The sequence below is a fragment of the Aeromonas sp. s4 genome (assembly GCF_040907855.1).
GTDB classification, from domain to species: Bacteria; Pseudomonadota; Gammaproteobacteria; order Enterobacterales; family Aeromonadaceae; genus Aeromonas; species Aeromonas caviae.
Genome location: NZ_JBFOCP010000049.1, coordinates 98,881 through 143,867 on the forward strand (window position 1 = coordinate 98,881; position 44,987 = coordinate 143,867).

At 63.1% G+C, this 44,987-nt stretch carries 41 protein-coding genes; 23 read left to right on the forward strand and 18 right to left on the reverse strand.

The window, feature by feature from the left end; all coding sequences use genetic code 11:
- Positions 1 to 108: 108 nt before the first annotated feature.
- The 5 genes from AB5Y89_RS17515 to yejK all read right to left on the reverse strand — a co-directional run bounded on the left by AB5Y89_RS17515 (position 109) and on the right by yejK (position 6,574).
- Complete coding sequence (locus tag AB5Y89_RS17515; protein WP_010674252.1) at positions 109 to 1,245, reverse strand: ABC transporter ATP-binding protein; 1,137 nt, start codon at positions 1,243 to 1,245, stop codon at positions 109 to 111.
- A 70-nt stretch (positions 1,246 to 1,315) separates the two neighbouring features.
- Positions 1,316 to 2,206 carry a maltose ABC transporter permease MalG gene (gene malG / locus AB5Y89_RS17520; protein WP_010674251.1) on the reverse strand — a complete coding sequence of 297 codons (891 nt, stop codon included), beginning with the start codon at positions 2,204 to 2,206 and terminating at the stop codon, positions 1,316 to 1,318.
- Positions 2,207 to 2,218: 12 nt separating this feature from the next.
- Complete coding sequence (gene malF / locus AB5Y89_RS17525) at positions 2,219 to 3,874, reverse strand: maltose ABC transporter permease MalF (protein WP_041215465.1); 1,656 nt, start codon at positions 3,872 to 3,874, stop codon at positions 2,219 to 2,221.
- Between the two features lie 73 nt (positions 3,875 to 3,947).
- Positions 3,948 to 5,129 carry a maltose/maltodextrin ABC transporter substrate-binding protein MalE gene (gene malE, locus AB5Y89_RS17530; protein ID WP_010674249.1) on the reverse strand — a complete coding sequence of 394 codons (1,182 nt, stop codon included), beginning with the start codon at positions 5,127 to 5,129 and terminating at the stop codon, positions 3,948 to 3,950.
- A gap of 395 nt (positions 5,130 to 5,524) precedes the next feature.
- Positions 5,525 to 6,574: a nucleoid-associated protein YejK gene (gene yejK / locus AB5Y89_RS17535; RefSeq protein ID WP_323950788.1), complete on the reverse strand. Its 1,050-nt coding sequence runs from the start codon at positions 6,572 to 6,574 to the stop codon at positions 5,525 to 5,527.
- 73 nt (positions 6,575 to 6,647) lie between these two features.
- On the opposite strand from yejK, the gene AB5Y89_RS17540 reads away from it, so the two are divergent.
- The 10 genes from AB5Y89_RS17540 (at position 6,648) to hdfR (ending at position 19,840) form a co-directional block, all read left to right on the forward strand.
- On the forward strand, positions 6,648 to 6,875 hold the full coding sequence (locus AB5Y89_RS17540) for a YejL family protein (RefSeq protein ID WP_039038627.1): 228 nt from the start codon (positions 6,648 to 6,650) through the stop codon (positions 6,873 to 6,875).
- 43 nt (positions 6,876 to 6,918) lie between these two features.
- The gene (locus tag AB5Y89_RS17545; protein ID WP_010674246.1) at positions 6,919 to 8,766 is read left to right on the forward strand and encodes a DUF3413 domain-containing protein; all 1,848 of its coding nucleotides are present in this window, start codon (positions 6,919 to 6,921) and stop codon (positions 8,764 to 8,766) included.
- A 250-nt stretch (positions 8,767 to 9,016) separates the two neighbouring features.
- The gene (locus AB5Y89_RS17550) at positions 9,017 to 11,185 is read left to right on the forward strand and encodes a TonB-dependent hemoglobin/transferrin/lactoferrin family receptor (protein WP_323950787.1); all 2,169 of its coding nucleotides are present in this window, start codon (positions 9,017 to 9,019) and stop codon (positions 11,183 to 11,185) included.
- Positions 11,185 to 13,227, forward strand: coding sequence for a prolyl oligopeptidase family serine peptidase (locus tag AB5Y89_RS17555; RefSeq protein ID WP_368224220.1), 2,043 nt, complete (start codon positions 11,185 to 11,187; stop codon positions 13,225 to 13,227). Before AB5Y89_RS17550 ends, AB5Y89_RS17555 begins: the two co-directional genes overlap by 1 nt.
- Before the next feature lie 29 nt (positions 13,228 to 13,256).
- On the forward strand, positions 13,257 to 15,668 hold the full coding sequence (locus tag AB5Y89_RS17560; protein WP_323950785.1) for a proprotein convertase P-domain-containing protein: 2,412 nt from the start codon (positions 13,257 to 13,259) through the stop codon (positions 15,666 to 15,668).
- 50 nt (positions 15,669 to 15,718) lie between these two features.
- Positions 15,719 to 17,086 carry a DUF1566 domain-containing protein gene (locus AB5Y89_RS17565; RefSeq protein ID WP_324046213.1) on the forward strand — a complete coding sequence of 456 codons (1,368 nt, stop codon included), beginning with the start codon at positions 15,719 to 15,721 and terminating at the stop codon, positions 17,084 to 17,086.
- Positions 17,083 to 17,640 carry a DUF1566 domain-containing protein gene (locus AB5Y89_RS17570; protein WP_043155288.1) on the forward strand — a complete coding sequence of 186 codons (558 nt, stop codon included), beginning with the start codon at positions 17,083 to 17,085 and terminating at the stop codon, positions 17,638 to 17,640. Before AB5Y89_RS17565 ends, AB5Y89_RS17570 begins: the two co-directional genes overlap by 4 nt.
- 194 nt (positions 17,641 to 17,834) lie before the next feature.
- Positions 17,835 to 18,317, forward strand: coding sequence for a serine protease inhibitor ecotin (gene eco, locus AB5Y89_RS17575; RefSeq protein ID WP_010674240.1), 483 nt, complete (start codon positions 17,835 to 17,837; stop codon positions 18,315 to 18,317).
- A gap of 291 nt (positions 18,318 to 18,608) precedes the next feature.
- Positions 18,609 to 18,965, forward strand: coding sequence for a DUF413 domain-containing protein (locus tag AB5Y89_RS17580; RefSeq protein ID WP_010674239.1), 357 nt, complete (start codon positions 18,609 to 18,611; stop codon positions 18,963 to 18,965).
- Positions 18,965 to 19,840: an HTH-type transcriptional regulator HdfR gene (gene hdfR / locus AB5Y89_RS17585; protein WP_323906005.1), complete on the forward strand. Its 876-nt coding sequence runs from the start codon at positions 18,965 to 18,967 to the stop codon at positions 19,838 to 19,840. Before AB5Y89_RS17580 ends, hdfR begins: the two co-directional genes overlap by 1 nt.
- 115 nt (positions 19,841 to 19,955) lie before the next feature.
- On the opposite strand, the gene tyrA is transcribed toward hdfR, so the two are convergent.
- The 6 genes from tyrA to glpT form a co-directional block, all read right to left on the reverse strand.
- Complete coding sequence (gene tyrA / locus AB5Y89_RS17590) at positions 19,956 to 21,095, reverse strand: bifunctional chorismate mutase/prephenate dehydrogenase (protein WP_139737157.1); 1,140 nt, start codon at positions 21,093 to 21,095, stop codon at positions 19,956 to 19,958.
- Between the two features lie 112 nt (positions 21,096 to 21,207).
- Positions 21,208 to 22,281, reverse strand: coding sequence for a 3-deoxy-7-phosphoheptulonate synthase (locus AB5Y89_RS17595; protein ID WP_139737156.1), 1,074 nt, complete (start codon positions 22,279 to 22,281; stop codon positions 21,208 to 21,210).
- 358 nt (positions 22,282 to 22,639) lie between these two features.
- On the reverse strand, positions 22,640 to 23,719 hold the full coding sequence (glpQ, locus tag AB5Y89_RS17600; protein WP_368224221.1) for a glycerophosphodiester phosphodiesterase: 1,080 nt from the start codon (positions 23,717 to 23,719) through the stop codon (positions 22,640 to 22,642).
- A 102-nt stretch (positions 23,720 to 23,821) separates the two neighbouring features.
- Positions 23,822 to 25,309: a glycerol-3-phosphate dehydrogenase gene (gene glpD, locus AB5Y89_RS17605; protein ID WP_045525385.1), complete on the reverse strand. Its 1,488-nt coding sequence runs from the start codon at positions 25,307 to 25,309 to the stop codon at positions 23,822 to 23,824.
- 449 nt (positions 25,310 to 25,758) lie between these two features.
- Complete coding sequence (locus AB5Y89_RS17610; protein ID WP_010674233.1) at positions 25,759 to 26,517, reverse strand: DeoR/GlpR family transcriptional regulator; 759 nt, start codon at positions 26,515 to 26,517, stop codon at positions 25,759 to 25,761.
- 101 nt (positions 26,518 to 26,618) lie between these two features.
- Positions 26,619 to 27,974, reverse strand: a complete 1,356-nt coding sequence (gene glpT, locus AB5Y89_RS17615; protein WP_010674232.1) for a glycerol-3-phosphate transporter — start codon at positions 27,972 to 27,974, stop codon at positions 26,619 to 26,621.
- Between the two features lie 490 nt (positions 27,975 to 28,464).
- Here glpT and AB5Y89_RS17620 point away from each other — a divergent pair, with 490 nt between their 5' ends.
- Complete coding sequence (locus AB5Y89_RS17620; RefSeq protein ID WP_042880435.1) at positions 28,465 to 29,313, forward strand: MIP/aquaporin family protein; 849 nt, start codon at positions 28,465 to 28,467, stop codon at positions 29,311 to 29,313.
- A gap of 54 nt (positions 29,314 to 29,367) precedes the next feature.
- A complete protein-coding gene (gene glpK / locus AB5Y89_RS17625; RefSeq protein WP_010674229.1) occupies positions 29,368 to 30,870 on the forward strand; it encodes a glycerol kinase GlpK in 1,503 nt (500 codons plus the stop codon).
- Between the two features lie 177 nt (positions 30,871 to 31,047).
- On the opposite strand, the gene AB5Y89_RS17630 is transcribed toward glpK, so the two are convergent.
- Positions 31,048 to 31,950 (reverse strand): LysR family transcriptional regulator, encoded by a 903-nt coding sequence (locus tag AB5Y89_RS17630; RefSeq protein ID WP_041212776.1) that lies wholly within the window; start codon positions 31,948 to 31,950, stop codon positions 31,048 to 31,050.
- Positions 31,951 to 32,118: 168 nt separating this feature from the next.
- Here AB5Y89_RS17630 and AB5Y89_RS17635 point away from each other — a divergent pair, with 168 nt between their 5' ends.
- The 5 genes from AB5Y89_RS17635 to AB5Y89_RS17655 all read left to right on the forward strand — a co-directional run bounded on the left by AB5Y89_RS17635 (position 32,119) and on the right by AB5Y89_RS17655 (position 35,799).
- Positions 32,119 to 32,505, forward strand: a complete 387-nt coding sequence (locus AB5Y89_RS17635; RefSeq protein WP_103859103.1) for a DUF6404 family protein — start codon at positions 32,119 to 32,121, stop codon at positions 32,503 to 32,505.
- 26 nt (positions 32,506 to 32,531) lie between these two features.
- A complete protein-coding gene (locus tag AB5Y89_RS17640; protein WP_319907102.1) occupies positions 32,532 to 32,897 on the forward strand; it encodes a VOC family protein in 366 nt (121 codons plus the stop codon).
- A gap of 153 nt (positions 32,898 to 33,050) precedes the next feature.
- Positions 33,051 to 33,341, forward strand: a complete 291-nt coding sequence (locus AB5Y89_RS17645) for a putative quinol monooxygenase (RefSeq protein ID WP_368224222.1) — start codon at positions 33,051 to 33,053, stop codon at positions 33,339 to 33,341.
- Between the two features lie 90 nt (positions 33,342 to 33,431).
- Positions 33,432 to 34,235, forward strand: a complete 804-nt coding sequence (gene dkgB / locus AB5Y89_RS17650; protein ID WP_368224223.1) for a 2,5-didehydrogluconate reductase DkgB — start codon at positions 33,432 to 33,434, stop codon at positions 34,233 to 34,235.
- 394 nt (positions 34,236 to 34,629) lie between these two features.
- Positions 34,630 to 35,799, forward strand: coding sequence for an MFS transporter (locus AB5Y89_RS17655; protein ID WP_368224224.1), 1,170 nt, complete (start codon positions 34,630 to 34,632; stop codon positions 35,797 to 35,799).
- A 62-nt stretch (positions 35,800 to 35,861) separates the two neighbouring features.
- Here the strand turns inward: AB5Y89_RS17655 and AB5Y89_RS17660 are convergent, their stop codons facing one another.
- Genes AB5Y89_RS17660 through AB5Y89_RS17670 form a run of 3 tightly spaced genes read right to left on the reverse strand, consistent with a single transcriptional unit; the run spans position 35,862 to position 38,702 of the window.
- Positions 35,862 to 35,975 (reverse strand): cytochrome bd oxidase small subunit, CydX/CbdX family, encoded by a 114-nt coding sequence (locus AB5Y89_RS17660; RefSeq protein ID WP_368224225.1) that lies wholly within the window; start codon positions 35,973 to 35,975, stop codon positions 35,862 to 35,864.
- Between the two features lie 28 nt (positions 35,976 to 36,003).
- Positions 36,004 to 37,131: a cytochrome d ubiquinol oxidase subunit II gene (gene cydB, locus AB5Y89_RS17665; protein ID WP_368224226.1), complete on the reverse strand. Its 1,128-nt coding sequence runs from the start codon at positions 37,129 to 37,131 to the stop codon at positions 36,004 to 36,006.
- Positions 37,131 to 38,702 (reverse strand): cytochrome ubiquinol oxidase subunit I, encoded by a 1,572-nt coding sequence (locus AB5Y89_RS17670; protein WP_048207353.1) that lies wholly within the window; start codon positions 38,700 to 38,702, stop codon positions 37,131 to 37,133. Before AB5Y89_RS17670 ends, cydB begins: the two co-directional genes overlap by 1 nt.
- 120 nt (positions 38,703 to 38,822) lie before the next feature.
- Here AB5Y89_RS17670 and AB5Y89_RS17675 point away from each other — a divergent pair, with 120 nt between their 5' ends.
- Positions 38,823 to 40,271, forward strand: a complete 1,449-nt coding sequence (locus AB5Y89_RS17675) for a PLP-dependent aminotransferase family protein (RefSeq protein WP_319869382.1) — start codon at positions 38,823 to 38,825, stop codon at positions 40,269 to 40,271.
- 26 nt (positions 40,272 to 40,297) lie between these two features.
- Here AB5Y89_RS17675 and AB5Y89_RS17680 read toward each other — a convergent pair whose 3' ends face one another.
- Positions 40,298 to 40,756 carry a GNAT family N-acetyltransferase gene (locus AB5Y89_RS17680; RefSeq protein ID WP_171865592.1) on the reverse strand — a complete coding sequence of 153 codons (459 nt, stop codon included), beginning with the start codon at positions 40,754 to 40,756 and terminating at the stop codon, positions 40,298 to 40,300.
- A gap of 160 nt (positions 40,757 to 40,916) precedes the next feature.
- Entirely contained in the window at positions 40,917 to 41,567 is a 651-nt protein-coding gene (locus AB5Y89_RS17685; RefSeq protein WP_042015902.1) for a tellurite resistance TerB family protein, read from the reverse strand.
- Positions 41,568 to 41,739: 172 nt separating this feature from the next.
- On the opposite strand from AB5Y89_RS17685, the gene AB5Y89_RS17690 reads away from it, so the two are divergent.
- The 3 genes from AB5Y89_RS17690 (at position 41,740) to AB5Y89_RS17700 (ending at position 42,935) form a co-directional block, all read left to right on the forward strand.
- On the forward strand, positions 41,740 to 42,207 hold the full coding sequence (locus tag AB5Y89_RS17690; protein WP_010674201.1) for an acyl-CoA thioesterase: 468 nt from the start codon (positions 41,740 to 41,742) through the stop codon (positions 42,205 to 42,207).
- Between the two features lie 84 nt (positions 42,208 to 42,291).
- Entirely contained in the window at positions 42,292 to 42,447 is a 156-nt protein-coding gene (gene rsmS / locus AB5Y89_RS17695) for a pleiotropic regulatory protein RsmS (protein ID WP_010674200.1), read from the forward strand.
- Positions 42,448 to 42,467: 20 nt separating this feature from the next.
- Positions 42,468 to 42,935: a GyrI-like domain-containing protein gene (locus AB5Y89_RS17700; RefSeq protein WP_045525374.1), complete on the forward strand. Its 468-nt coding sequence runs from the start codon at positions 42,468 to 42,470 to the stop codon at positions 42,933 to 42,935.
- 16 nt (positions 42,936 to 42,951) lie between these two features.
- On the opposite strand, the gene AB5Y89_RS17705 is transcribed toward AB5Y89_RS17700, so the two are convergent.
- Positions 42,952 to 43,794, reverse strand: coding sequence for a LysR family transcriptional regulator (locus AB5Y89_RS17705; RefSeq protein ID WP_029314296.1), 843 nt, complete (start codon positions 43,792 to 43,794; stop codon positions 42,952 to 42,954).
- A 115-nt stretch (positions 43,795 to 43,909) separates the two neighbouring features.
- Between AB5Y89_RS17705 and AB5Y89_RS17710 the strand changes: the two genes are divergently transcribed.
- On the forward strand, positions 43,910 to 44,419 hold the full coding sequence (locus AB5Y89_RS17710) for a nucleoside deaminase (RefSeq protein ID WP_041212766.1): 510 nt from the start codon (positions 43,910 to 43,912) through the stop codon (positions 44,417 to 44,419).
- Positions 44,412 to 44,987: MFS transporter (locus AB5Y89_RS17715; protein ID WP_368224227.1), on the forward strand; the 576-nt coding region annotated here is incomplete at its 3' end. The genes AB5Y89_RS17710 and AB5Y89_RS17715, both read left to right, overlap by 8 nt.

Genomic DNA, 44,987 nt, shown 5'->3' on the forward strand with positions numbered 1-44,987 from the left:
CCCGCTGGCCGGAACCCGGGCTTCGGATGACGGGCAATAAAAAGCCGGTCTTGCGACCGGCAAAAGGCATTGAACATATAGAAAGGAAAACCTGGCACTCTCGCCCTCTCAGGCGCGGATATATTTGGCCGTGCGCGGGAACGCCTGCTCTTTGGCATCGAACAGGTAGCAGGCTTCGGCCGGGATGCCGACGCTGTACTCCTGGCCGGTGGCCACGTCGATGTCGGAGCTCGCCTTGACGGTGAAGTCGTGACCATCCACGTCCATGTAGACAAAGGATTCTGCCCCCAGGTGTTCGGCTACCTGCACCACGCCGCTCACGCGGCTGTCGGCATGGGCATGACCCAGCGGCACCAGGTGCTCGGGGCGAATGCCCAGCTCCACCTTGTCGCCCACCGCGCCGCGACGGGCATCCACCCGGGCACGCACGGTATCGCCGGAGGTGAGCTTGACCACGCACTCCTGCTCACCGATCTCCACCAGCTCGCCCGCCAGGAAGTTCATCTTGGGGGAGCCGATGAAGCCCGCCACGAACTTGTTGTCCGGGTTGTGGTAGAGCTCGAGGGGGGTGCCGAACTGCTCCAGGTTGGTGGCCGCCTCGCCCTTGAGGGGGCTCAGCACCACGATGCGGTTGGCCAGCGTCATGGCCTCCACCTGGTCGTGGGTCACGTAGATGATGGTGGAGTTGAGCTCCTTGTGCAGCTTGGCGATCTCGATGCGCATCTTGACCCGCAGGGCGGCGTCGAGGTTCGACAGCGGTTCGTCAAACAGGAACACCTGCGGCTGCTGCACGATGGAGCGGCCGATGGCCACCCGCTGACGCTGACCGCCAGAAAGGGCCTTGGGCTTTCTGTCCAGCAGCGGCTCGAGACCCAGGATCTCGGCGGCGCGCATCACCCGCTTGTGGATGTTCTCCTTGTCCATCTTCTTGAGCTTGAGGCCAAAAGCCATGTTCTCGTAGATATTCATGTGCGGGTAGAGGGCGTAGGACTGGAACACCATGCCCACGTTGCGCTCCACCGGTGGCACGTCGTTCATGTAGCGCCCACCGATGGTCAGCTCGCCGCTGGTGATGTCTTCCAGACCCGCGATCATCCGAAGCAGGGTGGACTTGCCGCAGCCGGACGGGCCGACGAAGACGATGAACTCCCCTTCCTTGATGTCGAGGTTGATGCTGCGCAGGGTGTCCTTGTGGACAGCCGGGTCGTAATTTTTGCGAACGTTGTTGAGTACTACTTCAGCCATGTCGAGCTCCGCTCTTGAATCTTTGCAAATCGTGATGACGGGGGGAGCCAGCTCCCCCGGCCATGAACCGTTAACCTTTCACGCCGCCTGCGGTCAGACCGCCCACCAGCCAGCGCTGGGCGAGCAGGAAGACGACCGTGATGGGGAAGCCTGACAGCACGGCGGCTGCGGCGAAGTCACCCCACAGGTAGTTCTGCGGATAGAGGTACTGCTGGGCGCCGACCGCCAGGGTCAGATTGTTCACATCCTGCAACAGGATGGAGGCCATGGGCACCTCGGTGATGGAGCCGATGAAGGCCAGGATGAACACCACCGCCAGAATGGGCACCGACAGGGGCAGCAGGATCAGGCGGAACGCCTGCCACGGAGTAGCGCCATCGATGGCCGCCGCCTCCTCCAGGGAGGAGTCGATGGTCTCGAAGTAGCCCTTGATGGTCCAGACGTGCAGGGCGATGCCCCCCATGTAGGCCAGGATCAGGCCACCGTGGGTGTTGAGACCCAGCCAGGGGATGTAGTCACCAATCTTGTTGAAGAGCGCGTAGATGGCCACCAGTGCCAGCACCGCCGGGAACATCTGGAAGATCAGCATGCCCTGCAGGATGGTGGACTTGCCACGGAACCGCAGACGGGCGAAGGCGTAGGCACAGGTGGTGGAGAGCACCACTATCATCAGGGCGGTGATGCCCGCCACCTTGATGGAGTTCCACAGCCAGGTCAGCACCGGGAACGGCGGCGGCGTGATGCTGCCGTCGGCGTTGGTGATGGACATGCCGAGCGCCAGCTTCCAGTGATCCAGGGTCGGATTGGTGGGGATGATCTCCCCCACCGAGAAGTTGCCGTTACGGAACGAGATGGCGATGACCATGATCAGCGGGAAGATGATCAGTGCCAGGAAGCCCCACATCACCAGGTGGGTTGCCCACACCCGGTATTTGACTGATTTGGGTTGTACGATTGCCATGTTGAAGCCTCCTTACAGTTGCTTGTCGGCTTTGGACAATTTCAGGTTGAGCAAGGCCAGCGCACCCACGATGAGGAAGATGGCGGTGGCGATGGCACTGGCCAGACCGTAGTCCTGACCACCCGAGCCCTGGAACGCGATCCGGTAGGTGTAGCTCACCAGCAAGTCGGTGGTCCCGGCCGGCGTGGTGGCCCCGATGATGTCCGGCGCCCCGTTCGTCAACAACTGGATGAGCACGAAGTTGTTGAAGTTGAACGCGAACGAGGCAATCAACAGCGGTGTCAGCGGCTTCATCAAGAGCGGTACGGTGATCTTGAAGAAGTTCTGTACCGGCCCCGCCCCGTCCATGGCGGACGCCTCGTAGAGATCTTCCGGAATGGCCTTGAGCAGGCCCATGCAGAGGATCATCATGTAGGGGTAACCGAGCCAGGTGTTGACGATGAGGATCATCACCTTGGCCAGGAAGGGATTGGTGTACCAGTCCGGTTTGATCCCGAAGGCCGCTTCCAGGAACAGGTTGATTTCACCGAAGTTCTGGTTGAACAAGCCCTTGAACACCAGGATGGAGATGAACGCCGGTATCGCATAGGGCAGGATCAGCATGACCCGGTAGAAACCACGCCCCCTGAGCTGCTCCCACTGCACCAGACACGCCAACACCATGCCAATCGCCAGGGTGAACGCCACCGAACAGGCGGAGAAGATCACGGTCCAGACGAAGATCTGCATGAAGGGACTCTGGATACCCGGGTCCGTCATGATGCGCATGAAGTTTTTCCAACCCACGCTCACCACGAAACCGGGGGCAACGCCCTTGCCGACGAAGTGACCTTCCGCATCGATGTACTGGTAGAAGCCGGTGTCACCGTTGGGCAGCATCAGCTCGCCGCTCTGGTTGTCACGCAGCAGGTTGCTGTCCTTGATCATGACGCCGGACTTGAGCACGGCGCCGTCGACCAGCTGGGTATAGAGCTGTTTCTGGGCGGCGAACTTGCGCAGGCTGCTCAGGGTCAGATGGATATTGCCTTCGGGCAGTACCACATCCAGGGCACTCAGGTGGGTGCGGTGATCAACGATGGCACGAATGGGTGCCGCCTCGCCGACCGTGGCCCCGTCCAGAGGCTGCAACTGAACAACCTGGGGCTCGTCACGGACCCGTCCTTCACGGACGGCCAGGGTACGCGCCTTGTTGTTCAGCAAGGTAAGGGGTTGACTGATAAAGGATTGGTCGTCCTGTTTCAGCAGCAGCTGAAACTGATTGTTCTCACCACCCAGGAGGGTGAAATCGAATTCACCGCCGGTCACCTTGTAGGTTTTTTTCAGATGGTAATCCCGAGCCTGCTCAAGGGAGAGCAAGTTGGATCCCGAATAGTTGGTGAAGGCGATGCCGATCGTGTAGGCAAGAGGGAAGATGATAAAAACAACCATGCCTGCCACACCGGGGAAAATATAACGGTGGGCATAGGTCTTCTTGTTCATGAAGACATAGAGACCGACGGATACGACCACCAGATCGAGCAGGGCAAATACCCACTCGCCGCTGGCATACATCATCACGGCCGCATAACCATTAAGCACTGCGATCAGTGCCGCCATGGTCCATTTCAGCCAGACGTACTTGTCTTTCTTCGGACCGGCATAGGATTCGATAGAAGGTACTACTTCCATGCCAATTAACCTTTATTGCGCCAAGAGAGATTGAGAGAGTGGGAGGCCCGAAGGCCTCCCGGGTAGTGCATGCTTACTGGACGATACGCTTGGCAGCGGTATCCAGGGCTTCGTCAACACCCTGACGGCCAGAGGTGACGTTCTTGAGGGCGGTTTCGAAGGAGGACCAGAAACGGCTCATCTCGGGCACGGACGGCATCGGTTCGCCGTTCTGGGCGTTCAGCATGGTGGCCTTGATGTTGGGGTCGGCTTCCAGGGTCTTCTGGAAGGACTTCAGGGCCACGGCACCCAGCGGCTTGTCGGCGTTCATCGGCGCCAGACCGGCATCGGTCAGCAGGTAGTTCTCGAGGAACTCGATGGCCAGATCCTTGTTCGGGCTGGCGGCGTTGATGGTGGCACCCAGTACGCCAACGAAGGCCTTGGCCGGCTTGCCTTTCAGGGTCGGCAGCTGGGCTACGCCATACTTGATGCCGCTCTTGTCCAGGTTGCTCCAGGCCCAGGGACCGTTGATCATCATGGCCACTTCGCCCTTGTTGAACTTGGCGTCCATCACACCGTAGTCGATGCCCTTCTCCAGGTGACCGGATTTGATCATCTCGGAGATGTAGCCGACGCCGGCCTTGGCACCTGCGTTGTTCACGCCGGTGTCTTTGACGTCATAGCCGGTGGCGGTCTTCTTGAAGGCATAACCACCGTTGGCAGCCACCAGGGGGTAGCTGAAGTAGGGGGTGTCATAGGCCCACATGATGGCGCGCTTGCCATTTTTCTTCAGGTCTTCGTCGATCTTGGCGATCTCTTCGAAGGTCTTCGGCGGGTTGGGCAACAGATCCTTGTTGTAAATCAGGCTGACGGCTTCTACCGCGACCGGGTAGCCATAGGTCTTGCCATCGACGGTCATGGCATCCCAGGCGAATTGCTCGAACTTGGCCTTGGTGGCGGCATTCGGGGTCACGGGAACCAGCAGACCGGACTTGACCCACTCACCGTAACGGTCGTGAGCCCAGAAGAAGATGTCCGGGCCGTTGCCGGTGGCGGCGGCTTGCTGGAATTTGACTTCAACCTGATCCGGGTGGGCGACGGTGACCTTGATGCCGGTTTCGGCTTCAAACTTCTTGCCGACTTCGGCCAGGCCGTTGTAGCCCTTGTCACCGTTGATCCAGATGGTCAGCTGACCTTCATCAATGGCAGCAGTGGCAGAGCAGGCCACGCCCAGGGTAGCCAGACCGATCAGGGATGACAGCAATTTCTTTTTCATGAGCCTTTCCTTGTATTAGTTCCGCGCTGTAAGAGCATTGTGTGCAGATGAATATTATCCCAAGCAGTCAATGCCTCACATGACACGCCTCGCATTTTTGAAATGCAATTACGTATTTTCTTCCAGAAAGTTATGAAAACATTTTCTTATTTCAGCGACTTAGGAAGGGATATCCCCATATTTTTGCCAAGATATGGAAATTAAATTACAGAAAGGAAATTAATTTACGTCATTGAAAGGGATTTCACCCCACTGAAAACCCTTTCATTCCCGATATTTTGTTCAATGTGTTAACAAAAGTACTGAGGTGGTTTCCATCTACATCACCCCCTTAAATAAAAAGGCACCGGAGCGGACTCCGGTGCCTTTTTGCAAGAAATGACGGCTGGATCACATTACGACTGGCGCAGCAATTGATCCTTGAGATTGGGCGGGACTCCCCTGATGGTCAGGGTGTCGGTCTGGGGATCGTAAAAGACCCGGCTGTTGAGCAACTTCTGCTCGAAGCTCAGGGTCAGGCCGCCACCGGAGCCCACAAACTTGGTCAAGCCCCGCAGGGTGGAGCGGTCCGCCGGGAAGCGCTCCTCCAGCTCGTACTCCTGACCGATGAAGCTGTAAAAATCGAGGTCCCCATCACCGGGCAATTCCGCCGACAGCTCCTTGATCTCGATCTCCTCGCCAGCGCTGGCCTGCTCGGTGCAATATTTGAAGACCTGCTTCTTGTAGTCATTGCGTTCGGCCGGTTCGAGCTGGCGGCTCTCGCAGTAATCGTCCACCGCCTGCAGCAACCCCTTGTTCTGGATCTTGGCATCCATGCCCTCCCGGGCCCCCAGCAGATCCATGAAGAAATCCCCCAGCTTGCGACCGACCCGGCCCTTGCTGAAGGTGATATAACGACGCGAATCCCCCTGGGTTTTCCACTCGGTGAGATCGATGCGGGCCACCAGGTTCAATTTGCCGATATCCAGGTACTGGATGTGGCGCAGCTCCAGCGCCTCGCTCACGGTGACGCTCTCCTTGCCTTCCAGCAGGGCGATCATCAGGTAATCCACCCCCACATAGTTGTACTTGGCAATCAGCAACACCCCTTGCTCGTCCAGGGCATGCTCCACCAGCTGCTTGACCAGCATCTGGGTCAGGTTGACGGAAAAGGGGACGAACTCGGTCTGCTCCGCCAGCAACTGCTCCAGGGCGATGCGAAAGGCGGGGGAAGGCTGCTTGGGGGCGTCTTCCCCCTCCGCCAGCTCGGCGACGGCGGCCTCGGGATCGGCGAAGAAGCCAAAGCCCTTTCCCCCCTTGCCGTTGTAGATGCGATGCAGCTCCGCCATCAGCCCTTGTACCGCCTCGTCGGCAGGCAGGGTCTGGCTGCGGGTATCGGCGTGGGGCTGGCCATCGTTGCCCGCCCGCAGGGAGTGAAGAATGATCTTGTCGATATCGAGACTCATGTCACAAAGCCATAGTGTTAGCCGAAAGGGTGAAGTATTATAAGGCGCTTTGAACCGAGGTGAACCCAAGATTATGCCCATCGTATCAAAGTACAATAACGAGCAGTTTGACGCCCTGATGAACGACCTGATCACCGCCCTGGAGAAACACAAGGCACCGGTGGATCTCAGTCTGATGGTCCTTGGCAACCTGACCACCAACATCATCAACGGCATGGCCCCGGCCCAGCGCCAGGCGATCACCGAGAAGTTCATCCAGGCACTCACCGCCTCGGTGGGCCATCGCCACGATGCGCACTGAGTTTCTTCGCATTCTTTGATGTTTTTCAAGCAGATGGATCATTATGGTCGAAACCGGCAACCCCTATCGCGATAATGTCTCTCGCCTGATCACCTGGGGGCATTGGTTCTCCTTCTTCAACATCATCCTGGCCATGCTGATCTCGACCCGTTACCTGGGCGCCATCAGCTGGCCGTCGACTACGCTCGGCGTGACTTATCTCGTCATCAGCTGGATAGGTCATTTCTCGTTCCTGAGCTTCGTCACCTATCTGCTGACCATCTTCCCCTTGAGCTTCATCCTGCCCAGGGAGAAGCCGCTGCGCTTCATTTCATCCATTATCGCCACCCTGGCGCTGGTGCTGCTGCTTATCGACACCCAGGTGTTCCAGCTGTTCAAGTTCCACTTGAATGGCCAGGTGTGGCAACTGCTGCTGGATCAGGCGCAGACCGAAGAGGGCTCTATCTGGAGCATCATCTTCGTGGCGGTGCCCGCCATCTTCCTGCTGCAACTGCTGCTGTCGGCCTATGTGTGGCGCAAGATCAACAAGCGCAAACGCCGCCAGTACGGCAATCAGGTGGGACTGGCCCTGCTGGTCTGCTTCATCCTGACCCATCTGGTCAACAGCTGGGCGGATGCGACCCTGTATCAACCCATCACCATGCAGCGGGCCAACTTCCCCCTCTCCTACCCCATGACCGCCAGAAGCTTCCTGGCCAAGCATGGCTGGCTCGACCTCGAGCAGTATGAGAAGAAGGCCGAAGATCAGGGAAGCGCTGAGCACCGTCTGCTCTATCCCTTGCGCCCCCTCAGTGTGAGCGCACCCAGCGATCACAAAAACCTGCTGGTGGTGGTGGTCGACTCCCTGCGAGCCGACATGCTCAACAACATCAACATGCCCAATCTGCAACGCTACGCGGACAACCACTTCAATTTCCGCCAGCACATGAGTGGTGGCAATGATGAAGCCATGGGGATGTTCAGCCTCTTCTACGGGCTGCCCGGCCACTATTACGGGGACATCCGGGCCGACAAGCGCCCCCCCGTGCTGTTCGACGAGATGCTGCGTCAGGACTACCAGTTCGGCCTGTTCGGTGCACTGGAAGATGCCAAGCAGTATCGCCAGAGCCTGCTTGCGGGTCTGCGCAAGCAGGTCTTCGTCTCCCGCCAGACCGATGACCGCAGGCTCATCGACGACTGGCAGCAGTGGCTTGGCACGCGCACCGCGGACAGACCCTGGTTCTCTCTGGTCTATCTCTCTAGCCCGGGGGATTATCAGGTGCCAGCCAGCATCAAGGGCCCCTTCCAGCCCGAGTTGACCCGCTTCAACCCGGCCACTGCCTATCGGCCCGAGAACCTGCAGAAGCTGGAGAACCGCTACAAGAACGCGGTCTTCTATACCGATCAACTGCTGGAGCAGATGCTGACCCAACTGCAATTGCAGGGGCTTGATGATCAGACCATCGTCGTGGTCACCTCCAACCACGGTCAGGAGTTCAACGAGACCCAGAGCAACAGCTGGGGCTATGGCAGCAATTACTCGACCTATCAGGTGCAGGTCCCCCTGGTGCTGGCCTGGCCTGGTGCCGAACCTGCGCCCCAGGCGCAGGCGAGCAGCCACCTGGATCTGGTACCGACCCTGATGAAGAACATGCTGGGTGTACGCAACCCCTATCGTGACTACAGCACGGGGCGCAACCTGTTCGAAGCCAGTACACGCACCTGGCTGCTGGCGGGGGATCAGAATGACTTCGCCATCTATCAGGGCAACACCATCACCCAGTTCAACAAGCAGGGGGACTTCGAGCTGCTGGACCGTGACACCTATCGCCCCATCAAGCACGGCACCCCGGACATGGGCACCCTGATCCAGGTGATGAACGAGCTCAATCGCTTCTATCGCGCCCCCTGATCTGCGCCAGCCCACCTCCTTGAGCCCGCCCCTATGGCGGGCTTTTTCTTGCCCGCACCACCCCCGTCCTCCTGTTTCTCATGGCGTCATTCGCAAACGTATGCCACCACCTTACTGATTTAACTCTCAAAAAATTTAATTCGATCAATATCATAAAAACAAAATGATAATGATTGTCATTTATTGATCTACTTGACTCCCTCTGCAATAATCCGCGCCCTTCAGGCTTAAATAATAATTATTCTCAAATATGAAAATTCGACTGCTTCACTACTGGCCCATGCTGCTGTCCGGTACGGCGCTGGCTGCCAGCAATCCCGCCGGGGTCGACACAACGGACATGCCCCCCGAACTCAAGGGGCGGGAAACCATCGTGGTCAAGGGACAGCGCATCGAGCAGAAGCTCTCCGACGTGTCGGGTTCCATCACCGTCATCACGGAGGAGGATCTGGATCGCCAGGTTGCCACCGAGCTCACCGATGTGTTCAAGAACGAACCCGGCGTCTCGGTGACCGGCTCCGCCGGCCGCCCCCAGAACATCATCATCCGCGGCATGGGCGGCAACCGGGTGCTCATCATCAAGGACGGGGTGCGGGTCAGCGACGGTTTTGGCGCCGACGACCTCAACGACAAGGTGGGCCGCTTCAGCTTCGATCTCGACGATGTCAAACAGATAGAAGTAGCCAAGGGAGCCGGTTCCTCCCTCCATGGCTCCGATGCCATCGGCGGCACCATCGTCATCAGCACCAAGCAGCCGGAAGATTACCTTCAGGGCCAGGATGCCTATCTCGGCAGCAAGGTGCTGCACGATGGCAACAGTGACAAGCAGAAGCTGAGCGCCACCGGCGCCGCCCGGATACGGGATACCGAACACCTGCTGCGCCTCTCCGGCTGGCAGGGACATGAGACCGCCAACTACGACGAGAGCCGCATCCCGGCGGATCTGGATGGCCTCAGCGCCTCCACCAGCTCTCGCATCCAGCTGAACGAACATCATCTGCTGCGCCTCGAACTCGACTACTTCGAGGACAACGCCGAACGGGATCAGGGGCCGCGCGAAGTGCCCCAGCCCGATGGCAAGTGGCAGGTGCGCCAGTACCACGAGCAGGGCAGCCAACGCACGCAGGGGGGAAAGCTGGCCTGGGAGGCGAGAAACCTCGACACAATACTGGCCGACAGCCTCACCTGGAGTGCCTACGGCAATCACTCGAAAAACACCGCCAACAAGCGCAGCCTGCTGCAAAACGATCTGCTGAGCGGTTATCCGCGCTATCGCAGCGAACGGGAGCTCGCCACCTTCACCGAAGACAGGATCGGTACCGAGCTGGATGTGCGCCGGGATCTCGCCACCGGCCATCTCGCCCATCAACTCAGTTACGGCATCGAGCTAGAGCGCACCACCCACGAGCGGCCGGTGGAGAAGCTGAGTCTGGAGGCCGGCATTCCCCAACCCGGCCAGTCCGCCCCCTTCAGCCGCGCCCGTACCGACAGGGCCGGAGTCTGGCTCGGCGACGTGGCCAGCCTGGGCCAGTGGCAGTTCACCCCCACCCTGCGCATGGATCACCAGTGGCTCACGCCGCTGGACGGCAGCAACGACAGCAACCACAGCTGGCACCTCTCCCCGAGCCTGGCCACCAGCTACCGCTTCAACGACCGGTGGCGCAGCTGGCTCAGCTACGCCAACGGGTTCCGGGCGCCTTCCTACGACAAGGTGTACGGCAACATCCCCCACTACTTCGCCCTGCCGCCCTTCGAGATCATCGCCAACACAGGGCTCAAGGAGGAAACCAGCCACAGCATAGAGTGGGGGCTGAGTGGCGAGGGGGACAACTGGAGCATCAAGCCAGCGCTCTTCTACAACCGCTACTACAACTTCATCGACTGGCGCGAGGTGGGGCTGCGCCTGAGCGATGGTGTCATCCTGCGCCAATATCGCAACGTCGCCAAGGCCGAAACCTGGGGGGCCGAACTCGCCGCCAGCTACTGGCTGACCCAGGAGTGGGAGCTCGCCACCAAGCTCGGCTGGGTCGATGGCGAGGACAACAAAGGTGAAGCGCTGCGCACCCTGACGCCCCTCGAGGGCAACACCCGTCTGAGCTATCAGGCCAATGAGTGGAGTCTGGGCATTCAGGCGGACTATGCCGCCGCCATGAGCCGGGTACCCACCTGCGGCAACAGCCTGACCGGCCGCCAGGGGGACTGCCTCGAAAGTGCCGGCTGGCTCAGTTTCGCCCTGACGGCCGACTGGCTGGTCACCGACGCCCTGAAGGTCAACCTCAAGCTCGACAACCTGTTCGACACCCGCTACACCCGCTATCAGGATGTGGCCGGGCTGGAAGCCGGGACCGATGCTTCCCTCTTCACCCAGAGCGGCCGCACCTTGAGTGCCAGCCTGCGCTACACCTTCGTGGGGATCTGATGCACAGCCTATTGATCCTGGCCAGCCTGCTGGCCACGCCGGCCCCCGCCTCCCCCCTGCCTGAGGCAACCCTGGAGGCCGCGCCCCTCATCCCCGAGCGCCCGCAACTGATGAAGGGGGAGATAGCCCGTCTCGATCCCTATGGTGGCTGGCGTGACGACAGCCGCCAGGATCCCGCCCTCCTGACGCTGCTGCGCGAGCAGAACCGCTGGACCGAGCAGCAGCTCGCCGGCCAGGCGCCACTGGTGCAGCGCCTGCAGACGGAGTGGCAGGGCCGGGAGCGGGGCGACCCCGTGCCGGACGACTGGCTGAGCCAGGCTGGCAGCCAGTGGCGCATGGAGGCGGACGGCAGCCTGTGGCAACGCCGCGACGCCAATGACGCTCCCCGAAAGCGGCTGGCTCCCCGCCAACCTGCCGAGGGGTATTACGAGCTCGCCGCCTGGGCCCTGCACCCGGACGGGCACCTGCTTGCCCTGGCCGAAGACCGCAGGGGAGATCGGGACTACCGCATCACCCTGCTGGATCTGGCGAGTGGCGAGACTCTGGCCTCTTTGCCTCACCGCGCCGGCAATCTGCTCTGGAGTCTGGATGGCAAGACCCTCTACACCCTCGCCAACGAGCGCCAGACCCTGCGCCCCTGGCAACTGCTGGCCTGGCAGGATGGCAAGGAGACCCTGGTGTATGAGGAGCGCGATCCCGCCTGGCTGCTCGGCCTCTATCACACCACGGATCGCCGCCACCTGGTGCTGCAAAGCAACAACCACGACAGCTCGGAGCAATACCTGCTGGACGCGGGTCGGGCCGACCTGCTCAAGGGGCGCGAGCGCGGCCTCGAATACTACCTGGATACCCAGGGGGACAGGGTGCTGCTCAAGAGCAACCGGGACGGCGCCCTCGGCCTCTATCAGGTGGCCGACTTGAGCCTGGTGGCAAAGGGCGAGTGGCAACGGCTCTGGTCCGGCGAGGGCCGGGAACTCGAGAAGTGGCGCCTCTTTGCCCGGCACACCGTGCTGCAATACCGCAAGGAAGGGGATGACTGGCTCGATGTGCTGGACGCCAAAGGTGCGTTGATCCACAGCCTGCCGCTCACCGATGGCGCAGGCACGGCCTGGATCCAGGGCAGCCAGCAACCGGCCAGCGACAAGGTGCTCATTCGCCGCCAGGGGATGGCCGAGCCACCTCACCAGCGCTGGCTGGATCTTGCCTCCGGCGCCTGGGAGGGGACACCCGAGACCAGGGACACCTCCCCCTATCAGAGCGAGCGGCGCTGGATCGCGGGCAAGGACGGGGTCAAGGTGCCTGTCTCCCTGGTCTGGCGCAAGGGCATTACCCACCCCAGGGCACTGCTGCTCTACGGCTATGGGGCCTACGGCACCCCCATGCGCCCCTACTACCAGCCCCGGGTGCTGAGCCTGCTGGATCGCGGCTTCGTCTACGCCATCGTCCATGTGCGCGGGGGCGGTCTGCTCGGCGAATCCTGGTACCGGGAGGGTCGTGGCCGGGACAAACAGCACAGCGTGGATGATTTTCTCGCCGTGGCCGATGCCCTGGCACGGGATCCCGCCATCGATCCCGCCCGGCTGTTTGCCATGGGCGGCAGCGCCGGCGGCCTGCTGGTGGCAGCGGCACTCAACCAGGCGCCCACCCGTTTCGCCGGGGCCGTGCTGCAAGTTCCCTTCGTCGACCTGCTGGGCACCATGCAGGATCCCGAGCTGCCCCTCACCCGGCAGGAGTACGCCGAGTGGGGCAATCCGGCCATCCCGGGTGACTATGCCGCGATGCGCAGCCTGAGCCCCTACGACAACCTGCACAAGGCCCCTTATCCCCCCGTCTATGTGACGGGCGGCCTGCACGACAGTCAGGTGCCCTACTGGGAACCCCTCAAGTGGATAGCCCGCCTGCGATCCCATAGCACGGGAACAGGCCCCTATCTGCTGCGCACCGAACTCGACGGCGGCCACCTGGGCGCCCCCCGAACGGCGGCGCTGCGTGCGGCGCAGGAGTTTGCCTTCCTGCTCACCCTAGCGGGCGTCAACCACTGACCCCTTGTCCTCTTTTTCTGGAGTGAACCATGAAACCCTCTTCCCTGGCCCTCTGGCTGGCGGCAACCCTGATCTCATCGCCGCTGCTGGCGGCCGATCTGCAGTTTGTCGATGAACAACCCCTGACCACGACGCCGAAGCGCTGGCTCGAGCAGCGCCTCGGTGTGCTCCTCGCCCCCGATTACGACAGGGCCAGCCTGCTCGGCCACCATTACAGCTTTCGCCAGCTGGTGAACGGCCTGCCGGTGGCCGCCACCCAGGCCGCCGTCAGTGTCGACGAGGACGGCCGCCCCTGGCGCCTCTACCACAACCTGCGCCCCTTGCAGAGCACAGCGCCCGGCTGCGATGCCAGCGGCACCCTGGATCCCCTGCTCGCCACCCTGCGCACCGACGGCAACCAGATAGAGACGCTGGGGCCGGTCGAAGCCTGGTACTGGCGAGACGGCGATACCCTGGTGCCTGCCCTGCGCCAGCGGGTGCGCGAGCACAAGGCAGGCAATGCCAAGGCCAGCCAGGTGCAGCTGTTTGCCCGTTGCGACGGGGAGCAGGAGCTTGGCCGTCTCGGGGATCAGGCAACTACCCGCCCTCTGCATGTCGCCGACGCAGGCGATATGCAGGTTCAGGCCCGGGTGTTCGACCCCGATCCCCGCACCCGCCTGCAGGACGCCAGCCTGGTCTGGCACGACGCGCTGGTACTGGCAGAGGCCGCCTATCAGGATCCGGTTCCCCTGCCGGTGAGCCTGCAAGCCGGGCAGTATCGCCTGAGCGGCCCCCATGCCAGGGTGGTGGATGTCATGGCCCCCGAATCGGCCCCCTACAGCAGCAGTGACGTGCAGGGTTTTCGCCTGACCCGTGACGATCGCGGCTTTGCGGACATCAACGCCTACTACCATCTGGATCTCGCCCAGCGCCACCTCAAGGCGCTCGGTTTCACCGATCTCATCCCCGGGGCGCTCGACATCGACACGGACGCGGGCTATCAGGACAACTCCCTCTACGATCCGTTCGAACGCAGGCTGGAGCTGGGTCGCAGCGGCGTGCCCGATGCCGAGGATCCCATGGTCATCTGGCACGAGTTCGGCCACGGGGTGCAGCACCACATCCTGCCGGATCTCGGGGAAGAGGGTGACTGGGGAGCCATCGGCGAGGGCTTTGGCGACTACCTGGCCGCCAGTCATCGCCAGCGCAGCGAAGCCGGTCGCCAGTTCGAACCCGCCATGGTGTTCAACTGGGATGCCCGCTTCACCGACCGCACCCCACGCCAGCTCGACGATCTGCGCGCCCGCTACCATCCGGACTACCGCTACCCCGCCCACCGCACCATCAACGGCAGCAACGGGGATCAGCTCTGGGGCACCCCGCTGTTCCAGGCTCTGCTGACGGCGGTGGCCGAGCACGGCGAGGCGGCCAGGGACGAGCTTGATCGCGTCATCATCGAATCCCACTTCGGCCTGGGGCCGGCCATTCGCATGCCGCAACTGGCCCGGATCACCGTGGATACCGCCGCCCGTCTCTACCCGACGCGAGCCTATGCCCGTCTGCTGGAGCAGGCATTTCGCCAGCACGGGCTGCTGCAAGCCCCCGTCAATGTCGCCCTCGCCGAGGGGAGCGCCATCCCGCTGGGGCAGCGCCAATCGGTGCAGCTGACCCTCAGCAACCCGGGCAAGGGGGAGGTGACCCTCAACGAGCTGGCCCTCACCCTGCCAACCGGGTTGCAGGCCGATCCTGACAACTGGCAACCAGCGACCCTGGCCGCCGGTGCCAGCATGACCACCACCCTGCGCCTGCTGGCCCAGAGCCCGCTCGCCTGCGGCGACGAGGCGAGCCTCTCGGTGAATCTCGCCATGAGCGGTACCAGCCCCACCGAGCGCCAGTGGCAGCAATCCCTGACCCTGCCCATCGGCACCCCCGTCATCAGCCGGGCCAGTGGTCGGTCGCAGCGACTGAACGATGCCCAGAGCGAGGAGGTGCGCGGCCTGAGCGAAACCAGCCTGCTGCTGGAGAAGAGCGATGCCCGTGTGAGCGACAGGCTGCAACTGAGCCTGGATCTGCAGCATGAGGCGCTGGATGAGCTGGAGATCTGGCTCAGCTCCCCCGCCGGCACCCGGGTCCAGATCTGGGACAAGGGTTACAGCCCCCTGCCGAGCCTGAAAGGGGTCTTCCCCACCGAGTTGCAGCCCCTGCAACCCTTCAGCGCCTTCGAAGGAGAACCCCTGGCCGGTCGCTGGACCCTGGAGGTGGTGGACAGCAAACCGGGCAATCAGGGTCTCCTGAACGGGTGGAGCATCAGTCAGCGTACCGGCGCCCAGTGCGGCAACACCGTGCCCGTGCCGGATGACGGCATCATCCGCTTCGATACCTCGGACAGCAGTGGCGGGGGGGCCTTCCCCCTGCTCTGGCTGCTGCCGCTGGCCCTGTGGCGCCGTCTGCGTCGCCTCTGACTCTCCCTATATAAAGAAGAGAGGGGCCAAGGCCCCTCCAAGGACACACCATGACCATGAGAATGACCCCGATCGTCTGCCTGCTGGCCCCCCTGCTCAGCGCCTGTGGCGGCGGTTCGGACGAGGCTCCCCTGACCGCGCCGGACTACCGCCTGACGGTCAGCCTGCCCGCTGCGGGCACCCTGTGCATCAACCTGAACCAGAACGACGGCTGCGAAGCCAATGAGCCCGCCGTCAGCGGCGAGGCCGGTGCCCACACTCTGACCCGGCGCCACCCTGATCTGCTCACCACTCCCCTGCTGTTCATTCCGGCGGATCCCGCCGCCCTGCCCCTGGCCCACCCGGCGGCGCGTCAGGACAACCAGCACCTCACCCCCAGCCCCCTCAGCACCCTGCTGCAGACGCGTATCTCGGACGGGCTGCCACCGGCTCAGGCCCTGACGGACGTGCTGTTCGCCCTGGCGCCCCTTCACCCCGGCCCAGATCTGGCGGCACTGGCGCAGCTGGGCGACTTCAACCGCGCCCTCGCCGAGCTGGCCCTCGCCGCCTTCGATGACGAGGCCACCCTGCCCGCCTTGGCCGCCAGCGAACGCCGCCAGCAGATCTGGCAAGGCCTTGTCACCCTGCTGCCCGAGCTCGCCCGGCACTTTGCCGCAAGCCCCGAGCTCCTGAGCCAGCAGGCCAGACTCGCCGCCGTGCTGATGCAGCAGCAACCCCGGGCCCTGGTGACCGCCAGTGGCGTCACCACCTACACGGACGGGGTGGATTATCTGCTCACCCAGGAGCCTGCGGATCACCCGGGCCAGGAGGCAAGCCTGGGCCAGGCGCCCCTTCGCTATCGCAAGCTGGACGGCAAGGGGCAGCCCCTGGCGGACAATGCAGTCGAGTGGGAGTGCGTGGAGGATCTCAATACCGGCCTCGTCTGGGAGAAGAAGCTGGCGGATCCGGACAGTCCGCGGGATCTGCACCGCACCTTCGCCTGGGAGTTCGACAACTATCACCCGACCCAGGAGGAGCGGGATTATGCCTGCCCCGAAGGGGAGGCCATCTGCACCACGGAGCAGTACCGTCAGTGGCTCAATGCACAGCAACTGTGCGGCATCACCCACTGGCGCCTGCCCCACGCCCGTGAGCTGATGAGTTTGCAGCACTACGGCTCCCTCGCCCGCCAGGATGGCCAGCTCGTCACCCTGGATGTGCGCTACTTCCCCGATGTCGGTACCACCACCACAGACTTCAGCGGCTACTACTGGAGCCAGACCCTGACACCGTCCCGCCGGCTGGAGAGCGCGCCTCTGAGCGCCATCGCCCACATCTTCCTCGGCGAGGACGCCGGTGCCGACTATCCCACCCCAGTTCAAAACAGCAATGACGCCAACGGTCTGCAACTGCGCCTTGTGGCCGAGGTAACCCGATGAACAAGTATCTTCTGACCCTGCTGCTCACCCTGTGCAGCCCCCTGGCACTGGCCATCGCCATCTGCGACGACGCCCTGCCCCGTACCAGCCCCACCGCCCGTTTCCAGGATCACGGCAACGGCACCGTCACCGACAGGGGCACCGGTCTGACCTGGATGCGCTGCCAGCTCGGCCAGACCTGGCGCAACCAGAGCTGCGAGGGGGAACCCACCCGCCTCTACTGGCAACAGGCACTGCAGACGGCGGAACGGATCCGCACCGAACCGAGCCATGCCCTGTATGGCTTTGGTGGTCATCACGACTGGCGCCTGCCCACCATCAAGGAGCTCGCCAGCATTCTGGAGTCCGCCTGTTACAAACCGGCATTGAACGAAACCATCTTCCCCCGCGCCATGGCCGGGGATGGCAAGGAGGTGAACGACGGCTATGTCTATCTCTGGTCCTCCACCCCGGTGCCGGCCCTTCAGGGCGTCGCCTACCTGGACATCACCAGCGGCTCCGTCGCCCAGCGCGCCCCCCGCGCCTGGGCGAAACAGGTCCTGCTGGTGAGGTGACAGCCTGGCCATGGGGGCCACCCGGCCCCCTGTTTTACACGAGGCAAGAGGCGCCAGGGTGACCCTGGCCGTCAAAAAAGCATCAAATTGCGTCATGTGATGCCTGTTCAGGGCGGTTTTGCACGCCGCAGCGCTGGCATGAAACCGGCAGAGCGGTTAGTCTAGCGGCGTTGAACCAATCCCAAGAGGTACAGATGAAAACCGTGTTGCGTTTTAGCCTGCTGGGCGCCTTGTTATTGGGTGGCCATGCCTTCGCCGCCGAACCGAAAAAATTTGATATCAGCATGTTCCCCGCCGCCGAAGTGAACCAGGAACGTGTCGTGATCCGTCTGCCGGAAGTCGAGAACGAAGCCGACATGATGGTCGAGCTGCAAGTCGGCAAGAAAATGCTGGTCGACTGCAACCTGCCCCGCTTCGCGGGCAATCTGGAACAGCACAGCGTCAAGGGCTGGGGTTACAACTACCTGACCCTGGGCCAGGTCACCGGCCCCGTCAGTACCCTGATGGCCTGCCCGGACGGCCAGAAAAAAGAGAGTTTCGTCCAGATCTACGGTCAGGGCTTCTTCGTGAACTACAACTCCAAGCTGCCCTTCGTCATCTATGTGCCCCAGGAGTACGAGGTGCGCTATCGTCTGTGGCGTGCCGACAACCTGGCACAGCCAGCCATGATTGAGTGAGTGCCGCGCACTCGGGTTCAGCTCAGTCATGATGATAAAAAGGCGCCATACGGCGCCTTATTTTTAGCTTCCGAGCCCGTTTTTGAGCGGTTTTTCCTGTACAAAATCTGACATAACTCCACTATTTTTCAGGCTTTTTTGTGCAGCGCACCGCAAAATGCCCCCTCGGGATGCGACAAACTCTGTTCGATAAAAGATATTTATTAACATAGTAAGAAAATTGATTTTGCACTCTGCGACGGCCTGATGATACTTGCCCGCAAAGGTCAAACTAACCAGAACAAGAGCACTATGAGCTTCGAATCAGACAAGCGTTTCAACGACTTCAAACATTTTCCCCGTGGCCTGCGTCGCAGTGGCGAATTCACCGTGGCCGAAGCGGACAGTCTGGAAAAATATGGCACCGTGATGCTGGCGCTCTATCAGGGCAACCTGGCCCCGCGCGATGACGTAGAAAGTGCCTTTATCGAACAGGTCAAATCCGGCGCAGCCGGCAACAACCCCCACGCCAAGGTGTGGTTCAAGTATCTCAAAGTCATCGGCCCCAAGCGCGTGCACCGTCTGTGCACCGTCGCTGGCGGCGCCAATGAAGATGCTGGTGGCAGCTTTGAAGGCGGCGGTGGCGGCAGCGACGAGTCCCTCGATTAATGGATACCGAGCTGCTTCGGACCTTCATCGAGGTCAGCAAGACCCGGCACTTTGGCCGGGCGGCTGAAAATCTCTACCTGACCCAGTCGGCGGTGAGCTTCCGGATCCGCCAGCTCGAGCAGCAACTCGGGGTCAGCCTGTTTGCCCGTCATCGCAACAACATCCGCCTGACTGCCTCCGGTGAGCGTCTGCTGCCCTACGCAGACGCCATTCTGCATACTTTGGGGCGCGCCAAGCAGGACGTGGCCCTCTCCCCCGGTTTCAGCCAGCAGCTTGCCATCGGTGCCCCCGCCGTCTTCTGGGAGCTCGACTTCAACGACTGGCTGAACCATGTCTATGCCCTGGCCCCCGGCCTCGCGGTGCGCCTCGAAACGGCCTCCCGCGAGCACCTCTGTCGCCAGTTGCTGGAGCGCTCCCTCGATCTCGCCCTGCTCTCCGAGCCGACCAAGATCGACGAGATTGCCCTGCACCCCATCGGCGAGCTGGTGTTCGAACTGGTGAGCCGGGAGCCGGCCGCAAACGCCGACAGCTTGATGCAGATGCCCCACATTCATCTCGACTGGGGCACCAGCTTCGAACCGCCATCGAGCCGATTGCAGAGTCTGCAGAAGACCCCGGTGCTGCATTCAAGCTCCGCCAGCATGGCCCTGCAATTCGTGCTGGCCAACGGCGGCGCCGCCTACCTGCCAAGGCGCATGGTGAGCCCCTTCCTGGAGCAGGGGCAGCTTCATCTGGTGGAAGGGGGCCAATCCCTGAGCCGCCCGCTCTACCTCGCCTATCTGGAGAAATCCGACCGACGGGAGCTGATCGATCAGCTGCTCACCCTGCCTCTGGGCTGGCATGACGCCGACTTGCGTCAACCGCCTGCCAAATGAAACAGGGCGATTTCACGCCCAGACCAGTGTTTTCATCTACCGTAGTTATCGGTGCAGCACAAACAACATGAAAAAGGGGCCATCAGGCCCCCTTTTATATGGATGTCTTTGTGCATCAGCCGTGATGGCGACGGTCGTTGGCCTGGGCCAGCAGGGTGCGGCTCTCGCGCAGGAACTCCTCCGCCCGCTCGCCGAAGAAGCCGGAGACCTGGCTGAAGGCCTCGATGAAGCCCTCCCTGTCGCCCCGCTCCAGCAGGCCCAGCGCCTCGCCGAAGTTCTGGTAGTAGCGGCGGATCATCGCGAGGTTCTGGGGCGACGACAATATGATGTCGGCGTAGAGATGGGGATCCTGGGCAAACAGCCGTCCCACCATGGCCAGCTCCAGCCGGTAGATGGGAGAGCTTAAGGCAAGCAGGCGGTCGAGGTTGGCCTGCTCCCGGGAGAGGTGCCAGCCGTAGGCGAAGGTGGCAAAGTGGCGCAGCGCCTGAATGAAGGTCATCGCCTCGTCGTGGGCCCTGGCCTCCACCTGCTGCAAACGCGCCCCCCAGATGGTCATCTGTTCCAGCAGCCACTGGCTGGCGGCGGGATCGCGTCCCTGACAGCAGACGATCACCTGCTTGGCGAGGCTCGCCACGTCCGGCCCGAACATAGGGTGCAGCCCCAGCACAGGCCCCTGGTGTACCGCCAGCATATGGGCAAGCGGTTCACTCTTGACGCTGGTCACGTCCACCAGCAGGCAGTTCTCAGGCAGGTTGCCGAGCCGGTCGATCACCTGGCAGGTGACGTCGATGGGCACCGCCACCATCACCAGCCCGGCGCCGTGCAGGATCTCGTCGGCGCGCGGCCAATCGGCCTGACCCAGGGTTTCGACCCGGTAGCCCGAGAGGCTGAACAGGTTGCCGAACAGGCGGCCAAGCTGCCCCTGGCCACCGATGATCACCACCTTGCCGAGCTCAGGCTTCATGCACTTGAAGTGGTGCTCCTTGTCGCTGGCGGACTCCAGAATATAGGATTCGCGCATCACCCGGCGCAGCACATCCTCGATAAGGTCCCCCGGCACCCCCAGTGCCTCGGCCTCGGCGCGGCGGCGGGCCAGCATGCTCGCCTCCCGATCCGGCGCGTAGATGGGCAGGCCGTGCCGGCTCTTCACTTCCCCCACTTCCCCCACCAGGGCGAGACGGGCAGCCAGCAGATCAATCAGCTGCTTGTCCACCGCATCTATCTTGTCCCTGAGGGCATTCAACTCTTCCGCCATGTCCAGTCCCTGCTGGCGCCGCCCGCAGCGACGCCCTGTCATTCAAGAGGCAACAAGGTATCACGGCAGTGATACCTCGATGGTTCAATCAGTTACAACAAGATACCACGGCTTATGCCGATGTTCTGGCCAAAAGTGGTGCCGTCAGCTGGCTGTGGCAGCGGGCCAGCAGCGCATCCGTGGTCTCCCAGTCGATGCAGGCATCGGTGATGGAGACGCCGTAGCGCATCTCGCACTTGGGCTGCTCGCTGGACTGGTTGCCTTCGAACAGGTTGGATTCGAGCATCACCCCGATGATGGAGCGGTTGCCCTCCTGGATCTGGTGAATGACGTTGTCGGCCACCTTGGGCTGCAGCCGGTGATCCTTGCTGGAGTTGCCGTGGCTGCAATCCACCACCAGACCGGGCAGCAGGCCCGCTTTCTCTAGCGCCTCTTCCGCCAGCGACACATTGACCGAGTCGTAGTTCGGGTGCTTGCCGCCGCGCAGGATCACGTGGCCGTCCGGGTTGCCCTGGGTCTGCAGCAGCGCGACTTGGCCCTGCTGGTTGATCCCCATGAAGGCATGGGGGCTGGAAGCGGCCTGCAGCGCATTGATGGCGGTGCCCAGGTTGCCGTCGGTGCCGTTCTTGAAGCCAACCGGCATGGAGAGGCCAGAGGCCATCTCCCTGTGGGTCTGGGATTCGGTGGTGCGGGCACCGATGGCAGACCAGGAGAAGAGCTCCGCCAGGTATTGCGGGCTGATGGGGTCGAGCGCCTCGGTCGCCAGCGGCAACTCCAGCTCGGCCAGCCAGCAGAGCAGCTCGCGGGCGCGGTGCAGACCCAGTTCCACGTCAAAGGTGCCGTCCAGGTTCGGATCGTTGATAAAGCCCTTCCAGCCGACCGTGGTGCGCGGCTTCTCAAAGTAGACCCGCATGACAATGTAGAGAGAATCCTGATAGGCGTCATGCAGCGCTTTGAGTCTGGTTGCGTACTCTTTGGCAGCGTCCATGTCGTGGATGGAGCAGGGACCACAGATCACCAGCAGGCGGTGATCGCGACGGTGGATGATGTCGGCGATGGTATTGCGGGCCCCTTGCACGAATGCCAGCGCGCGATCGGAGATGGGCAGTTTCTCCTTGAGCTGGGCAGGCGTGATCATCACTTGTTCGGACTGGATATGGATGTTGTTCAGGGGATCTCTTTGCATCTTCTCATTCTCTCTACTGTTTCAAGCCAAGGGCGCTGACCGTTCATTTTTGTTTACACAAGTCAGCACTTTGTTACGCAACCGCCCCCACCTTACCAAGGAAAAACAAACAATCAAGTGAAACTAGCGTATTGCACGCTAACCGATGGATAAATGACCAAGAATGCAGAGTGAAACAACTCAAAAGTAGCGACACGCGAGGCCAAACCAGCCCCAAATTGTAAACATTTAATTACACTCATCCATTTCAATATCATCTCTCTGCCCCCTCTCATGGCCCCTCATCCCGGCGATGACCCCGGGCACAAAAAAGCGGGGCACCTGGCCCCGCTTGCATTCCCGTGTTGCTCTTCTTTTATTATTTGCCGTGGGCCTTGATAGCCTCGACCGCCTTGTCGGGAAAGTCGCTGAATACCCCGTCCACATCGGCCTGGTAGAGGAAGATGTTGAGCAGGTCGGTGAAGTCTTTCGCATAGGCCGGGATCTGCCCCTCATCCTGACGGAAGGTATAAGGATGCACCTTGAGACCGGCCGCGTGGGCCTCTTTCACCATGCCGATGAAGACCGGCTTGCCGGGAGTGCCCGGCTCGGTCACCACCATGGGTTTCCAGGGACCGATTCCCTCGGCATAGGTGGCGATGGTCTTCATGGCCCCCGGCTTGAACATCCAGTCATAGCTGTAGGGGGTCGCCTTGCCCTTGGCGTCATAGACCATGGTCTCGTTCCAGTCGGTCTCGGCCATCAGCTGCACCAACTTCAAGTCCATACCCATGGCGGGCATCAGTTCGCTGTTGATGCGCTTGAGCTCGTTGGCATCGAAACACTGCAGATAGACCTTGTCGCTCTTGCTGGTGTAGCCGTACTCCTTCAGTACCTTGAGCACCGCCCTGGAGATGTCCTTGCCCTCGTGGCGGAACAGCCAGGGAGCCTTGATCTCCGGGTAGATGCCGATGTGCTTGCCGGTGCTCTTGTTGAGCCCCTGGATCATCTCGATCTCTTCCTGGAAGGTGTGGATCCTGAAGCTCGACTTCCACATCGGGAAACGGGCCGGATAGACCGGCACCTGCTTGCCGTCCACCAGTTGGAACGGCTCGGTCATGCGCAGGGAGCGCACCTCGTCCAGGGTGAAATCCACCACATAGTAGCGACCGTCCGGGCGGGCCCGGCCGGGGAAGCGCTCGGCCACGTCCGTGATGCCATCAAGGAAGTGATCGTGCATCACCACCAGCTGGTCATCCTTGGTCATCACCAGGTCCTGCTCCAGATAGTCGGCCCCCATGCCATAGGCCAGGGCCTTGGATTCCAGGGTGTGTTCCGGCAGGTAACCGGAGGCACCACGGTGGGCGATCACGATTTTGCCTTCGTCGGCCGCCAGTGCGGGCAGCGCCAGGGCAGCCCCGAGGCCAAGGGCTATCAGGGTACGGTGAGGTTGCTTCATCAAGAGATCTCGTTGTTATGGTGTGTAGGATGCAGGTAATTGTTATAGCAGGGGTTTATTGCAGTTTGACGGCGGACGGCAAAGGCCGCCCGCCGTGGGTCATCAGCTGGCCTTGGGCAGGGCGTGGTGGTGTTCGAGCAGCCAGGCACCGAGCTGCTGCTGTTCGGATTCCGACAGGCGCAGCCCCAGCTTGCTGCGGCGCCACAGGATGTCCTCCAGGGAGTGGGCCCATTCGCGCGCGATGAGATAGCGCACTTCGGATTCATACAGTCCGGCGCCAAAGTGCTGGCCGCGCTCCTCCTTCAGCCAGAGGCGGGCATGAGCGCCATAGGATTCGGCGATGCGCAGGGCGCTGCGATCGTCGAGCCAGTCGAATTCCAGCGCAAAGGCTCGCGCCAGTTCACGCACCGAGCAGTCGAACTCGCCACCGGGCAGCCGGCTGTTGGCGGTCCAGTCCTCTCCCATCTGGCTGAACCAGGGCTTGAGCTTGTTGCAGGCGGCCTGGGCCAGCTTGCGGTAGGTGGTGAGCTTGCCGCCAAACACCGACAACAGCGGCGCGCCGTCGGATTCACCACTGAGCTCGAGCGTGTAGTCCCGGGTCACCGCCTGGGGTGAATCGGACTCGTCGTCACACAGGGGGCGCACCCCGGCATAGGTCCACACCACGTCTGCCGGGCTTATCTGCCTGGTGAAGTGGGCATTGACCACCTTGCACAGATAGTTGATCTCGGCATCGCTGATCTTGGCCTCCCGCGGGCTGCCCTTGTGCTCCACGTCCGTGGTGCCGATGAGGGAATAGTCCTGCTGGTAGGGGATGACGAAGACGATGCGGTTGTCCTCGTTTTGCAGGATGTAGGCCTCTTCGCGCTCATGGATGCGCGGCACTATCATGTGGCTCCCCTTGATGAGGCGAATGCCGCGGGGGGATTTCTCGCTCAGGCTCTCGTCATAGAAGGTCTTGACCCAGGGGCCCGCCGCATTGACCAGACCACGGCAGCTGACGGTGAACTGCTCGCCCCCTTCCCGCTCCAGCGTCAGGGTCCAGTGCTTGGATCCGCGCACCGCCTTGACGCAGCGGGTACGGGTCTGCACATCGGCGCCCTTGTCCCGCGCCAGCATGGCATTGAGCACCACCAGCCGGGCGTCGTCGACCCAGGCGTCCGAGTATTCAAAGCCCTTGTTGATGCCGCTCTTGAGACCGTCCTGCGGCAGGAAGCGCAGGCCGCAGCTCCCCTTGAGCTTGTCCCGCTTGGCCAGGTTGTCATAAAGGAAGAGACCGGCGCGGATCATCCAGGCCGGACGCAGGTGCGGGCGATGAGGCAGACGAAAACGCATGGGACGGGCGATGTGGGGAGCCATGCCGAGCAGGACCTCCCGCTCCGCCAGCGCCTCTTTCACCAGCCGGAATTCGTAATGTTCGAGATAGCGCAGGCCGCCGTGGATCAGCTTGCTGGAGTTGGACGAGGTGGCAGAGGCGAGATCGCTCGCCTCGAACAGCGCCACCTTCAGCCCCCGCCCCGCCGCATCTGCCGCGATGCCGACCCCGTTGATGCCGCCGCCGACGACGACCAGATCATAATGTTCGCTCATGTTCACCTACTTTCTTATTTTGTGTTTGCCATGACAGCAATGTTTGATTTCGCTCATATTAGAACATGAAAAACCAATAAACGAACATTTCGTGAGAGAAATGTGATCGCGATTGTTTTCACAATGCTAAAAATGCTGCCAGTCGGTGACGGCCTGGCAAGGCTAAGGTCTGCCGGAAACAGCCACTTCGGGCTGGGAGGAGAACAAAGAGTCACGGATGGGGAGGCCATGAGGCAAAGTGATGAGCGCCATGGCGTGAATCCCTCACAGGCGCCAAGCGTCGGTGCAAACCTGGCGCCCGAGTGCGGGGGCAACATCAGGGGGTCAAAGAAGGAGTGTCAGCGCCAGGAACTGGCCGCTTAGGCGCCGCAAGGGAGACGCCGCAAGCCGGGAGGAGGCAGGAAAAAAAGCGGCCGCCCCGAGGCGGCCTGATGCCTGTGCGGGGAAGCTCAGCAGATATGGCAGGCGATCTGATGCTGGGACATCAGGCGCATCAGCTTCTCCGGCGGCTCCTGATCCGTGAACAGGGCGTGGATCTGGTTGAGGTTGCCGAGGTTGACCATGGCGTTGCGGCCAAACTTGGTGTGGTCGGCGGCAAGGAACACCTGGCGGGAGTGGGCGATGATGGCTTGGGCGATCTTCACCTCGTGATAGTCGAAATCGAGCAGGGAGCCGTCGCTGTCGATGCCCGAGATGCCGATGACGCCGTAGTCCATGCGAAACTGGCCGATGAAGTCGCGGGTCGCCTCCCCGACGATGCCGCCATCCCGGTTGCGAATTTCACCGCCGGCGATGATGACGGTGAAGTCATCCTTGGCGGTCAGGATGCTGGCGACGTTCAGGTTGTTGGTGACCACGCGCAGCTCCCGGTGGTCGAGCAGGGCCCGGGCGATGGCCTCGGTGGTGGTGCCGATGTCGATAAAGAGCGACGAGCCGTCGGGGATGTTGGCGGCCACTTCCCGGGCGATGCGCTCCTTCTCCTTGAGCTGCATCACCTTGCGGGCACTGTAGGCGGTGTTGACGGTGCTCGAATGCAGTGAGGCCCCGCCGTGATGGCGCCGGATCTTGTTCTGTTCGGCGAGATCGTTGAGATCCCGGCGAATGGTCTGGGGGCTGACGTCAAAATGGGTCACCAGATCGTCGGTCGAGACGAAACCCTGCCGGGTCAGGACGTCCAGGATCTCCAGATGTCGTTGGGTTTGCTTCACGCTTGCACTCCGCAGATGAGACGAAAAAAGGCCCCGGCAGGTGCGGGGCCTTTGGCAGTGTACCTGATCCCTTTTCCAATCGATAAGGGCAGGATCACGTTTTATGCCTTATGGGCAGCCGCCTTGGCGGCAATCGACTCGTTCTCGTGCTTGAGGGTCATGGCCAGCAGGATGATGGAGAGCACGCAGGAGACGGTGAGCACCATGAAGCCGCCGTCCCAGCCGAAGTGGTCAACGGTGTAGCCCAGCATGGCGTTGGCCGCGACCGCGCCACCCAGATAACCGAACAGGCCGGTGAAGCCCGCCGCGGTACCGGCCGCCTTCTTGGGCGCCAGCTCCAGGGCGTAGAGGCCGATCAGCATGACGGGGCCATAGATGAGGAAGCCGATGGCAACCAGGGCCATCATGTCGATGGTCGGGTTGCCCGCCGGGTTGAACCAGTAGACCAGCACGGAGAGGGTCACCAGCACCATGAACAGGATGCCTGCCGGGGCACGGCGGCCGTTGAACATCTTGTCGGAGATCCAGCCGCACAGCAGGGTGCCCGGGATCCCCGCCCACTCATAGAGGAAGTAGGCCCAGGAGGAGTGATCCACGCTGAAGTCCTTGGCCTCTTTCAGATAGGTGGGCGCCCAGTCCAGCACGCCGTAACGGATGAGGTAGACGAAGGCGTTGGCGATGGCGATGTACCAGAGCAGCTTGTTGTGCAGCACGTACTTCATGAAGATCTCCTTGGCGGAGAACTCCTGCTCGTGGCTTTCGTTGTAATCCTTCGGGTAGTCGTTCTTGTACTCCTCGATGGGGGGCAGACCGACCGATTGCGGGGTATCGCGCATCACGAAGAAGGCGATCACCGCGATGGCCGCCGCCGCCGCCGCAGGCACATAGAAGGCGCTGCGCCAGTCGTTGAACCAGCCCATGCCGAGGATGAACAGGGGGCCTATCATGCCGCCGCCCACGTTGTGGGCCACGTTCCAGACCGAGACGATCTCACCCCGCTCCTTCTGCGACCACCAGTGCACCATGGTGCGACCGCAGGGGGGCCAGCCCATGCCCTGTGCCCAGCCGTTCAGGAACAGGAGCACGAACATGATGCCAATGCTGGAGGTAGCCCAGTGCATGGTCCCCATCATGAACATGATGCCTGCCGAGAGCAGCAGACCGGCGGAGAGGAAGTAGCGCGCGTTGGATCTGTCCGACACGTTCCCCATCAGGAATTTGGAGAGACCGTAGGCGATGGAGACGCCGGAGAGGGCCAGACCCAGATCCCCGCGGGAGAAGCCCTGCTCGATGAGGTAGGGCATCGCCAGACTGAAGTTTTTCCGTACCAGGTAGTAACCCGCATACCCGAAGAAGATCCCGAAGAACACCTGCCAACGCATGCGTTTGTAGAAGGGATCCACCTTGTCGGCCGGCAGCCGGTCGATATGGGGTGCAGGCCTGAAGAGACTAAGCATGTTCTGCTTCCTTTTATTGTTGTTCTGGGCGGTTGAGGACGCCCCGCTCATGCCGGCGATCAGACGCGTCTTGATTCGCAAGCGAGCCTATTGTGCTCATTTGTGAACATTTAATCTGTGATGAGCGCTAAATTATTGCAGTTTTATTACAAAAATTGTGACGTAGTGAGTGAACGCGCATCCAGGGTCAGCCCACGCATGGCGTGGCTTTTAGCTACTCACTAAGGAGTAATATGGCCAACAACTGTTGCTTTTCGTCACATTTTCTTAGCAATGAATGGGATCTTGCCCACATTTCCGGTGGCGAGGGTATGGTGAATTGACGCAGAAGGTTTATTTTCTCTCTCGTCCAAGAACGAGCGCAAACGAGCATAACGTTTGCGCAAGCTCAAAAAACAAGAAGAAACGTTTTCGGGCGCAATGAATGGGAATGAAAGATAACAAAACGGAACATCAAACCTACTGTGGGTGGATATAAGGAATAACAACTATGAGCATACAAAGACCCAATACCCTGCTTGGCGAGTGCCTCGCCGAGTTTATCGGCACCGGCCTGCTGATCTTCTTCGGCGTCGGCTGTGTGGCCGCCCTGGTGCTGGCTGGCGCCAACTTCGGGCAATGGGAAATCTCCATTACCTGGGGCCTGGGTGTCGCCATCGCCATCTATGTCACCGGTGGCATCTCCGGTGCCCACCTCAACCCTGCCGTGACCCTGGCGCTGATGACCTTCTGCGGCTTTGACAAGCGCAAGGTGGTGCCCTTCATCATCGCCCAGATAGCCGGGGCATTCGCCTCCGCCGCCCTGGTCTACGCCCTCTACAGCAACCTGTTCACCCAGTGGGAGCTGACCCACAACGTGGTGCGCGGCAGCGTCGAGAGCCTCGGCACCGCAGGCATCTTCTCCACCTACCCCAATGCCCTGCTCTCCAACATGCAGGCTTTCGCGGTCGAGATGGTGATCACCGCCGTCCTGATGCTGGGCATCATGGCACTGGGTGACAACAACAACGGCGCCCCCAAAGGCTTCGCCGCCGCCCTGCTCATCGGCATCCTGATCGCGGTGATCGGCGCCTCCCTCGGCCCCTTGACCGGCTTTGCCATGAACCCGGCCCGTGATTTTGGCCCCAAACTGTTCGCCTTCGTGGCTGGCTGGGGTGACGTGGCCCTGACCGGTGGTCGTGACAACCCCTACTTCTGGGTCCCCATCCTTGGCCCCATCGTCGGCGCCCAGATCGGTACCGCCCTGTATGTGAAAGTGCTGGCTCCCTGCGTCCCGGGCAACCGCGTCGCCACCGAAGAAGCCTCCAAGCTGTCTAACAAAGAAGAGGCCGCCGCCTGAGAGCGGCCCTCCCCAACGTGTAACAACGTGGAAAATAAAAACGTGGAGAACATCATGTCTGCTGAAAAGAAATTTGTCGTTGCGCTGGACCAGGGCACCACCTCCTCCCGTGCCATTGTCTTCGATCAGGACGCCAATATCGTCGCGACCTCCCAGCGCGAATTCACCCAGCACTACCCGAAAGCGGGCTGGGTCGAGCACGACCCCATGGAGATCTGGGCGACCCAGTCCTCCGTCTTCACCGAAGTGCTGGCCAAGAGCGGCCTGCACAGCGAGCAGATCGCCGCCATCGGCATCACCAACCAGCGTGAAACCACAGTGGTATGGGAAAAGGCCACCGGCAAGCCCATCTACAACGCCATCGTCTGGCAGTGTCGCCGTACCGCCGCCATCTGTGAAGAACTGAAAGCGCGCGGCCTGGAAGAGTACGTTCGCGAAAACACCGGCCTGGTGCTGGACGCCTACTTCTCCGGCACCAAGGTGAAGTGGATCCTGGACAACGTGGAAGGGGCCCGGGAGAAGGCGATGAACGGCGAGCTGCTGTTCGGCACCATCGACACCTGGCTGGTGTGGAAGATGACCAACGGCGAGGTGCACGTCACCGACCCGACCAACGCCTCGCGCACCATGCTCTACAACATCCGCGACCTGAAGTGGGATGAGCGCATGCTGGACGAGCTGGGCATCCCCGCCTCCATGCTGCCGCAAGTCAAACCCTCCTCCGAGGTCTATGGCTACACCACCCGTGGCGGCGGCGCCCGCATCCCCATCGCCGGTATCGCCGGTGACCAGCAGTCCGCCCTGTTCGGCCAGCTTTGCTTCGAAAAAGGGATGGCCAAGAACACCTACGGTACCGGCTGCTTCATGCTGATGAACACCGGCACCGAGCCGGTTCGCTCCAGCAACGGCCTGCTGACCACGGTCGCCATCGGCCCGAAAGGGGAAGTGAACTACGCACTGGAAGGGGCGGTCTTCATGGGCGGCGCCACCATCCAGTGGCTGCGCGATGAGCTCAAGATCATCCACGATGCCCGCGATACCGACTACTTCGCGAGCAAGGTAGGCGACACCAACGGCGTCTACCTGGTGCCGGCCTTCGTGGGCCTGGGCGCCCCCTACTGGGATCCGTATGCTCGCGGCACCATGGTCGGCCTGACCCGTGGCGCCAACCGCAACCACATCATCCGTGCGGCGCTCGAATCCATCGCCTACCAGAGCCGCGACGTGCTGGATGCCATGCAGCAGGACTCCGGCATCAAGCTGGCAGCCCTGAAGGTGGACGGCGGCGCCGTGGCCAACGACTTCCTGATGCAGTTCCAGGCTGACATGATGCACACCCCTGTGGTACGTCCGACCCGCATCGAGACCACCGCCATGGGTGCCGCCTTCCTGGCCGGCCTCGCCGTGGGCTTCTGGAAGAGCTCTGAAGAGCTGGAAGACAAGTTCAGCGTGGACCGCGAGTTCATTCCGCAGATGGACCGTGACGATCGCGCCAAGCGCTACAGCGGCTGGAAGAAGGCGGTGGAACGTTCACGCCGCTGGGCCGAAGAGGAGTGATGGGGTAACCGACGCGTCCTTGAGATGAAAAAAGCAAAGAGGCCGACAGCGATGTCGGCCTCTTTTATTGGCGCTCGCAAGCCCCTCGGCCCCCTCCCCTTGAGGGGTGGGAGAAAATAACCCCTCCCCCTCGTGGAGGGGGAGGCCGGGAAGGGGTTGGAACTGTCGACATGCCCTTTACAACGCCTCAGCACCGAGCTGCTCTTTCAGGAAATCGAGCCAGACCCGCAGCCGGATGTCCCGCTGGGCATCGGAGTAGAAGACCGCATGGATGGGGCGCGAAGCGCCGCTGTTGCTGCGGGCCAGCACCTCCACCAGCGCCCCGCTCGCCCTGTCATCCCCTGTCATGAAGTCCGACAGGCAGACGATCCCCTGCCCCGCCAGCGCCAGCTGACGCAAGGTTTCCCCGCTGCTGGCCCGCAGGGTCGGGGTGATGGCGAACCTGTCCCCCTGCTCCTCGCTCAATAGGGGCCAATGATTGAGGTGATCGGGGTGCAAAAAACCGAGCAGCTCGTGGCCAGCCAGCAAGTCAGCTGGCTGGCGCGGGGTACCGCGTGCCTTCAGATAGTCGGGGGAGGCCAGCAGCCGCAGCCGCGAGCGGCCCAGCGGCAGGGCCCGCAGGGAGGAGTCCGTCAGCTCGCCGATGCGAATGGCCATGTCCACCCGCCGCTCCATCAGGTTGATGAAGCCCTCGGAGCTGTGCAGTTGCAGCTCGATGGCGGGGTAGCGGCGGCGAAACTCGCCGATGATGGGCACCAATCTATGCAGGATGAAGGGGGTGGCGGCATCCACCCGCAATATGCCCTCCGGCTGCTCCCGGCGCATCAGCAGCAACCCTTCCGCCTCGCTCATCTCGGTCAGGATCTTCACCGCCCGCTGATAGAACCAGCTCCCCTCCTCGGTCAGGCTGACCCGGCGGGTGGTGCGGTTGAGGAGCACGGTGGCGAGCTTCTCTTCGAGGCGCTTGATGCCGCGGCTCACCACGGAATTATCCATGCCGAGATTCTCCGCCGCCTGGCGAAAGCTGCCCGCCTCCACCACCGCCACAAACAGGGTCAATTCATCGGAATGGGTCTTCATTGCTGTCATCCTGGCAAGAGTAATGGGTCTTTATAGGTGCAATGGCCGGGAGTTGGCAAGACAGGCGTCGCTTCGTATCGTGACGCACCACCTGTTTTATCTGCGCCCTTGCCAGTACAATGCCGCCAACCGGCACCGTATGGCGCCACACTATGACAGGGACGATCCATGACATTCGACAACAGGCTGGCCGCCGCCCATCGGGAGCTGGCCGAGAAGGGCGTGCAAACGCTCAACTACAACCCGCCGATCATCTGGCTGCTGCGAAAGGCGGGGTTCACCATCAGGCCGCCCCACTACGAACGCTTTATGATCAACGTTCTTGCCCTGGGACTCCCCATCGGCGCTATCTGGGGGGTGTTGATGTGGTGCCTCGGCTGGCAGGATGAGGTGAGCCCGGGGTTTGCCCTGCGCCAGAGCCTGCTCTTTGGCATCGGGCTCGGTCTGCTGATGGGGACCTGGTTCTGGTTTCGGCGCAAGCAGCTCAAGCTGACCCCCTGGGACGCCTTGCCCCACTCCACGAGCCCCACGCAAAAGCGCTGGCAACCGAAATAACCACCGATGTCGACAAGGAGCGCCTTATGACCAGGGCCCATGAAAAACTGAACTATGTGGAGTTTGCGGCCAGGGATATTGCCGCCACCAAAGCCTTCTTTCAGGCCGCTTTCGGCTGGCAGTTCGCCGACTACGGCCCCGATTATTGCGCCTTCGAGGGAGAAGGGCTGGATGGCGGCTTCTACCGCGCCGAACTGTGCAGCCAGAGTGCTCAGGGCGGGGCGCTCCTGGTGTTCTACAGCGCCGATATCGAGGCGACCCAGGGCAAGGTGAGCCAGCATGGCGGCACCATAGTGCGCCCCCTGTTCGATTTTCCCGGTGGCCGCCGCTTTCACTTTGTCGAGCCCAGCGGCAATGAATTTGCGGTCTGGTCCGAACCGGCCAGCGCTTGATAATACTCCGCCCTCCCCTGGCCCACCTGCACCACGACCAGCCATGGGGAGGCCACATTGCTGCACTCACCTCAATAGTGTTTTGCGACTGCTGCCCTGTATCCCCCAGTCTGGGGCGGGCATACTGACTCCCGTCTTAACGAGGAGGTTCAGATGCCATCCCCCCTGATTGTGATTGCCCAGCTTGACGCCAAACCCGAATTCGCCGCCCAGTTCCGCGCCGCCCTCGAGCCGCTGATCGCCGCTACCCTGCAAGAGCCAGGGTGCCTTAGCTACCAGCTTCACCAGAGCCTGGAGAGCCCCCACGGCTGGATGCTGTACGAGGAGTGGGAGAGTGAAGCCGCCCTCAGCGCCCACCAGCAGCAGCCCCATTTTCTCGCCTTCGTGGCCGACACCCATGAGTGGTTTGCCAGCAGCCTGGTGCGCCGCTATCACAGGGTCTGAGGCTGCCGGCGCCCTCCCCGCCGGATCTGCACCGCAGGCCCGGCAAACAGACAAAGCATTGAGCGTAGAAACAATAACTTGAGGAATTTGATGATGAAGATGCCCAACCTGGGTCTTGGAACCTTCCGCCTGAAAGATCAGCCCCTTCGCGACTCCCTGCTCCAGGGGCTGGAACTTGGCTACCGCCATATCGATACCGCCCAGATCTATGACAACGAGGCCGACGTCGGCCAGTTGATGAGCGAGAGTGGCGTGCCCCGCCAGGAGATCTACCTGACCACCAAGGTGTGGACCAGCGAGTTCGGCCCGGGCAAGGTGATCCCGAGCCTGGAAGTGAGCCTGGAAAAACTCGGCACCGACTATCTGGATCTGGCGCTCATTCACTGGCCCTCCCCCCAGGATGAAGTGCCGATGGCGGTCTATCTGGAGCAGCTCGCCGAGGCCAAAGCCCGGGGCCTGACCCGGGAGATCGGGGTCTCCAACTTCACCGTGGCCCAGCTTAAACAGGCCATCGACATTCTGGGGCCGGGCGCCATCGCCCACCAGCAGGTGGAGATCCACCCCCTGCTGCAAAACCGCAAGGTGGTCGAATTCTGCCAGGAGCACGGTATCGCCATCACCGCCTATATGCCGCTCGCCTATGGCAAGGTGCTCGCCGAGCCGCTGCTGATGGAGATCGGCCAGCGCCACGGCGTCTCGGCGGCCCAGGTGTCGCTGGCCTGGCTGCTGGCCCAGGGCATGACGGTGATCCCAAGCTCCACTAGGCGGGAGAATCTGGCCGCCAACCTGGCCGCGCTGAAGGTACAACTCAGTCGCGATGAGATGGCCGCCATTGCCACCCTGGATCGGGGTGAGCGCTGCGCCAACCCGGACTTTGCGCCGGATTGGGATTGATCCCCCTCATCCCCAGCCCTTCTCCCGCCAGGGGAGAAGGGAGCAAATAAGGCTCAATGACATTCTTCAGCACCAGCGGGAGGCACAATGCCTCCCGCTTTTTTTGCCCCCAATACCGCGCGTCACTGCCACCCGCACCGCTGGCCCCCTCCCCTGCAACCTTCCGCTGCCCTTCCCTCTTTATTCCCAGTTCGGTCTGTACGCTTTGCCTCTGCATTCAACTCGCGCTGTACGGCCCACTCTTGTCTCTGCAACCTCAGCCACTCCTTCTGCCATGGCTCCATTGCTGCTGATTTGGCAAAAGTAATTTGACGTTACCGTCATTTTTACCAACAAACACCCTCGGCATACTGGCGCCATTCTCCCGTCGGGAGTCCCAATCCAAGGAGTTGTTATGCCACTGGCGTTATTTGCCCTCACTTTAAGTGCCTTTGCCATAGGCACCACCGAATTCGTGATCGTGGGGCTCATCCCCACCATCGCCGAGCAGCTCAATGTCTCGCTCCCCTCGGCGGGCCTCCTGGTCAGCCTCTATGCCCTTGGGGTGGCCATCGGCGCCCCCGTGCTCACGGCGCTCACCGGCAAGCTGCCGCGCAAGTGGCTGCTGGTGGGGCTGATGGCCCTCTTCACCGTCGGCAACCTGCTGGCCTGGCAGGCCCCCGGGTACGAGAGCCTGATTGTGGCCCGCATCCTCACCGGGCTGGCCCACGGGGTCTTCTTCTCGGTAGGCAGCACCATCGCCACGGGTCTCGTGGCCAAAGAGAAGGCGGCCAGCGCCATCGCCATCATGTTCAGCGGCCTCACGGTCGCCCTGGTGACCGGCGTCCCGCTTGGCACCTGGATTGGTCAGGTCTTCGGCTGGCGCGAGACCTTCCTGGTGGTGAGCCTGCTCGGCCTCGTCGCCATGGTGGGCAGCATGCTGCTGGTACCGGGGAACCTGCCGAAGGGGGCCACCTCCAGCGTTCGCGAGCAGCTCTCGGTGCTCACCAGGAAGCCCTTGCTGCTGGTCTACGCCAAGACGGCGCTCGGTTACGGCGGTGCCTTCACGGCATTTACCTTCCTCGCCCCCATCCTGCAACAGGTGAGCGGCTTTAGCGCCAGCGCGGTGAGCCTCATTCTGCTGGTGTACGGGGTATCGGTCGCCGTCGGCAATATCTGGGGCGGCAAGCTCGCCGACCGGATGGGCCCATTGCCTGCGCTGAAGCTGCTGTTTGCCGGGCTCGCCGTGGTGCTGCTGGTGCTCACCTTCACCGCGCCGCACCCGGTGCTGGCGGTACTGACCGTGCTGGTGTGGGGCGCCTTCGCCTTTGGCAACGTGCCGGGCCTTCAGGTACTGGTGGTGAAACAGGCCGAGCGCCACACCCCCAATGCCGTGGATGTGGCCTCCGGCCTCAACATCGCCGCCTTCAACGTCGGCATTGCGCTGGGCTCCGTGGTCGGCGGTTTCGTGGTGGAGCACCTCGGCCTGATGCACACCCCCTGGATTGGTGCCCTCATCGTGCTGCTGGCCTACGGCCTCACCCATGTCAGCGAAGCGGGCGAGCGCCGCGCCGCCCTTGCCTGACCCCCGGGCAAGCAAAAGGCCGACATCCTGTGTCGGCCTTTTTCATGGGCAAGATGCGAGACTCAGGGCTCCTTGAGATCCTCATCGGCGACCCAGCGCGCCTCCAGCCAGAGCAGATTGACCAGCCCGCAGAGCAAGGCGAACCCCAGCCCCAGCAACCAGGTGAAATACCACATATCGCGTTGATCCTTGTGTTGAAGCGGATTAGTAGAGGCTGTGGCCGTGCTGGCGCACCTGCTCGGCGCTGACCCTGCCGCGCACCACCCGGTATACCCAGAGGGTGTAGCCGATGTTGACCGGCATCAGTACTCCGACGATCCCCAGCATGATAAGCAGGGTGCGCTCGCTGGAGGTGCTGTCCCACAGGGTCAGGCTGCTGGCCGGATCCAGGGACGAGGGCAGCACGAAGGGGAAGAGCGCGATGGCCACGGTCAGCATCATGGCGGCGCAGGCACCGCCGCTGGCAACGAGCGCCAGCCCGGACTTGCCGAAGCGGCTTGCCAGCGCGCACACCAGGGGCAGCAGGAGCCCGAGCACAGGCACGGCCCAGAGCACCGGATGGGCGACAAAGTTGCCAAGCCAGCCCGCCGGCACCGCCACCACCTCTTTCATCAGCGGAGTGAGGGCGCCGTTGAGATCGCCGATGGCCGTGATGCGATACCCCGCCATCTCCCCAAGCCAGACGCCGCCAAGGGCAAAGAGGACGCTCGCCAGGGGGCCGAGCCAGAGGGCGAGGCGGGCGCTGCGCGCCGCTATGGCCCCCTGGGTTTTGCACTGCAGGAAGCTGGCACCGTGCAGCAAGAGCAGCGCCAGCGCCGTCCCCATGGCGGTCAACAGCAGCGGCCAGTGGAACGCAAAGGCGCCATAGTGGATGCGAAGGGCCGCATCGAAGCGAAACGGCAGCCCTTGCAGCACGAGGCCAAGGGTGGCACCAAACACCAGGGTCGGCAGCAGACCGCCCACCACCAGGGCGCGGTCCCACCAGCGGCGCCAGACCGGGTCCGGCAGCTTGCTGCGATAGTCAAAGCCCACCGGGCGCAAAAAGAGACCGAACAGCAGGAACATGAAGGGCACGTAAAGCGCCGAGAAGGCGGCGGCATAGACCAGGGGCCAGGCGGCAAACAGGGTGCCGGCACCGGCGATGAGCCACACCTGGTTGCCCTCCCACACCGGCCCTACGCTGTTGAGCAGCACCCGCCGCTCGTCATCCGTCTTGCCGACCACGGGCAGCAGCATGCCGACCCCGAGATCGAAGCCATCCATCACCACGAAGCCGACCAGCAGGAAGAGCACCAGCCCCCACCAGATCACTTTCAGGGTTTCGTAATCCATCAGGCAGGACTCCCGTTTTGCAACACTTCACCTTGATAACGACCCGTCTGCAGGCTGGCAGGCCCTTTGCGGATCACATGACGCAACAAGAACAACTCCACCACCAGCAGGCTGCTGTAGATGAGGAAGATGGCGATGAGGCTGAACCAGAGCTGCCCCGGTTGCAGCAGGGAGACGGAGGCCGACACCGGCAGCACGTCGCTGATGGTCCAGGGCTGGCGACCGAACTCCGCCACGAACCAGCCCGCCTCGATGGCAATCCAGGGTAGCGGAATAGACCAGAGCAGGGCCCTGAGCAGCCGCGGGGATTGCACCAGCCTGCCCCGGCACAGTTGCAGGAAGGCGGCGGCAAAGAGCGCCAGCAGCGCCACGCCGATGCCCACCATCAGGCGAAAGCTCCAGAACAGCGGCGCCACTTGGGGGATGGAGTCCTCCACCGCCTTGGCGATGGCCCCCTCGTCCGCCTTGCCAATCTCCTTGGCATAGGGGGTGAGCAAGAGGCCGTAGCCCAGATCGCTGCGGTGGCGCTCGAAGGTGGCGCGGGCCGCCTGGTTGCTGCCATCTGCCCGCATCGCTTCGAGCGCCTCGTGGGCCAGCATGCCGCTGCGAATGCGCGCCTCGTGCTGCGCTTTCAGATCTTTGAGGCCCGTCACCTGCTCATCCAGGGAGCGGGTGGCGATGATGCCCATCAGATAGGGTATCTTGATGGCCGCGTGGGTGGTCTCGGCACGCTGATCCGGCAGGCCGAACAGGGTGAAGGAAGCCGGGGCGGGCTCCGTCTCCCACTCCGCCTCGATGGCGGCGAGCTTGACCTTCTGCACCTCCCCCGAGCGATAGCCCGACTCGTCCCCGAGCACGATGACAGAGAGGATGGCCGCGAGGCCAAAACCCGAGGCGATGGCAAAGGATCGCAGGGCGAAACGCACCTCCATGCCGCGCAGCAGATACCAGCTGCTCACCCCCATCACGAACAGGGAGGCCGCCACATAGCCCGCTGCCACCGTGTGGACGAACTTGACCTGGGCCACCGGGTTGAAGATGACCGCGGCCACGTCCACCAGCTCCATGCGCATGGTCATGGGGTTGAACTCGGCGCCGACCGGGTTTTGCATCCAGCCGTTGGCGATGAGGATCCAGAGGGCGGAGAGGTTGGAGCCGAGCGCCACCAGCATGGTCACCAGCAGGTGCTGACCGCGGGAGAGCTTGTCCCAGCCGAAGAAGAAAAGGCCCACCAATGTAGACTCGAGGAAGAAGGCCATCAGCCCCTCCACCGCCAGCGGCGTGCCGAAGATATCGCCGACATAGTGGGAGTAATAGGCCCAGTTGGTCCCGAACTGGAACTCCAGGGTGATCCCGGTGGTCACCCCCATCACGAAGTTGATGCCAAACAGCTTGCCCCAGAAACGGGTGATGTCCTTGTAGATCACCTTGCCGGTCATCACGTAGGCCGACTCGGCGATCACCAGGATCCAGGACAGCCCCAGGGTGAGGGGCACAAACAGAAAGTGGAACATCGCCGTCGCCCCGAACTGTATTCGGGAGAGGCTGACCACATCATCCAGGCTTATCATGCATGACTCTCTATGTTGCATTTAACGGACAGGTTTTCGCCCGCCAAGTACACCATGGTCCATGACACCTATAACAGATGCAGTTATAGTGAAAAACACCTATAACAGTTTGGGCCCACCATGTCCCGCTACGGCCAGTTGGCAGACCAGCTGCAACAGCAGATCACGAGCGGCCTCTGGCAGCCGGGGGAGCGCATCCCCTCCATCCGCCAGAGCTGCAAGACCCACGGCCTCAGCCCCATGACGGTACTCCAGGCCTATCAGTTGCTCGAAAGCCGGGGCCTCATCCTGGCGCGGCCCCAGTCCGGCTACTACGTCAAGGCCGCGAGCACGGCCCGGCGGGAGAGCCAGCCCCAGCAGGCCCGCTACAGCGGCTCGGTGGACATCAACGATCTGGTGTTCGAGGTGCTGCAGGCGAGCAAGTCACGGGAGCTGGTGCCCCTTGGCATGGCGGTGGCGGACCCGACCCTCTTCCCCCACCCCCAGCTCGGTCGGGCCCTCGGCAGTTGCATGCGCCGCCTCGATCCCTTCAGCACGGTGGCAGATCTGCCCCCCGGCAACGAGGCACTGCGCCGCGCCATCGCCCGGCGCTACGCCGGCGAGGGGATGGCGGTGGATCCCCAGCAGATCATCATCACCACGGGGGCCATGGAGGCGCTCTCCCTCAGTCTTCAGGTGCTGACCGAGCCCGGCGACTGGGTGGTGGTGGAGTCCCCCACCTTCTACGGCGCCCTCCAGGCCATCGAGCGGCTCAAGCTCAAGGTGGTGGAGATCCCGGTGATCCCCGGGGTGGGGATCGATCTCGCCCTGCTGGAGGAGGCCCTCGCCCAGCGCCCCGTCAAGGCGTGCTGGCTGATGGGCAATGTGCAGCACCCCCTCGGCCACACCATGCCCGATGAGCACAAGCAGGCGCTGATGGCGCTGCTCAACCGCCATCAGGTCCCCCTGGTGGAGGATGACGTCTATGCGGAGCTCTATGTCGGGCGCGAGCGGCCAAGGCCCATCACCCATTGGGATGCGCGGGGAGAGAGCCTGCTGTGCGGCTCCTGGACCAAGTGTCTGGCGCCCGGCTTTCGGGTCGGCTGGGTGGTGGCGAAGCGCCACGCCGAGCGCATCCAGCGGCTGCAACTGATGTCGACGCTCTCGACCAATGTGCCCAGTCAGCTGGCGCTGGCCGACATGTTGCGCCAGGGCGGGGTGGACGCCCACTTTCGCCGCCTGCGCCACACCCTGGCCCAGCGCCAGCAGCAGATGCGGGCAGCCCTGATGCGCCTCTTTCCCGAGGCGCGTATCTCCTCCCCGGATGGGGGCTACTTTCTCTGGCTCGAATTTGACGCCCGCCTCGATGGCCGGGCGCTCTATGCCAGCGCCATCGAGCAGGGGGTCTCCATCGCCCCCGGGGCCCTCTTCTCCAGCCAGGGCCAGCACAACCACTGCCTGCGCCTCAACAGCTCCCATCCCTGGAGCCCGCAGCTAGACGCGGCGCTCAACCGGCTTGCGGACCTCATCGCCCGGCAACGGGAAACCTGGCAGAGCCCCCCTGACGCCTCACACGACAAGGGCCCGTAACGGGCCCTTTTGCAAGCGAATGCGCCTTACCTGGCCATGGTCTGTGACTGGGCCTTGAAGCCCAGTTGCTCGTAGAGGGCCCTGGCCCGCTCGTTGAAAGCCATCACCTCCAGGCGCAGCTGGCTTGCGCCCCGTGCCTTGCCCCACTGGTCCCCGTGGGCGATCAGCGCCCGGCCGATGCCCCGGGAGCGCAGCCCCTCATCCACCACCACGGTCGTGATGCGGCAGACGGGCAGCTTGCTGAGAAAGGGGACGCTCTCGTTGAGGTCGATGCGGGCGGTGAGAAAGCCCGCCACCTCTCCCGCCACCACCGCCACGCAGAAAAGACGCGCCTCGTCGGCAATGGCGCCGAGCAAGAAGGCCCTGTCTTCCGGGGACGGGGGGCAGAACACCTCGGGCACCTGCTCGAAGTGGAGCTGACCTATCTGCCGGTTCAGGGCCAAAATAGCGTCGATATCCTGTTCAGTTGCCTTGCGAATGTCCACCTGATGCTCCTTGCAGTGAGGGTCGCCAGCGAGGAAAGAGGCTCGGCGGTCACCCTTTGGAACCCGCATCTTATCGGCTCGTCACGACAATCAACAGCCCCCCGGCAACGACAAGGCCCCATGACGGGGCCTTGTGGACAATCCTGATGGCAATGCGGGCTCAGCCCGGCGCCCCCAGTTGGGCCACCTGGCGCTCTATGCTCCCCTTGAGGTTGTCATCCAGCTTCAAGGCCCGCGCCAGCTCGTCCAGATAGCCGCGCTCCATGAAGTGATCCACCTCAATGGTGAGCAGGGAGGCGAGGTAGACCTCGGTCGCCAGCTCCATGTCGGTCACTTCTCGCGCCAGGACATGGGGGTCGAGGGGACGGGAGAGCTCGGCGTCAATCCAGCGGGCCGCATCCCGCTCCCCCTGTTCGGTCAGGTACTCCTGGATCTTCTGGCGCTCGGCGGCATCGATGTGGCCGTCGGCCCGGGCTGCCGCCACCATGGCGCGCACCAGCAGGTTGGCGCGGGCATCCAGGGCCTTGCCCTCCAGGGTGTCCAGGGGCTGGGTCGGCTGGGCCGGGGTGGACTGCTGGGTCTGCCAGTCCTGATAGAGTTTGTAGGCCAGCCCCCCGAGGGCTGCCGCCCCCCCCACCGCCGCCACCTTGGTGCCATATTTGCGCATCTTCTTGTTGCCAAGCAGCAGCGCCATGGCCCCGGCGGCCAATCCCCCCTGCGCCATGCCCTTCATCTGGGCCTTGCGCGTGTCACCACCGTCGTTGAGCCAGCCCTTGCCAGCTCCCATCAATTGCTCCAGCATCTGTTTCATGGGGCCTCCTCCCTCGCGTGATGAGTCATGCTGGGCCGCCTGCGCTGAACTCAAGGTGAATGACGGCGCAGGCAAGAAAGGCGCTGGTTGGATCAGTGCCGGCCCCGCCCGCTGTTATTGTCCCCGGGGGACAGCCAAGGAGTCCCCCCTTGCCTCGACATAAGGAAGTACCATGAGCGCCCGTGAACTGACCCTGCAATTTCTCGCCGAACCCGCCGACGTCAACTTTGGCGGCAAAGTCCATGGCGGCATGGTGATGAAGTGGATTGACCAGGCCGGCTACGCCTGCGCCGCCGGCTGGTGTGGCGGCTATGCCGTCACCGTCTATGTGGGGGGCATCCGCTTCTTGCGCCCCATCCAGATAGGCCAGTTGGTGGAGGTGCACGCCAAGGTGATCCACACCGGTACCACCAGCATGCACCTGGCGGTGGATGTCTACAGCCGCCACCCCACCGACCCGGAGCGGCGCAAGACCACCCACTGCATCATCATCTTCGTGGCCATGGACGAGCATGGCAAACCCACCCCGGTGCCCCAGTGGCAGCCGGTGAGCGAGAGCGATCTGCAGTTGCAGCAGTACGCCAAAAAGCTGATGGCCCTGCGCGAGGAGCTGGACAAGGAGATGCGCCAGCACATGTGACCCATCCCGCCCCGGGCAGCCGGGGCGTGTCTTCGCGCCGCCGGGCGCTATAATGGCGACCCCCCTTGCCCTTGAGAACCCAAGATGTCTCTGGAAAATGCCCCCCCCGAGGTCCAGCTCGCGGTGGATCTGATTGAACTGCTGGAAACCAACCACATCGCCCCCGCACTGGCCCTGGCGGCACTCGCCATCGTTCGCCGGGATTATGAGCGCAAGCTCGAGGAAGGTCGGGAGGCCTGAGCGCCCCCGCAGGAGGCACCATGTCAGCCCCCATTCGCATCGAACAAGGCCGCGCCATGCTCCTCGGGGGGTTGCGCCGTCACCACCCCTTCGAGCAGGGGGACTTCGCCGGCCAGTGGCACGACCTCAGCGCCCTGCTTCCCCTGCCGGGGCAGCTCGGTGAGCACGCCTATGGCGTCATCTGCGCCGCCACCGACACCCACTGCGAATACCTCTGCGGGGTGGAGGTCGCCGCCCTGGAGGTGCTGCCTCCCGGGCTTGGCCGCATGCGCATCGCCCCCCAGACCTACGCCATCTTCTTGCATCAGGGGCATGTCGCGACCCTGCCGCACACCTGGCGCCAGGCCCTGGCGTGGCTCGCGCAATCGGACTATCAATCTGCCCAGCAGCCGGATTTCGAGCGCTACGGCGCCCGCTTTGACGCCGCCACCGGCAGCGGCGAAGTGGAAATCTGGCTCGCCGTGGTACCAAAACAGGCCCTGGCCTGACCCCTGACCGCCCGGGCTACCTCGGCCCCATCACCTCGTCACAGAGCGCGATCAGCGCCTCCCCCAGCCGGGCGAGGGGCTCGCTCGTGCCCGGCCCCTGGTGCAGGGCCAGCTCCACCGAGCGCACCGCAGGCCAGTGGGCCAGCACCACCTGATCCGGTTGCAGCAGGCGCGCCGGCAGCAGGCTGACCCCGATCCCCGCGCTCACCGCCCCTTGCAGGCTGGCGAGACTGCCGCTCACGTAGGCGATGCGCCAGGGGATCCCCTCAGCATCCAGGGCGTCGGTCATCTGGCGCCGGTAGAGCCCCTCACTTGGAAACACCACCAGAGGCAGGGGGTCGCGCCCGGCGGCGGGCCACTCCCGGCTGTCAACCCAGGCCAGGGGCTCGCGCCAGCGGGCGATGGGCTCCCCCTGGCCGCGCCCCTGCTTGATGAGGGCCAGATCCAGCTCTCCCCCTTCGAATGCCTGCCACAGGGCATGGCTGAGATCGCTTTGTACCTCCAGCCGCACCTGCGGGTGCGCGCGGGCGAAGGCGGCCAGCACCGGGGTCATGGCCCCCGCGGCAAAATCCTCCGGCACCCCGAGGCGCAGGGGGTGGCTCGCCTCGCTCACCCGCTCCCCCGCCCGGGCCAGCAGCCCCAGGATGCGGCGCGCCAGCCCGAGCAGGGTCTCCCCCTGGGCCGTGGTCACCACCTGGCGGCCGGATCGATCGAGCAGGGTGCAGCCCAGCTGCTGCTCCAGGCGGCGCATCTGCTGGCTCAGGGTGGACTGGGTGAGGTGGATACGCTCGGCGGCGCGGGTAAAGCTGCCGGTTTCGACGATGGCGACGAAGCTCTGCAGCAATTGGGGGTCCAGCAGGGGGCGCTCCATGGGCAATCTCCATTTATAAAACCACTGGAAGTCATTTTATCATTTAATTTCCAAATGATGCGGCGACCCTCTAGGCTGCTGTCCTCCCCCTTTTTGCCAGGATATGACCATGCCACCCCCTTCCCAGTCCGGTGCCCGCCTCCTCAACTCCCTCACCGCCGCCTCGGCCCCCAGCCATCAGGAGTGGCTGGAGCAAGCCCTGCACCTGGCCCTGACCCATCGCCAGCAAGGGGGGCGCCCCTTCGCAGCCCTGCTGGTGAGGGAGAACCGGCTGGTGGCGAGCGCCGTCAACCGCATGCTGGAGGCGGGGGACCCCACCCGTCACGCGGAGCTGGAAGCGCTGCGGGAAGGGAGTCGCCAGGGGCCGCTGGCCGGGGCCATCGTCTATGCCAGCGGGCACCCCTGCCCTATGTGCCTGTCGGCCTTGGTGATGAACGGCATCCAGGCGGTCTACTACGCCTTTGACAACGACGATGCCGCCCCCTTCGGCTATGACAGCCGCGCGGCCTACGCGGCCCTGCGACTGCCCCTGTGCCCGCCGCCCCTGCCCCTCATCAAGCTGGCGAGCCCCATCGCGGCCGAAACCCTCTACGGTCCCCTGCCCCATGCATAAGCGCCGCCTCCCCCCGGGCAGCGGCGCCTTGCTGGTGCTGGTGATCCTCATCGCCCTCAACCTGCGCCCCTTCCTCACCGCCATCGGCCCCCTGGCCCCTCGCATCGACGCGAGGCTGGCCCTCGGGGTGGATACCCTGGCCTGGGTCACCCTGCTGCCCCTCTGGCTTATCGGGGTCGGCGTGCTGCTCACCCCGGCGCTCCTGGGTCGCACGGGCCCGCGCCCCCTACTCGGGACGGCCCTGCTGCTGCTTGCCCTTGGCAGCGCCCTGCGCGTCGATCTGGCGAGCGGCGCCCTGCTCATCGCCAGCGCCGCCCTGTGCGGGCTGGGCTCGGCCCTGGTGCAGGGGGTGCTGCCCGGCCTCATCAAAGAGGGGTTCGCCCAAAAGGTGCCTCTGGTGATGGGGATCTTCTCCGCCTGCATGATGGGGGGCGGGGCGCTCGGGGCCGTGCTCACCCCGCGCCTTGCCGAGTATCTGGACTGGTCTCGGGCGCTGGCGCTCTGGGGCCTGCCGGTGCTGCTGGCCCTCGGCTGGCTGGCCTGGCGGGTGCCCCTGCCCGCCCCGGCC

Excerpts from the sequence above, each read along its gene's own strand:
- AB5Y89_RS17515 (WP_010674252.1), bottom strand. The coding sequence starts at position 1,245 with ATGGCTGAAGTAGTACTCAACAACGTTCGCAAAAATTACGACCCGGCT.
- malG (WP_010674251.1), bottom strand. The coding sequence starts at position 2,206 with ATGGCAATCGTACAACCCAAATCAGTCAAATACCGGGTGTGGGCAACC.
- malF (WP_041215465.1), bottom strand. The coding sequence starts at position 3,874 with ATGGAAGTAGTACCTTCTATCGAATCCTATGCCGGTCCGAAGAAAGAC.
- malE (WP_010674249.1), bottom strand. The coding sequence starts at position 5,129 with ATGAAAAAGAAATTGCTGTCATCCCTGATCGGTCTGGCTACCCTGGGC.
- yejK (WP_323950788.1), bottom strand. The coding sequence starts at position 6,574 with ATGAGTCTCGATATCGACAAGATCATTCTTCACTCCCTGCGGGCGGGC.
- AB5Y89_RS17540 (WP_039038627.1), top strand. The coding sequence starts at position 6,648 with ATGCCCATCGTATCAAAGTACAATAACGAGCAGTTTGACGCCCTGATG.
- AB5Y89_RS17545 (WP_010674246.1), top strand. The coding sequence starts at position 6,919 with ATGGTCGAAACCGGCAACCCCTATCGCGATAATGTCTCTCGCCTGATC.
- AB5Y89_RS17550 (WP_323950787.1), top strand. The coding sequence starts at position 9,017 with ATGAAAATTCGACTGCTTCACTACTGGCCCATGCTGCTGTCCGGTACG.
- AB5Y89_RS17555 (WP_368224220.1), top strand. The coding sequence starts at position 11,185 with ATGCACAGCCTATTGATCCTGGCCAGCCTGCTGGCCACGCCGGCCCCC.
- AB5Y89_RS17560 (WP_323950785.1), top strand. The coding sequence starts at position 13,257 with ATGAAACCCTCTTCCCTGGCCCTCTGGCTGGCGGCAACCCTGATCTCA.
- AB5Y89_RS17565 (WP_324046213.1), top strand. The coding sequence starts at position 15,719 with ATGACCATGAGAATGACCCCGATCGTCTGCCTGCTGGCCCCCCTGCTC.
- AB5Y89_RS17570 (WP_043155288.1), top strand. The coding sequence starts at position 17,083 with ATGAACAAGTATCTTCTGACCCTGCTGCTCACCCTGTGCAGCCCCCTG.
- eco (WP_010674240.1), top strand. The coding sequence starts at position 17,835 with ATGAAAACCGTGTTGCGTTTTAGCCTGCTGGGCGCCTTGTTATTGGGT.
- AB5Y89_RS17580 (WP_010674239.1), top strand. The coding sequence starts at position 18,609 with ATGAGCTTCGAATCAGACAAGCGTTTCAACGACTTCAAACATTTTCCC.
- hdfR (WP_323906005.1), top strand. The coding sequence starts at position 18,965 with ATGGATACCGAGCTGCTTCGGACCTTCATCGAGGTCAGCAAGACCCGG.
- tyrA (WP_139737157.1), bottom strand. The coding sequence starts at position 21,095 with ATGGCGGAAGAGTTGAATGCCCTCAGGGACAAGATAGATGCGGTGGAC.
- AB5Y89_RS17595 (WP_139737156.1), bottom strand. The coding sequence starts at position 22,281 with ATGCAAAGAGATCCCCTGAACAACATCCATATCCAGTCCGAACAAGTG.
- glpQ (WP_368224221.1), bottom strand. The coding sequence starts at position 23,719 with ATGAAGCAACCTCACCGTACCCTGATAGCCCTTGGCCTCGGGGCTGCC.
- glpD (WP_045525385.1), bottom strand. The coding sequence starts at position 25,309 with ATGAGCGAACATTATGATCTGGTCGTCGTCGGCGGCGGCATCAACGGG.
- glpT (WP_010674232.1), bottom strand. The coding sequence starts at position 27,974 with ATGCTTAGTCTCTTCAGGCCTGCACCCCATATCGACCGGCTGCCGGCC.
- AB5Y89_RS17620 (WP_042880435.1), top strand. The coding sequence starts at position 28,465 with ATGAGCATACAAAGACCCAATACCCTGCTTGGCGAGTGCCTCGCCGAG.
- glpK (WP_010674229.1), top strand. The coding sequence starts at position 29,368 with ATGTCTGCTGAAAAGAAATTTGTCGTTGCGCTGGACCAGGGCACCACC.
- AB5Y89_RS17630 (WP_041212776.1), bottom strand. The coding sequence starts at position 31,950 with ATGAAGACCCATTCCGATGAATTGACCCTGTTTGTGGCGGTGGTGGAG.
- AB5Y89_RS17635 (WP_103859103.1), top strand. The coding sequence starts at position 32,119 with ATGACATTCGACAACAGGCTGGCCGCCGCCCATCGGGAGCTGGCCGAG.
- AB5Y89_RS17640 (WP_319907102.1), top strand. The coding sequence starts at position 32,532 with ATGACCAGGGCCCATGAAAAACTGAACTATGTGGAGTTTGCGGCCAGG.
- AB5Y89_RS17645 (WP_368224222.1), top strand. The coding sequence starts at position 33,051 with ATGCCATCCCCCCTGATTGTGATTGCCCAGCTTGACGCCAAACCCGAA.
- dkgB (WP_368224223.1), top strand. The coding sequence starts at position 33,432 with ATGATGAAGATGCCCAACCTGGGTCTTGGAACCTTCCGCCTGAAAGAT.
- AB5Y89_RS17655 (WP_368224224.1), top strand. The coding sequence starts at position 34,630 with ATGCCACTGGCGTTATTTGCCCTCACTTTAAGTGCCTTTGCCATAGGC.
- AB5Y89_RS17660 (WP_368224225.1), bottom strand. The coding sequence starts at position 35,975 with ATGTGGTATTTCACCTGGTTGCTGGGGCTGGGGTTCGCCTTGCTCTGC.
- cydB (WP_368224226.1), bottom strand. The coding sequence starts at position 37,131 with ATGGATTACGAAACCCTGAAAGTGATCTGGTGGGGGCTGGTGCTCTTC.
- AB5Y89_RS17670 (WP_048207353.1), bottom strand. The coding sequence starts at position 38,702 with ATGATAAGCCTGGATGATGTGGTCAGCCTCTCCCGAATACAGTTCGGG.
- AB5Y89_RS17675 (WP_319869382.1), top strand. The coding sequence starts at position 38,823 with ATGTCCCGCTACGGCCAGTTGGCAGACCAGCTGCAACAGCAGATCACG.
- AB5Y89_RS17685 (WP_042015902.1), bottom strand. The coding sequence starts at position 41,567 with ATGAAACAGATGCTGGAGCAATTGATGGGAGCTGGCAAGGGCTGGCTC.
- AB5Y89_RS17690 (WP_010674201.1), top strand. The coding sequence starts at position 41,740 with ATGAGCGCCCGTGAACTGACCCTGCAATTTCTCGCCGAACCCGCCGAC.
- rsmS (WP_010674200.1), top strand. The coding sequence starts at position 42,292 with ATGTCTCTGGAAAATGCCCCCCCCGAGGTCCAGCTCGCGGTGGATCTG.
- AB5Y89_RS17700 (WP_045525374.1), top strand. The coding sequence starts at position 42,468 with ATGTCAGCCCCCATTCGCATCGAACAAGGCCGCGCCATGCTCCTCGGG.
- AB5Y89_RS17710 (WP_041212766.1), top strand. The coding sequence starts at position 43,910 with ATGACCATGCCACCCCCTTCCCAGTCCGGTGCCCGCCTCCTCAACTCC.